This is a genomic window from Shewanella eurypsychrophilus, assembly GCF_007004545.3.
In the GTDB taxonomy this organism is placed as follows: Bacteria; Pseudomonadota; Gammaproteobacteria; order Enterobacterales; family Shewanellaceae; genus Shewanella; species Shewanella eurypsychrophilus.
Map to the genome: position 1 here is coordinate 2,187,990 of NZ_CP045503.2, position 57,671 is coordinate 2,245,660.

Annotated in this window: 55 protein-coding genes and 1 riboswitch (1 of these 56 only partly in view); of the genes, 42 read left to right on the top strand and 13 right to left on the bottom strand. The window is 44.4% G+C overall.

What is annotated here, in order from left to right; genetic code table 11:
* From sucA to sucD, 4 genes are all read left to right on the top strand, one after another.
* Positions 1–2,451: the 3' portion of a 2-oxoglutarate dehydrogenase E1 component gene (gene sucA, locus FM038_RS09160; RefSeq protein ID WP_142870422.1), read on the top strand. The gene continues 372 nt to the left of window position 1, outside the view; only the last 2,451 of its 2,823 coding nucleotides appear in the window; its start codon lies off the left edge, out of view; the stop codon is at positions 2,449–2,451.
* Between the two features lie 30 nt (positions 2,452–2,481).
* Positions 2,482–3,672 (top strand): 2-oxoglutarate dehydrogenase complex dihydrolipoyllysine-residue succinyltransferase, encoded by a 1,191-nt coding sequence (gene odhB / locus FM038_RS09165; protein ID WP_142870423.1) that lies wholly within the window; start codon positions 2,482–2,484, stop codon positions 3,670–3,672.
* A gap of 113 nt (positions 3,673–3,785) precedes the next feature.
* A complete protein-coding gene (gene sucC, locus FM038_RS09170) occupies positions 3,786–4,952 on the top strand; it encodes an ADP-forming succinate--CoA ligase subunit beta (RefSeq protein ID WP_142870424.1) in 1,167 nt (388 codons plus the stop codon).
* Entirely contained in the window at positions 4,952–5,824 is an 873-nt protein-coding gene (gene sucD, locus FM038_RS09175; RefSeq protein ID WP_142870425.1) for a succinate--CoA ligase subunit alpha, read from the top strand. Before sucC ends, sucD begins: the two co-directional genes overlap by 1 nt.
* Positions 5,825–5,928: 104 nt before the next feature.
* Here sucD and FM038_RS09180 read toward each other — a convergent pair whose 3' ends face one another.
* Complete coding sequence (locus FM038_RS09180) at positions 5,929–7,581, bottom strand: FMN-binding glutamate synthase family protein (RefSeq protein ID WP_142870426.1); 1,653 nt, start codon at positions 7,579–7,581, stop codon at positions 5,929–5,931.
* Positions 7,582–7,749: 168 nt separating this feature from the next.
* Between FM038_RS09180 and FM038_RS09185 the strand changes: the two genes are divergently transcribed.
* On the top strand, positions 7,750–8,250 hold the full coding sequence (locus FM038_RS09185) for a GNAT family N-acetyltransferase (RefSeq protein WP_142870427.1): 501 nt from the start codon (positions 7,750–7,752) through the stop codon (positions 8,248–8,250).
* Positions 8,251–8,322: 72 nt separating this feature from the next.
* Here FM038_RS09185 and fur read toward each other — a convergent pair whose 3' ends face one another.
* Positions 8,323–8,754: a ferric iron uptake transcriptional regulator gene (fur, locus tag FM038_RS09190; RefSeq protein WP_142870428.1), complete on the bottom strand. Its 432-nt coding sequence runs from the start codon at positions 8,752–8,754 to the stop codon at positions 8,323–8,325.
* A 571-nt stretch (positions 8,755–9,325) separates the two neighbouring features.
* On the opposite strand from fur, the gene cobB reads away from it, so the two are divergent.
* Entirely contained in the window at positions 9,326–10,054 is a 729-nt protein-coding gene (gene cobB, locus FM038_RS09195; protein ID WP_142870429.1) for a Sir2 family NAD+-dependent deacetylase, read from the top strand.
* Between the two features lie 112 nt (positions 10,055–10,166).
* Complete coding sequence (locus tag FM038_RS09200) at positions 10,167–10,592, top strand: ATP-binding protein (protein WP_223293088.1); 426 nt, start codon at positions 10,167–10,169, stop codon at positions 10,590–10,592.
* A 40-nt stretch (positions 10,593–10,632) separates the two neighbouring features.
* On the opposite strand, the gene FM038_RS09205 is transcribed toward FM038_RS09200, so the two are convergent.
* From FM038_RS09205 to eco, 8 genes are all read right to left on the bottom strand, one after another.
* Entirely contained in the window at positions 10,633–10,848 is a 216-nt protein-coding gene (locus FM038_RS09205; RefSeq protein WP_142870431.1) for a hypothetical protein, read from the bottom strand.
* 95 nt (positions 10,849–10,943) lie between these two features.
* On the bottom strand, positions 10,944–11,237 hold the full coding sequence (locus FM038_RS09210; RefSeq protein WP_195873234.1) for a S24/S26 family peptidase: 294 nt from the start codon (positions 11,235–11,237) through the stop codon (positions 10,944–10,946).
* 31 nt (positions 11,238–11,268) lie between these two features.
* A complete protein-coding gene (gene sodN, locus FM038_RS09215; protein WP_142870432.1) occupies positions 11,269–11,769 on the bottom strand; it encodes a superoxide dismutase, Ni in 501 nt (166 codons plus the stop codon).
* A gap of 9 nt (positions 11,770–11,778) precedes the next feature.
* Complete coding sequence (locus FM038_RS09220; RefSeq protein ID WP_142870433.1) at positions 11,779–11,985, bottom strand: hypothetical protein; 207 nt, start codon at positions 11,983–11,985, stop codon at positions 11,779–11,781.
* Positions 11,986–12,041: 56 nt separating this feature from the next.
* Positions 12,042–12,446: a hypothetical protein gene (locus FM038_RS09225; RefSeq protein ID WP_142870434.1), complete on the bottom strand. Its 405-nt coding sequence runs from the start codon at positions 12,444–12,446 to the stop codon at positions 12,042–12,044.
* Between the two features lie 255 nt (positions 12,447–12,701).
* The gene (locus tag FM038_RS09230) at positions 12,702–13,106 is read right to left on the bottom strand and encodes a DUF1801 domain-containing protein (protein WP_142870435.1); all 405 of its coding nucleotides are present in this window, start codon (positions 13,104–13,106) and stop codon (positions 12,702–12,704) included.
* A 13-nt stretch (positions 13,107–13,119) separates the two neighbouring features.
* The gene (locus FM038_RS09235) at positions 13,120–14,100 is read right to left on the bottom strand and encodes a DMT family transporter (RefSeq protein ID WP_223293034.1); all 981 of its coding nucleotides are present in this window, start codon (positions 14,098–14,100) and stop codon (positions 13,120–13,122) included.
* Positions 14,101–14,352: 252 nt separating this feature from the next.
* Positions 14,353–14,958 (bottom strand): serine protease inhibitor ecotin, encoded by a 606-nt coding sequence (gene eco / locus FM038_RS09240; RefSeq protein ID WP_142870436.1) that lies wholly within the window; start codon positions 14,956–14,958, stop codon positions 14,353–14,355.
* A gap of 265 nt (positions 14,959–15,223) precedes the next feature.
* On the opposite strand from eco, the gene FM038_RS09245 reads away from it, so the two are divergent.
* The 4 genes from FM038_RS09245 (at position 15,224) to FM038_RS09260 (ending at position 20,407) form a co-directional block, all read left to right on the top strand.
* Positions 15,224–17,428 (top strand): molybdopterin oxidoreductase family protein, encoded by a 2,205-nt coding sequence (locus tag FM038_RS09245; RefSeq protein WP_142870437.1) that lies wholly within the window; start codon positions 15,224–15,226, stop codon positions 17,426–17,428.
* A 57-nt stretch (positions 17,429–17,485) separates the two neighbouring features.
* Entirely contained in the window at positions 17,486–19,561 is a 2,076-nt protein-coding gene (locus FM038_RS09250; protein WP_142870438.1) for a DmsC/YnfH family molybdoenzyme membrane anchor subunit, read from the top strand.
* 91 nt (positions 19,562–19,652) lie between these two features.
* Positions 19,653–20,048 carry a hypothetical protein gene (locus FM038_RS09255; RefSeq protein WP_142870439.1) on the top strand — a complete coding sequence of 132 codons (396 nt, stop codon included), beginning with the start codon at positions 19,653–19,655 and terminating at the stop codon, positions 20,046–20,048.
* A 155-nt stretch (positions 20,049–20,203) separates the two neighbouring features.
* The gene (locus FM038_RS09260) at positions 20,204–20,407 is read left to right on the top strand and encodes a hypothetical protein (protein WP_142870440.1); all 204 of its coding nucleotides are present in this window, start codon (positions 20,204–20,206) and stop codon (positions 20,405–20,407) included.
* 77 nt (positions 20,408–20,484) lie between these two features.
* On the opposite strand, the gene bioA is transcribed toward FM038_RS09260, so the two are convergent.
* A complete protein-coding gene (gene bioA, locus FM038_RS09265; protein WP_223293035.1) occupies positions 20,485–21,897 on the bottom strand; it encodes an adenosylmethionine--8-amino-7-oxononanoate transaminase in 1,413 nt (470 codons plus the stop codon).
* Between the two features lie 110 nt (positions 21,898–22,007).
* Here bioA and bioB point away from each other — a divergent pair, with 110 nt between their 5' ends.
* The 4 genes from bioB to bioD are packed head-to-tail and all read left to right on the top strand — an operon-like array spanning position 22,008 to position 25,838.
* Complete coding sequence (bioB, locus tag FM038_RS09270) at positions 22,008–23,072, top strand: biotin synthase BioB (RefSeq protein WP_142870441.1); 1,065 nt, start codon at positions 22,008–22,010, stop codon at positions 23,070–23,072.
* Positions 23,073–23,093: 21 nt separating this feature from the next.
* Entirely contained in the window at positions 23,094–24,260 is a 1,167-nt protein-coding gene (locus FM038_RS09275; protein WP_419555624.1) for an 8-amino-7-oxononanoate synthase, read from the top strand.
* Between the two features lie 57 nt (positions 24,261–24,317).
* Positions 24,318–25,100, top strand: coding sequence for a methyltransferase domain-containing protein (locus FM038_RS09280; protein ID WP_185965654.1), 783 nt, complete (start codon positions 24,318–24,320; stop codon positions 25,098–25,100).
* A 48-nt stretch (positions 25,101–25,148) separates the two neighbouring features.
* Positions 25,149–25,838 carry a dethiobiotin synthase gene (gene bioD / locus FM038_RS09285; RefSeq protein ID WP_142870443.1) on the top strand — a complete coding sequence of 230 codons (690 nt, stop codon included), beginning with the start codon at positions 25,149–25,151 and terminating at the stop codon, positions 25,836–25,838.
* Between the two features lie 34 nt (positions 25,839–25,872).
* On the opposite strand, the gene FM038_RS09290 is transcribed toward bioD, so the two are convergent.
* Positions 25,873–26,898, bottom strand: coding sequence for a tripartite tricarboxylate transporter substrate binding protein (locus FM038_RS09290; protein ID WP_142870444.1), 1,026 nt, complete (start codon positions 26,896–26,898; stop codon positions 25,873–25,875).
* 460 nt (positions 26,899–27,358) lie between these two features.
* On the opposite strand from FM038_RS09290, the gene htpX reads away from it, so the two are divergent.
* The 20 genes from htpX to FM038_RS09390 all read left to right on the top strand — a co-directional run bounded on the left by htpX (position 27,359) and on the right by FM038_RS09390 (position 50,005).
* Positions 27,359–28,219, top strand: coding sequence for a protease HtpX (gene htpX, locus FM038_RS09295; protein WP_142870445.1), 861 nt, complete (start codon positions 27,359–27,361; stop codon positions 28,217–28,219).
* 428 nt (positions 28,220–28,647) lie between these two features.
* Positions 28,648–28,995, top strand: coding sequence for a tetraheme c-type cytochrome CctA (gene cctA, locus FM038_RS09300; RefSeq protein WP_142870446.1), 348 nt, complete (start codon positions 28,648–28,650; stop codon positions 28,993–28,995).
* 239 nt (positions 28,996–29,234) lie between these two features.
* A complete protein-coding gene (locus FM038_RS09305; RefSeq protein ID WP_142870447.1) occupies positions 29,235–30,104 on the top strand; it encodes an MYG1 family protein in 870 nt (289 codons plus the stop codon).
* 478 nt (positions 30,105–30,582) lie between these two features.
* Positions 30,583–32,724 (top strand): sensor domain-containing protein, encoded by a 2,142-nt coding sequence (locus FM038_RS09310; protein ID WP_142870448.1) that lies wholly within the window; start codon positions 30,583–30,585, stop codon positions 32,722–32,724.
* A 283-nt stretch (positions 32,725–33,007) separates the two neighbouring features.
* The gene (cobA, locus tag FM038_RS09315) at positions 33,008–33,874 is read left to right on the top strand and encodes a uroporphyrinogen-III C-methyltransferase (RefSeq protein ID WP_142870449.1); all 867 of its coding nucleotides are present in this window, start codon (positions 33,008–33,010) and stop codon (positions 33,872–33,874) included.
* 247 nt (positions 33,875–34,121) lie between these two features.
* Positions 34,122–35,270: a glycosyl transferase gene (locus FM038_RS09320; RefSeq protein ID WP_142870450.1), complete on the top strand. Its 1,149-nt coding sequence runs from the start codon at positions 34,122–34,124 to the stop codon at positions 35,268–35,270.
* Entirely contained in the window at positions 35,267–35,806 is a 540-nt protein-coding gene (locus tag FM038_RS09325) for an ANTAR domain-containing response regulator (RefSeq protein WP_142870451.1), read from the top strand. The genes FM038_RS09320 and FM038_RS09325 overlap by 4 nt, the downstream gene beginning before the upstream one ends.
* Before the next feature lie 266 nt (positions 35,807–36,072).
* Positions 36,073–38,712 (top strand): nitrite reductase large subunit NirB, encoded by a 2,640-nt coding sequence (nirB, locus tag FM038_RS09330; protein WP_142870452.1) that lies wholly within the window; start codon positions 36,073–36,075, stop codon positions 38,710–38,712.
* Between the two features lie 27 nt (positions 38,713–38,739).
* Positions 38,740–39,093 carry a nitrite reductase small subunit NirD gene (gene nirD / locus FM038_RS09335; protein WP_142870453.1) on the top strand — a complete coding sequence of 118 codons (354 nt, stop codon included), beginning with the start codon at positions 38,740–38,742 and terminating at the stop codon, positions 39,091–39,093.
* 21 nt (positions 39,094–39,114) lie between these two features.
* Positions 39,115–40,581: a NarK family nitrate/nitrite MFS transporter gene (locus FM038_RS09340; RefSeq protein WP_195873235.1), complete on the top strand. Its 1,467-nt coding sequence runs from the start codon at positions 39,115–39,117 to the stop codon at positions 40,579–40,581.
* A 13-nt stretch (positions 40,582–40,594) separates the two neighbouring features.
* A complete protein-coding gene (locus FM038_RS09345; RefSeq protein WP_223293036.1) occupies positions 40,595–42,538 on the top strand; it encodes a bifunctional protein-serine/threonine kinase/phosphatase in 1,944 nt (647 codons plus the stop codon).
* A 162-nt stretch (positions 42,539–42,700) separates the two neighbouring features.
* A complete protein-coding gene (locus FM038_RS09350) occupies positions 42,701–43,900 on the top strand; it encodes a tetratricopeptide repeat protein (RefSeq protein WP_142870454.1) in 1,200 nt (399 codons plus the stop codon).
* Positions 43,901–44,281: 381 nt separating this feature from the next.
* A complete protein-coding gene (locus FM038_RS09355; protein ID WP_223293037.1) occupies positions 44,282–44,959 on the top strand; it encodes a hypothetical protein in 678 nt (225 codons plus the stop codon).
* Between the two features lie 202 nt (positions 44,960–45,161).
* On the top strand, positions 45,162–46,364 hold the full coding sequence (locus tag FM038_RS09360; protein ID WP_142870456.1) for a hypothetical protein: 1,203 nt from the start codon (positions 45,162–45,164) through the stop codon (positions 46,362–46,364).
* Between the two features lie 219 nt (positions 46,365–46,583).
* On the top strand, positions 46,584–47,216 hold the full coding sequence (locus FM038_RS09365) for a response regulator transcription factor (protein ID WP_142870457.1): 633 nt from the start codon (positions 46,584–46,586) through the stop codon (positions 47,214–47,216).
* Positions 47,213–47,707: a curli production assembly/transport protein CsgE gene (locus FM038_RS09370; RefSeq protein WP_223293038.1), complete on the top strand. Its 495-nt coding sequence runs from the start codon at positions 47,213–47,215 to the stop codon at positions 47,705–47,707. The genes FM038_RS09365 and FM038_RS09370 overlap by 4 nt, the downstream gene beginning before the upstream one ends.
* 13 nt (positions 47,708–47,720) lie before the next feature.
* On the top strand, positions 47,721–48,134 hold the full coding sequence (locus FM038_RS09375) for a curli assembly protein CsgF (protein WP_142870458.1): 414 nt from the start codon (positions 47,721–47,723) through the stop codon (positions 48,132–48,134).
* Between the two features lies 1 nt (position 48,135).
* The gene (locus tag FM038_RS09380; protein WP_142870459.1) at positions 48,136–48,984 is read left to right on the top strand and encodes a CsgG/HfaB family protein; all 849 of its coding nucleotides are present in this window, start codon (positions 48,136–48,138) and stop codon (positions 48,982–48,984) included.
* 220 nt (positions 48,985–49,204) lie between these two features.
* Positions 49,205–49,555 carry a hypothetical protein gene (locus FM038_RS09385; RefSeq protein WP_223293039.1) on the top strand — a complete coding sequence of 117 codons (351 nt, stop codon included), beginning with the start codon at positions 49,205–49,207 and terminating at the stop codon, positions 49,553–49,555.
* A gap of 6 nt (positions 49,556–49,561) precedes the next feature.
* Positions 49,562–50,005: a hypothetical protein gene (locus tag FM038_RS09390; RefSeq protein ID WP_142870460.1), complete on the top strand. Its 444-nt coding sequence runs from the start codon at positions 49,562–49,564 to the stop codon at positions 50,003–50,005.
* Positions 50,006–50,141: 136 nt separating this feature from the next.
* Here the strand turns inward: FM038_RS09390 and FM038_RS09395 are convergent, their stop codons facing one another.
* Positions 50,142–50,561: a helix-turn-helix domain-containing protein gene (locus FM038_RS09395; RefSeq protein WP_142870461.1), complete on the bottom strand. Its 420-nt coding sequence runs from the start codon at positions 50,559–50,561 to the stop codon at positions 50,142–50,144.
* A gap of 299 nt (positions 50,562–50,860) precedes the next feature.
* Here FM038_RS09395 and hinT point away from each other — a divergent pair, with 299 nt between their 5' ends.
* From hinT to FM038_RS09430, 7 genes are all read left to right on the top strand, one after another.
* On the top strand, positions 50,861–51,217 hold the full coding sequence (hinT, locus tag FM038_RS09400) for a purine nucleoside phosphoramidase (protein ID WP_142870462.1): 357 nt from the start codon (positions 50,861–50,863) through the stop codon (positions 51,215–51,217).
* 15 nt (positions 51,218–51,232) lie between these two features.
* Positions 51,233–52,270 (top strand): PaaI family thioesterase, encoded by a 1,038-nt coding sequence (locus tag FM038_RS09405; RefSeq protein WP_142870463.1) that lies wholly within the window; start codon positions 51,233–51,235, stop codon positions 52,268–52,270.
* Positions 52,271–52,401: 131 nt separating this feature from the next.
* The gene (locus tag FM038_RS09410) at positions 52,402–52,791 is read left to right on the top strand and encodes a YcfL family putative periplasmic lipoprotein (protein ID WP_142870464.1); all 390 of its coding nucleotides are present in this window, start codon (positions 52,402–52,404) and stop codon (positions 52,789–52,791) included.
* Positions 52,792–52,945: 154 nt separating this feature from the next.
* Positions 52,946–53,061, top strand: a riboswitch (TPP riboswitch).
* Positions 53,062–53,158: 97 nt separating this feature from the next.
* Positions 53,159–55,339, top strand: a complete 2,181-nt coding sequence (locus FM038_RS09415) for a TonB-dependent receptor (RefSeq protein ID WP_142870465.1) — start codon at positions 53,159–53,161, stop codon at positions 55,337–55,339.
* A gap of 191 nt (positions 55,340–55,530) precedes the next feature.
* The gene (locus FM038_RS09420) at positions 55,531–55,791 is read left to right on the top strand and encodes a hypothetical protein (RefSeq protein WP_142870466.1); all 261 of its coding nucleotides are present in this window, start codon (positions 55,531–55,533) and stop codon (positions 55,789–55,791) included.
* 99 nt (positions 55,792–55,890) lie between these two features.
* Positions 55,891–56,532, top strand: coding sequence for a nicotinamide riboside transporter PnuC (gene pnuC / locus FM038_RS09425; RefSeq protein WP_142870467.1), 642 nt, complete (start codon positions 55,891–55,893; stop codon positions 56,530–56,532).
* A gap of 23 nt (positions 56,533–56,555) precedes the next feature.
* On the top strand, positions 56,556–57,581 hold the full coding sequence (locus FM038_RS09430) for a phosphotransferase (protein WP_142870468.1): 1,026 nt from the start codon (positions 56,556–56,558) through the stop codon (positions 57,579–57,581).
* Positions 57,582–57,671 lie beyond the last annotated feature (90 nt).

A 57,671-nucleotide genomic window follows, 5' to 3' on the forward strand; every position in this document is an offset into this window, starting at 1 on the left:
GTCTCTGAACTGGACCCGGCCTATCACGGCTTAACTGGCGAAGATATGCAGCGTGAATTCAATACTGGTTCATTTGCTCATGGTGGCGATACCATGCAGCTTGGTGAACTTGTAAACGCATTGAAGGCTACATATTGTGGCTCTATCGGTGCTGAATACATGCACATTACCGATACTGAAGAGAAGCGCTGGATACAGCAAAGGTTAGAACCTTCTTTAGGTAGAGCTAATTACGACAAAACAGCTAAAACTCGCATTCTTCAAGGCTTAAATGCTGCAGAAGGTATTGAAAAGTATTTAGGTGCTAAATTCCCTGGCGCGAAGCGTTTTTCTCTTGAAGGTGGCGATGCACTCGTCCCTATGATGAGAGAGATCATTTATCGTGCGGGTGATGCTGGTACCAAAGAAGTCGTCGTCGGTATGGCCCATCGTGGTCGCCTTAATTTACTGGTGAATGTCTTAGGTAAAAAGCCTGCTGAATTATTTGACGAATTTGCCGGCAAGCACAGCGATGAACTCAACGGTTCGGGTGATGTTAAGTATCATCAAGGTTTCTCCTCCGACTTTGAAACGCCAGGCGGTAATGTCCATCTTGCCCTTGCGTTCAACCCATCGCACCTAGAGATCGTTAACCCAGTGGTTATGGGTTCTGTTCGTGCTCGCTTAGATCGCCGCGGTTGTTCTGACGGCAGACAAGTATTGCCGATAACTATTCATGGTGACTCAGCCATTACCGGTCAGGGTATTGTACAAGAGACGTTTAACATGTCTCAGACTCGCGGTTTTACCGTGGGCGGTAGTATTCGTATCGTCATAAACAATCAGGTTGGTTTTACTACTAACTTGACTGAAGACGTTCGTTCTACTGAGTACTGTACCGATATCGCTAAGATGGTTCAGGCACCCATTTTTCACGTCAATGCCGATGATCCAGAGGCGGTTGCTTTTGTGTCTCAGCTAGCTGTGGATTACCGCAACGAATTTAAGCGTGATGTGGTTATCGATCTGGTTTGTTATCGTCGTCATGGCCATAATGAAGCCGATGAGCCGAGTGCGACTCAGCCATTAATGTATGCAAAAATCAAGAAGCATCCTACGCCACGTAAGATCTATGCAGACAGATTGATTGCCGAGCAGACCTTAGGTGCTGATGATGTGACCTCTATGGTTAACGATTATCGAGATGCACTCGATCACGGCGATTGTGTCGTGTCTGAGTGGCGTCCTATGACACTGCATTCGGTTGACTGGTCTCCTTATATCAACAGAGAGTGGAACGAAGACTATCCTGCTCAGATGTCGATGGAACGAATCAATAATTTAGCTGATAAAATCAGTTATGTTCCTGAAAATCACAAGCTACAATCACGCGTCGCTAAGATCTACAAAGATCGCGCATTAATGGCTAGCGGTGAGAAATTGCTTGATTGGGGTTTTGCAGAAACGCTGGCTTATGCGTCGATTCTTGAAGATAAGAAACGTATTCGCATTACTGGTCAAGATTCAGGTCGTGGCACTTTCTTTCATCGTCACGCTGTGTTGCATAACCAAACTGATGCATCAGCTTATATGCCACTGCGTAATATTGCCGATGAACAGGGTCCGATTGACCTTATCGATTCGGTACTTTCTGAAGCGTCTGTACTTGCCTTTGAATACGGTTACGCGACTGCCGAGCCTAGCGGATTAACACTTTGGGAAGCTCAATTTGGTGATTTCGCTAACTGTGCTCAAGTGGTTATCGACCAATTCCTATCTTCTGGTGAACAGAAGTGGGGCCGTTTGTGTGGCCTGACCATGTTGTTGCCTCATGGGTATGAAGGTCAAGGACCTGAGCACTCGAGTGCTCGTCTGGAACGTTTTCTGCAACTTTGTGCTAACCACAATATGCAGGTATGTGTCCCTTCGACACCGGCTCAGGTTTATCACATGCTACGTCGACAGGTTGTACGCCCAATGCGTCGTCCTCTGATCGTCATGTCACCTAAGTCTTTACTGCGTCATCCATTAGCTGTGTCTAGTATGGAAGAACTTGCCCAAGGCAGCTTCCAGACCGTGATCCCTGAGATGGATACCTTAGATAGTACTAAGGTTGATCGCGTGGTGTTCTGTAGTGGTAAGGTTTATTTCGAACTGCTAGAAAGACGTCGCAAAGAGAGTCTGACTAATATCGCGCTTATTCGTGTTGAACAGCTTTATCCGTTCCCGCATGAAGATATGGTGCAAATATTATCTCAATACCAGCACGTTAAAGATTTTGTATGGTGTCAAGAAGAGCCGCAGAACCAGGGAGCCTGGTACTGTAGCCAGCATCATTTCTGGAGTGCAGTCCCTGCCGGCGCACAGTTGACTTATGCCGGCCGTGAAGCATCTGCTGCACCTGCATGTGGTTATCCAGCACTGCACGCTCAGCAACAAGATTCTTTGATAAAAACAGCATTAAAACTTTAGTTACAAACTATTTAAAAAGGATAGCTCATAATGAGTATCGAAATTAAGGTACCCGTACTGCCTGAATCTGTTGCTGATGCAACTATTGCCACTTGGCATGTGAAAGCTGGTGAACAAGTTTCTCGCGATCAAAACCTGGTTGATATCGAAACTGATAAAGTTGTACTCGAAGTTGTTGCTCCAGAAGATGGCTCTATCGCTGAATTCTTAGCAGAAGAAGGTGACACTGTTTTAGGTGAAGCTGTTATCGCTAAATTTGTTGCTGGTGTGGTAGCCGGACAAGAAGTGACTAAGGCTGAAGCTGAAGCATCCGCTCCTGAAGTTGTTGAAGAGACTAGCGATGCCCTAAGCCCTTCAGTTCGTCGTCTGATTGGCGAACATAACCTTGATGCAAGTAAGCTTAAAGGCACAGGTGTTGGTGGACGTATCACCAAAGAAGATGTTGAAGCATTTGTTAAGAACGCAAAGGCTGCACCGGCTCCTGCTGCAAGTGCGCCCGCAGTTGTAGCGCCATTGGCTGATCGCAGCGAGAAGCGTGTTCCTATGTCACGCCTGCGTAAGACTATTGCTAAGCGTCTTCTGGAAGCTAAAAATTCCACAGCCATGTTGACTACGTTTAACGAAGTCAACATGCAGCCTATCAAGGATATCCGTAAGCAGTATCAGGAGATTTTTGAGAAGCGTCATGGTGTTCGTCTGGGCTTCATGTCTTTCTACATCAAGGCCGTGACTGAAGCACTGAAGCGTTTTCCTGAAGTGAATGCGTCAATTGACGGTGATGATATCGTTTATCACAACTATTTCGATATCAGCATTGCAGTATCGACACCACGTGGTTTAGTGACACCTGTATTGCGTGATACTGACACCATGAGCCTTGCTGACATTGAACGCAATGTTCGTGAATTAGCTCTTAAAGGTCGTGATGGCAAGCTAACTGTTGCAGATATGACGGGTGGAAACTTCACCGTGACCAATGGTGGTGTATTTGGCTCATTGATGTCGACACCTATTTTGAACCTGCCACAAAGCGCTATCTTAGGCATGCATGCCATTAAAGATCGCCCTATGGCAGTTAATGGTCAGGTTGAAATCCTGCCCATGATGTACCTAGCACTCTCTTACGATCACCGTATTGTCGATGGTCGTGAGTCAGTTGGCTTCTTGGTTGCCATTAAGGACTTCCTCGAAGATCCAACTCGTCTACTGTTAGATTTATAAAATAGTACAGTGACACCATACCAGTCACGTCTCAGGATGTGATTGGTATTACCCTCGTTACTGGCCCAGAAAGAGCCAGTTAAATTTGATAAGAAGTATATGGATAGATCATCATGAATTTGCATGAGTATCAGGCAAAAGCTCTATTTGCCGAATATGGTTTGCCAGTGTCAGAAGGTTTTGCTTGTGATACACCACAAGAAGCCGTTGAAGCTGCTGGAAGAATTGGCGGTGACACTTGGGTTGTTAAGTGTCAAGTACATGCAGGTGGCCGTGGTAAAGCGGGTGGCGTTAAAGTTACTAGCTCTAAAGACGAGATCCGCGCGTTTGCCGAACATTGGTTAGGTAAAAATCTGGTAACGTACCAGACAGATGAGAAGGGTCAGCCGGTTGCTAAGATTTTAGTAGAAACCTGCACCGACATCGCCAACGAATTGTACCTAGGTGCCGTTGTCGATCGCGCTTCACGTCGTGTGGTATTCATGGCTTCTACCGAAGGCGGTGTTGATATTGAGACTGTGGCTGAAAATACGCCAGAGTTGATCCACAAGGCTATCATAGATCCATTGACAGGTCCTCAGCCATTCCAGGCTCGTGATCTTGGCTTCAAGTTGGGCCTAAACCCGACTCAGATGAAGCAGTTCACTAAAGTCTTCATGGGCTTAGCTAAGATGTTTGAAGACCATGATTTCGCACTACTAGAGATCAACCCGCTGGTTATTACCGACGAAGGCAACATTCACTGTCTTGATGGCAAGATTGGCATCGATGGTAATGCACTATACCGTCAGCCTAAAATTCGTGACATGCACGATCCATCACAAGATGATGCTCGTGAAGCACATGCAGCTAAGTTCGAGCTTAACTATGTCGCACTAGACGGAAACGTCGGTTGTATGGTTAACGGTGCGGGCCTTGCTATGGGAACTATGGACATAGTTAACCTACACGGCGGCAATCCAGCTAACTTCCTTGATGTTGGCGGCGGAGCGACTAAAGAGCGCGTTGCTGAAGCGTTCAAGATCATTCTGTCTGACGATAACGTTAAAGCAGTATTGGTTAACATCTTCGGTGGTATCGTGCGTTGTGACATGATCGCTGAAGGTATTATCGGTGCAGTTAAAGAGGTCGGTGTAACCGTACCTGTTGTTGTCCGTCTTGAAGGTACTAACGCAGAACTTGGCCGTGAAGTATTGGCTGGTTCAGATCTCGATATCATCGCTGCCACGAGTCTTACTGACGCGGCTCAGCAAGTTGTTAAAGCTGCGGAGGGCAAATAATGTCTGTCTTAATCAATAAAGATACTAAAGTTATCTGTCAGGGCTTTACCGGCGGTCAAGGTACATTCCACTCTGAGCAAGCTATCGATTACGGTACCCAGATGGTGGGTGGTGTTTCACCTGGCAAAGGCGGTAAAGTTCATCTTGGTCTGCCAGTATTTAATACAGTTAAAGAAGCGGTAGCTGAAACTGGTGCTACAGCATCTGTTATCTATGTACCTGCTCCTTTCTGTAAAGATGCCATTCTTGAAGCTATCGACGGTGGCATCGAGCTTATCGTTTGTATCACTGAAGGCATCCCGACTCTGGATATGCTTCAGGTTAAAGTTAAGCTTGAAGAAACTGGTGTTCGTATGATCGGTCCTAACTGTCCAGGTGTTATCACTCCTGGTGAGTGTAAGATTGGTATCATGCCTGGTCACATCCACAAGCCGGGTAAAGTCGGTATCGTTTCTCGCTCAGGTACACTGACCTATGAAGCGGTTAAGCAGACTACCGATGAAGGTTTCGGTCAGTCTACTTGTGTTGGTATCGGTGGCGATCCAATTCCTGGTACTAACTTCATCGACGTTCTTGAGTTATTCCAGAACGATCCACAGACCGAAGCGATTGTGATGATCGGTGAGATCGGTGGTACTGCTGAAGAAGAAGCGGCTGAGTACATCAAGGCTAACGTGACTAAACCTGTTGTTTCATACATTGCCGGTGTTACTGCACCTGAAGGCAAGCGTATGGGCCATGCTGGCGCAATCATTGCCGGTGGTAAAGGTACTGCTGAAGATAAGTTTGCCGCTCTTGAAGCTGCAGGCGTAACGACTGTTCGTTCACTTGCCGATATCGGTAAAGCACTTCGTACTAGAACAGGTTGGTAAATACCCTTTCTGTTTAAAAAAGGCGCCTTTGGCGCCTTTTTTGTTACCTATCTTTTATATGGGAATGGTGATCCCTTTTGACATATTTAACAGCTCAAGGCATATCATGCCTGATGTTTAAACTCGGCGGGAGTTAACACATAGAGGTCATCGGCATAGAATTGATCGCTACGGCTAGTGCTCCACCAAGCTGACCATACCTCATCAACGAGACGGTCTGCACTGTCATCGATAAGTGCATTCGGCGCTAGTGGCTCGATAAGGCTGCCGACAGACATTAAAAGACCGTAAGGTGAGCGGCGCTTTACCATCTGGGGCATCAGCTTAGCAGGATCATCTAATCCCATACTGCCTACAAGTTCATAGAAACTTTCTAGCGTGTTGTGATGGAAATTTTTAATCCTTTGGCTTTTTTGCTCGACATTTATTGCTTTGGATCTAGCTGGATCTTGAGTCGCTATTCCAGTGGGGCACATATTGGTGTTGCAGTGTCTAGATTGAATACAGCCAAGGGCTAACATCATGGTACGGGCCGCGTTCACTGTGTCTGCGCCTAAAGCTATTTTTGTTAGAATATCAAAACTTGAGGCTGTTTTTCCTGACGCTATAATTCGGATCTTATCTCTTAAGCCTACACCCACTAAGGCATTATGGACAAAATAGACTCCTTCCAGACACACCATACCCAATCGATTACTAAACTCAACTGGCGCTGCGCCCGTACCACCTTCTGCGCCATCAACAGTAATAAAGTCTGGTGTTATGCCTGTTTCAAGCATGGCCTTACAGACTCCTAAAAACTCAGCAGGATTACCGATACAGAGTTTAAAGCCAACGGGTTTACCACCACTAAGCGTTCTTAAGCGGACTACAAACCTAAGTAGGGCGATGGGTGTGGTGCATTCAGGGTTAACTGCTGGAGATATACAATCCCTGTCCATGGGGATATGGCGAATAGCAGCAATTTCACGAGTAATTTTTGCTTTGGGTAAGACGCCTCCGTGACCCGGCTTAGCCCCTTGACTGAGCTTTATCTCAATCATCTTTATTTGAGACCGTTTAGCCATAGTTTCAAAGGTATCTGGATTGAAATTACCTGATTCATCGCGACAACCAAATAAGCCTGAGCCTATTTGCCAAACGATATCTCCGCCATGTTTTAGATGATAGGGACTTGCGCCTCCTTCACCTGTGTTGTGATAACAACCCGCTTGTTTAGCGCCTAAGTTCATTGCTTCAATTGCATTGGTGCTTAAGGAGCCAAAACTCATCGCCGAAATGTTCAAATAGGAGGCGTTATAGGGTTGAGTGCAATCTGGGCCGCCAAAGGTAATTCTTTTTACATCATCAGCAATATGTTTAGGAGAAAGCGAGTGCCAAAGGCTCAGGTAGTTATCTTCCATCAGATCTCTTTGGGTGCCAAAAGCTATGGTGTCTCTAACATTTTTAGCTCTCTGGTAGACCAGTGATCTTTGCTCTCGGTTAAAGGGGCGTTCCTCAGTATCATTGGCGACGAAATATTGTTGAATCTCAATACGGTAGGATTCGAGAAAGTAGCGAATATAGGCAACGACGGGGTAAAGACGATTGAGTGTGTGAGGACTATACTTTAGGTCATAAAAACCGATGCAAGAATAACTGAGGCTAAGAAATAGCAGCAGTATGGACAAGCCGTTACCAGTGGTATTGAAAAGATATAGTGCGAGTAGGTTTCCAACACTGGCAATCAGCCAATATACCATTTGCATAATCGTCATGATTCTTCCTTGTTCGACATAGCTAAATGAGTAAAACATCTGCTTTGTAAAGAGATTATATTGATAAATATGGGATAGGTATATAAGTTAGTTACTTAATTAGATTTAGTGAATCCATAAGAATTATTAAACGGGTGTCACCAATAAGATTCAAATGAAGGGAGAGTTATGATCATTGCTGAAACCGATAGGTTAATCATACGACAATTTGAACAACGGGATATACCCAGCATTTTTTTACTCAATAGCATCCCGGAAGTATTAACCTACATACCAGGTGAACCGATGACATGTGTTGAGCAGGCGGAAGAGATATTTAACGAGGTCATACTTTCTAGTTATGAAGAGTTTGGCTATGGCCGATGGGCGGTAGAGCACAAACTTGATAATAAAGTGATAGGGTTTTGCGGTCCTAAGTATATTACCGAATATGACGAGGTAGAATTAGGTTATCGCTACTTACCTGATTATTGGGGACTGGGACTTGGTTCTGAAGCGGGTAGAAGTGCGTTAGAACAATTTCAACGGTTTGGCATTGATGAGGTGATTGCGATTATTTTGTTGGGTAATAAGGGCTCCGAAAATCTGGCCCAAAAGCTAGGAATGAAACATAGAAATCGAGATAGTTTTATGGGTCATAAAGTGAATATATACCACAAAAAGTTATGAGTTGTTGACACAAAAAAACCAGCTAGAAAGCTGGTTTTTAAACGCTAAAGTCGGAATTAAACTGAGTCTTCTTTACGCGTCGTTGTGCTCACATTCATCGTTGGTACATACACCGTAGAGATATAAGCTGTGGTTAGTCAGCTTAATGTTGTGCTTCATAGCGATTTCATCTTGGCGAGATTCGATCATGTCATCAGAAAACTCTATGACCTTGCCACATGATAGGCACACAAGATGGTCATGATGGTGTTTAGTCGCTAGTTCAAAAACCGCTTTACCACTTTCAAAATGATGGCGAGTCACGATGCCAGCATCGTCGAACTGGTTAAGTACGCGGTATACCGTCGCAAGACCAATCTCTTCACCTAAATCCAATAACCTCTTGTAAAGATTTTCAGCACTGATGTGTTGGTTTTCGGGTCCTTGCATCAGTTCTAGGATCTTGACTCGTGGTAAGGTAACTTTCAAACCCGCTTTTTTCAGCGCCTGATTTCCATCTGTCATTACTAATCTCTTGATTGCAGAACCAGCAGTGTAGCCTTCGGTTCAATAGTGGATATTAATTTCTATTATAGAGGTTAAATTGAAAACTTAAACCTCTATAGAGCTTTATCTTAGTATTATCAATACAAATACAATAAATGATGAAAAATCAGAGATAAAGCATGCGATTTAAGCTTACATTTTGTATTGTTATTACGGTATTTATACTAACGCCTAGTATCGAATGTTAGATAAATGCGTCAGGCTTATTAGCATATGTTTGGCTTGTAGTAATACCAATCGGTATAAAGATATGGTCATTCAGCGAGAGTTTAGCGCTTGTGAGGCAAGGCAACGAGTGAGAGACATAGTTATTCTACGTTTAAGCTTGTTAACGCAGTATCAGAAGTGCTAAAACTCGCCTTCCAGGAGTGTTTTTGGCTGCCTACTTCTGTGTTGACTGAGTTCAAAAGGGATCACCATTTCCTCACTCATTCGCCTTGAATTATGCCGCCAAAAATAACTCTGAATTGACCACTTACTTATACCTATTGGTATTTTTAGAATAAAAAATAGTATGGAAGGATTGAAGATGTATCGGCAAATAGTGGTGTTAACTGGCGCTGGAATCTCAGCTGAATCAGGTTTAAGAACGTTCAGAGATCAAGATGGGCTCTGGGAAGAACATAAAATTGAAGATGTTGCGACGCCTGAAGGTTATGCGCGAGATCCAGAACTTGTGGATCGTTTCTACAACACGCGTTGGACGCAACTCCATAATGGTGATATCGAGCCTAATGAAGGTCACAAAGCACTTGCACGTCTTGAGCAAGAGTTTGAAGGCGAACTGTTAGTTGTCACCCAGAATATTGATGATCTGCATGAACGAGCCGGTTCACGTCGTTTATTGCATATGCATGGTGAATTGTCGAAAGGTCGCTGTCCACGTTCTCGTCAAACATTTATATTACGTGATCCATTCGGACCAGAGCATTGTTGTACATGTTGTATTCCAGCCCAAAGGCTCAGACCACATGTGGTTTGGTTCGGTGAAATGCCAATTGGCTTAGACCGTATTCAGCATGCTCTAGACACCTGTGATCTGTTTATCGCCATTGGCACTTCCGGTACCGTATATCCGGCTGCTGGTTTCGTTGATACCGCCAATCATCACGGGGCACAGACTGTAGAAGTTAACTTGGTTGCAGCCGATCGTCATAGCCAGTTCCAGTATCACCTCCAAGGTAATGCGAGTGTGCTTTTGCCTCGTTTAGTCGATAGAATCTTATCGGGAAGTGTTATTAGCGATATTATTGACTAAATCACATTATGTATTGAGGTCTGAATCAATGGAAGAAGCGCTGAGTAATTCTTTGCCCAGAAATCTGAGCAAAGAGCAGCAGAGTACAGAGTGTAATAAGCTGGTAATCATCATGCGTGGTTTGCCAGGAAGTGGAAAATCCCACTGGGTGGATGAGTTCTTAGGGATTCAAAGCATCGAGATTGCGATTAATGCGCGTGCTAATGGATATTTTTCAACGGATAGCTTCTTCTATGACGGAGAGCGATATCGTTTCGACAGTAAGAAATTATCAGAATATCACCAACGCAATCTAACGGGGTTTATACAGGCCCTATCGACTTCTGAGCCTATCGTTATCTGTGATAATACAAACCTTGCTCACTGGGAGTTTATGGCTTATGAAACTGCGGCGAAAGCCTTGGGCTATCAAGTGCGGATCGTCTTGATTGGTGAGCCTAAAGATAACGCACACCAAGCACTGTGTGCAGAACGAAATAGCCATAACGTGCCGTTAGCTCAGATACAAAGAATGGCTAAGCAGTTCGAAGCCTTCTAATTGTTTTTATCTCTACTTTCTGTTTGTGATTATGCTAGTTCTATTTGCCTTTATGCTGGGAATTTAAATGGGTTAAAACCTCCTGCTCCAGACTGGCTATTAATTGATGGGAGTTTACATCGGCTAAGTTTAATGCCACCCAGCCATCTGTGCCCATAAATTCGATGGCAGATATTTCTAGTGTCTCAGTCCAGTTGCCGCTGAGCCTGAAAATGCCTCTCGATGTATGTATTCTGGTGATATGAAATGTTGTCATGACCTAACCCTAACAAAGTGCATTCGAGGTTACAATTGATGCAAGTATTATAAGTAGGGGAATTGCTAACAGATAAGAGTTAGCAGGTTAGTAAGTCAGGCCGATATAATGAGTGTGACCTTGCCTATGATTCTACTACTTCTTACTGGCCCCATCTCTTGGCTGGATATACTTGTCTCATTTTCGCCTTTAAACCAGAGGTTACCGGCATTGTCTATCTTGACCAGAGTCTTGATTAACTCTCCTAATCTGGGGTGTTTGAAAAGGTATATCCCCCCAAGTTTTAATGATGGTCGTTTAAAAGCGCTCATGCACAGAACAAAACTGCCAGCAGGAATACGCGGCTGCATACTGACTCCGGCTACGCGGTATAAGTTGATCCCAAACATGAGTGCTCCTTAAATTAATTTACTGCAGTAACTATTTTAATTGTGGGTAAATTAATGTCTCTGCGGGTGGATAAGGGCAGGTGGCTTGATAAGTCTTAATCCCTTTGGTTTCCCAGAAGATCTCGGCGAATCGGTTGACCTTTTCCAGTAGTAGCAGAGTCGCTTCACGATCGATATGTTGCTTGGCTTTCGATGCCGCCAACATGATGCTGTGACTCAATTCATGGAGCTCCGGAAATTGCTCCAGTTGAGGCTGCTTGATGTAGTCGCCCCAGATCACCGTGATCTCATCCTTTACCTTGTGACCATGGACTTCCTTTTCGGCCACTAAGCGGCCGAATTGCGCCTGCTCATTGGGCGTCAAAGACGGCTTAGAATTGAGTTCTTCGAGCAAATCGACCATACGGATCATGGTTAATACCGCCAACTGCGACGTGATGGGATCGTAAATCTTGCACGGTATATCACAATGAGCCGAGGCACGTTTAAAAGGCGCTTTATTGTCGAGTTTATTCAATAAGTTATAAAACATGTTCGCCCCTTATTTGTTGTCTGATTGAGTCGCAGCTTTCTTTCGGCGGTACATGGTGATGGCGAGTCCCAGAGCGGCCACGGTAGGTAAAATCCACAATAGGTGAACCATAGACGATGACCAATGAGCATGATCATGTCCTGGATGTGCCAAGGCCGTAGGGGCGATAAGTAAAGTGGATACGGATGTGAGTGCTGCTGAGAATCTTTGCTTCATGGATATCTGACCTTAAATGTTAGCAGGATATTTAGTGGTTTGATGTATGGCCACAATTAGTGAATGACCGGAGCCAAAGCGTTCATATCGACACATTTTGATCCCTGTAATTGGCCCTTTTGGAATAGGTATAACTCTTTGCAGCTAAGCTTCAATCCATGAAGGATTGCGGCATAGATGGGCTCATTATCTGCCTGAGTGATAAGCCGATTTCTTAATTGGTGATAAGGAGTCATGATATGGGTGAGTTGAGCATCGGCTTTTCCCTGTCTGCCGTATAGTTCTGACAGGTTATGATAACTGGCTAACCAAGCCATCATGATCTGCTCATCGTTGGTATACTCACTATAGAGGTGATTAATCCTCGATATAGCAATCAAGTATTGACGTTCGGCATCTTGCCAATCACCGGCCTGAAAAGCCCGGTTTGCCTCGCAAATTACCTGCCTCCATGTATCCATACCTCACTCCTTTAATATCGACAACACTCAAACGCAAATAAGAATCAATATCATTATGCTTGTGGAAAGGTATTTGTAAAGGCCGCTGCAAAGATAAAGCTAATATTTACATTTGTTGCAGAATGCAGAAGTAATAAAGATATCCTGAGGGAAGGGGGTAAGGTCTTGATATCGAACCTTAGTGTTTATAGGGTTCGTTAGCTTAGTTTCGTTCACAAAGCCTGGTTAATTTAGTCTTGTTAACTTAGTCTCAGTTCAGGCGCCGAGTAGAGGAAGATGTTTAATTGAGTGGTATCTAAGGGAAAGTGAGAGGCAATGCTTGAGCTCTGTCAAAGGTATGATATCTGAGGTCGAAAATACCATGGCTCGATTACCTTCGTAGGTGAAGGTATTTCCATAGAGTTCTTTGAAGGTCTCAACTAAGCGGGTGTTACAATTGAAGTAAATACGATACTGGCTTGGCGTCGCCACTTTCCAATCGAAACGTACGGTACTGCCATGTTTTACAATATAGCTAGGTTCTCCCCATTTTAGCGCTTCTTCGACTTCTCCATCTTCTAACTCAGCAGCCAGATCTAAGATAGTTTGTCTGAGTCCCATTAAAATTTGAGCTATGTTATCGGGGTAGGCATCGAATTTTTGTTTAATAATCTTGTTCATTTCTCAGGCTCTGCTAATTGCTTTTGTTTTCTTTAGTATGGCGCGAACTGCAGGTCTCAAGAAAATATTTACCGACTATCAGGAATAAAATCCCGCCTAAGATCATTGCAGATGCTAGGATCAGGCGCATCGATATTGATTCATCCGCAAACATGATGCCGCCGATGGCTGCAATAATAGGCACAACTAGTTGTACAACAGCGGCCTGTATTGAGCTCAGACCTGTCAGGGCAATATACCAGATGGTGTAGCCAATTCCTGAGGCGAGTCCGCCGGATATTATGGCTAATACCAGGCCAGTATTTGATAGTTGAGCGTCTTGAAATGTGAACAGGACTAACAGAATAACGAAAGGTAAGGTACGTAGAAAGTTATAACTGGTATCCCCAAGTGCGTTTACAGATCCCCGCCCCATCAGGGTGTAACCAGCCCATGCTATGCCTGAGATTGTCATCAGAATAAAGCCTGACAGAGAAGGTGTCGCGAGTGTCGGCATGACCAGGTAGATGAATCCGCCAAAAGCCATCATCAGTCCGAGCCATTCTGTATAGTGGAGTTTTTTACCGCTAAGCAGACTGGCTATCACCATAGTGAGTTGCACCGAGGCAAATAAGATGAGGGCACCAACACCTGTGGATAGTGATATATAGGCGTAGGAAAAGGTTATCGCGTAGATAAATAGCAATATAGCGGCTCGCCAACTGCCTTTTGACTTTGACTGACTCAAAGCGTCGCCCGCAGATGTCTCTTGCAGGTTATCTTGTTCATCTTGGTTCGGGCTCTTACCCTCAGCGCGGCTGAAGCTAGCTCCTAAGCCTGATCGAGTGAACGCTAAGATAATCATTAATACTAAAATTCCAGACAGCAGGCGGATTGAAGTGAAGCTCGCCGCATCTATGGTGTTATCGCCTAATGCCATACGGCATAGGACAGAATTACCCGCGAACGCGATAAGGGCTAATGTGGTGTAGAGACTGATACTGAGTCTGCTCAAGAGTAACCGAGTCCTTGTTGATTCGAATGAGTGCTTATTTTTATGCCTTAAGTCGTTTAGCTAAATTAGATAATCGAGAATAAATTAGCAAGTCATCAGGCCGGGACTGTTAGAGAAAAATTGCTGTTTTCCCAGATAAAAGTCTGCAAGAAGGAGTGAAGGGCAAAATGCCAGCTGTGCTAGCTGGCATTTATGTATGGAGAATTAGTCACTAATCTATCTAGTGAAATGTGTAACCAATATTGGCGCTAATTATTCACTCACTAGCTTTGAGGTGTTGAACTGACTTTCAACAGCCCAGACTCGATATCTCAATTCACTGCCTGCGGGTAGGTAAAATACCTTATCCAGACGGCTATCATACTTAATTTTCAGATCTGCTCTGATTGGCACAAATGCCTCTTTCTCGGCTTCCTTGAAACACGCCATCATAGTGGTAGGTCCCTGAGTGATCGAATCTACTTGATAATAGTTATACCCCCAACCTTGAACCGAGTGTTGTTGCAATTCACCTGACAGACTTCCGCCATTACAGTCAACCATCTTAGTTTGGCCTATCTGTATTTCGACCATGTAGTTCGATTCATCATCGAGCTTAGGCAGAGTGAGTATGTGTTGCACCATGCCAATTTCTGGTGCAGGAAACATCTTAGTGGCGTCCTGGACTTGATAATCCGCTGAAGAGAAGGCCTGAGCTGTGATGATATTTTGGTTGTGGCCGCTCTGATTAAGACCCGTTGGATGAGCTGGGCTGGTGGCCGATGCATTAAAAGATAATAGAGATACGGCTAAGATGCTTCCTGCTGAAAATGTAATGGTCAATGCTGTCTTAGCGGCGTTAAGTGTTGATGAATTCATAAATCTCCAAAAATAAAAAGATGTTTTAGTTACCCCTATAAACGACTGGAAAATGAAAAGGGGTTAACTATTTTAATTTATTTTAAAACCAGACTGCACCACTTTAAAGCGAAAGCACCGAAAATGGTCATTAATCGATATCACCCTAACACTATTCCATTGATTTTATTGCCTTAATGTTTTGGCATGACGGCTGCATTGTTATAAACATTGCTGAGATAAAGCAAAAATAAAATAGAATTTATTCAATGTGGGGGCGTATTTTATGCTGTTTGGTCGTAAAAACAGAAAGCCAATTGTGATCCCGAGCAAGAAAGTTGCACAGTGGAAATACACCACCTGTAATTATTGCTCTACGGGCTGCTCCATCGAGATTGGCTTAAATGAGCAGAACAAGATCGTTACCACCCGAGGCCATGCGGGCGCGGACGTTAATCGCGGCAAACTTTGTATCAAGGGGATCTTAGAACACGAGCTGTTTGAGAGTCCGGGCAGGGGAACCGAGCCCCTCATAAGAGACAAGCATTTCGAAGACTTCGAGCCTACCTCTTGGGATCATGCGCTGGACACGACTGCTGATAAGATAAAGTCTATTCAAGCTAAGTATGGCAGAGACGCCTTCGCCATCGTCTCCTCGGGTCAGTTGTTGACCGAAGAGTTTTATACCTTAGGCAAACTTGCCCGAGGCGTGATTGGCACCAATAACTACGATGGCAACACTACCTTATGTATGGCATCTGCAGTTAGCGGCTATAAGCGCTCCTTCGGCGCCGACGGTCCGCCGGGTTGTTATGATGATTTTGAGCATACCCATTGCCTGATGGCTTTTGGCTCTAACCTTCCCGAGCAACATCCTATCATCTACTGGCGTCTGAAAGAGGCGCTGGAAAAGCGTCATTTCCCGCTGATAGTGGTGGATCCTCGAGTCACCATGTTGGCGCAATTTGCCGATATACATTTGCCTATCACCCCAGGTACAGATTGTGTGCTGATCAATGCCATGCTGCATGTGATCATCAATGAAGGGCTGCAAGATCAGGCCTATATCGACGCGCACACCCAAGGCTTCGAGGCGGTTAAGGCACTGGTGCAGGACTATGATCCTAAGCAGGCGCAACACATCTGCGGTATAGACGAAGATACCATACGTAATGTGGCAAGAATTTATGCGAGAGCGCCGGCGGCCATGAGCATCTGGACCATGGGGATAAACCAATCCACCCACGGCTCAGATGGTGTCGCCAACATCAATAACCTTAATATGATAACCGGCAATATCGGTAAGCCAGGTGGCACCAGTTTATCGATAACCGGTCAGTGTAATGCTATGGGCACCCGTGAGTGGTCATCTTGCTCTGGCTTACCCGGATACCGCTATCTGGAAAATGAGGCCGACAGAAATGAGATCGCTGATTTTTGGGGCATAGACCCTGAGTTCTTTCCCAAGAAACGCGGCCTGGCCGAGACCGATATCTTTCCTGCCATAGAGACGGGAGAGATTAAAGGCTTGTGGATCGTCGCGACGAATCCCATGACCTCAATGCCCAACACGGCTCGCATTCGCAAGGCGCTAGAAAAATTGGATTTTCTAGTCATACAAGATGTTTACAGCGATGTGGAGACCAATCAATATTCCCATGTTTATTTGCCCGCATCGGTGTGGGCCGAGAAAGAGGGCACTCATACCAACACAGAGCGCAGGGTCAACCTGATCAGCAACGTGTTGCCGCCCTTTAAGAACTCTAAACCGGATTTTTGGATCTTCAATCAGCTGGCCAAGCGTTTCGATAACGGTCAGATGATCCATTTTCCCGAGACGCCGGAAGGGGCGTTTGAGGAGATGAAGTACCTGTCTAAGGGCAAGTTGTCCCATGGCGGTCCGCGTCACTTAGATATTTCGGGCATGAGCTATCAAAAAATCGAGGCAGCCAGAGGCATTCAGTGGCCATTTAGAGAACAAGATGAAGGTCTCAAAGGCACAGCCAGACTCTACAGCGATGGCCTGTTTCCAACTCAGTCAGGTAAGGCAAACCTGCTGCCCATCAATTTTTATAACAACAACGAGCAGCCCTGTGACGAGTATCCCTTCTGGCTCAACAGCGGCAGGGTAGTGGAGCATTTTCATACCCGTACCCGTACCGGAAAAATAGGTAACTGCAACAAGTTCAGCCCAACGGCGTACATGGAGATGAACCCGGACGCGGCTAAAGAGCTTGGGGTCGAACACCAGAGCTATGTACGCCTCACCAGTCGTCGCGGCGATGCCGTTGTCATGGTGCAGCTGACCCACAGGGTGCCACGTAACATGGTGTTTATCCCGTTTCATTACCACGATTGTGTCAACCGTCTCACCTTAGGTTTACTCGATCCCTATTCACGTCAGCCAGCATTTAAGCAGTGCAGCACGCGAATAGAGCCGATCGATCAGGATGAAGCGGCTCGGATCAACGTCGAGCGTCGTGCATTTTAGGGCTAGGAAATAATTTTGCGAATTTGAAGCCTGAGATTCAAGGCTGGGGACGAGATAATGACATCACAGATAACTGAAGGCAGAAAATTGCAGAGCGGCAGTGACAAGGCGGGTGTAGGGCTATTTACCCCAGAGACCGGCTCAAGCATAAAGGTCACCAAAGCGAACGATTTTCCTAAGAGAGGCGAAGAGCAGCTTGGGCGTTCAAATCATTGGGAAGTGCGCACCGAGGAACAGGCCTACGCTTACCTGCCTAAGACCGAAAGCGAGGTAGAGAACCGCTACGGCAAGCGCATCGACTTGGTAGAGTTGACCGACAAACCTGTGGGCCGCTCTATGTTTATTAACGACAATCCGGCAGTGGGCACGAATCCGGACCGTAACAAGCAGCATGGTTTCTTCTTTACCGCAGACAACTGTATCGGTTGTCATGCTTGTGAGTCGGCCTGCGCCGAGAAAAATGAAACGCCGGCTCATCTGGCATTTCGCTCGGTCGGCTATGTGGAGGGGGGCTCATATCCTGATTATAAGCGGATGAACATCTCTATGGCCTGTAACCATTGTGACGATCCTGTCTGCCTCAAGGGCTGTCCGACTCGAGCTTACACTAAACATGCGGAATATGGCGCTGTACTGCAAGATCCTGAAACCTGTTTTGGTTGTGGTTACTGCACTTGGGTCTGTCCCTATAATGCACCTCAATTAGATCCGGTGAAAGGGCAGGTCTCTAAATGTAATATGTGTGTCGATCGGTTGGAAGTGGGGCTAAAACCTGCTTGTGTCTCGGCTTGTGTGGGTAATGCGCTGGACTTTGGTGTGATAGAAAATACCCCGGAGAATCGTGAGCAATGTAAGACCAGTATTCCTGGATTTCCGTCACCGGACATTACTCGGCCTAACATACGCTTTCAACAGACCAAGTCTATGCCAGAAGAGATGACACGTACCGACTCTATGCCGGTAAAATACCACAAGGGCGAGGACGGCCAATATAAGCCTGTGATAGATCAGAAAGTGGGTAAACAGCAGCACTGGAATCTGGCTATGCTTAACAGTCGGGAGAATCCTCTGGTGCTGTTCACCCTGTTTGCTCAGGCAGCTCTGGGCACGTTCATCATCCCCTTTCTTGCGGCCTTGGGCGGGGTTGAACTGTTTGAGCTATTTGCGGCCTCAGACATGATGTTGGTGCTGGTGGTCACATCACTTTCGATGACCTCTTTTGGCCTATTTATGAGTGTGACTCACCTAGGTAAACCTTTTCGTTTCTATCGCGGCTTTAATAACCTGCGTTATTCACCCATGAGCCGTGAAGGATTAGGCTTAGCCATGTTCAGTGCTGGACTCGGCTTGATGGCCGTGTGCTTGCTAGCCACCAACACCTGGTTTAGTGAGCAACTGATCTCTGGGGGCGGGCTCAGTCTGTCCAAGTTTATCGACTCTTTGCCTTTGGCTAACTTAGCTCTGGGAGCGGGCATTTTTGCCAGTATTTCAGGTGTTGCGGGTCTGTATTACATGAACCAGTGTTATCAGATCAAGGCACGACCATTTTGGAATCATTGGCAAACGGTGACCAGTTTCTTAGGTAACAGCTTGTCCTTGGGTGCCATGGTGAGTGGTGTGATGATCTTGAGCACTCTAGCCGCCTTGTCTCTGCCGCTATTACCTGCTTTACAGCTACTGGGAGGCGTATGGTTATTTGGTGTGGCGCTCGAAGCCATGGGTTTGATAGCTCACAATCGTGATCTCAATGCCAGTGAAAATGAGGGAGGGGCGGCACATTACATTCAGTGCACCACTTTTGGTAAGACCTATAAGCTGCGTAACCTGATGTTGACCTTGAATATCTTTGCCGGCCTGACATTACTGGCTCTGGGTGAACTTGGCATATTCAATACCCAAGGGCTAGCCTCTGAGCCGGTAGGCGTTAACGTGTGGGCATTGGTTGCCTGGTCAGTTATCGCCTTAATTAACTGCATCAGCGCCGTCATAGGCCGGGCGCTGTTTTATAACCTGGTGATCCCCACCACTATGCCCGGCGCCTTCTTCTGGAAAAATAAGGGGTTCGAGCAACATGCCAGAGATATAGGTTTAGCAGATAATCCGGCCTGTGGTGTGGCGCCGTTGGCTCATTAAGCCAGTTAACAATTGCTGAGAGCTAGCAGTAATAAGAGTCAGAATCATAAATACAAACGTGATAAGAATAAGAAAGATAAACGAGGTGAGTATGCTGACATTGGAAACGACCATAGAGAAGATCTGCTTAATTGGACTGACCTACTTTAACGCCGAAGGAGAGATGCTCAAGCAGTCTCTGTTGGCGGGGAAAGTCAGTTCCAGTGATGCTGAAAATGGCATAGGTATCGAGCTATTTGCAAAAGAGAACTCAGAGCCGGGAAGAAAGCAGTTCCTAATCCCCACAGATCTGTCATGTTGGTTTACTGCGCCCAAAGGAAGGTTTAATACCAGTGTCGAGGGAGTGACTGTCACTAATCCAGACTTCCTAGTGACATGGGATATTTATCAGAGTCGCCGCGTTGAAAATGATGAGCAGATGCAATGGTGGGAATGGAAGCCCAGAATTGAGAAGCCTAGAGTTGAGCAGCCCAGTGTCAGCGTGTGATGTTCACAGCATGATATTGCGCTTTGTTTAATCGCTTTTAGGCTCACGACATAACACTGTGACTATACATGTGTTTATTTTGTGGTGTATTTAGTATATTATCTCTACATTATGCTGGTGGCGTGGTGAGTTTACGTATTTCTAGGGGTGTTGAGATGGATATAATTATGAAAGTGCTACCTGATGGTGTGAGTTTTTCCCAGGGGCTCTATGCCGTCGAGATCCCCACTTTTTGCGGAACTGAAACTAAGTATTACAAAGATCCACTTACCGCATTTACCACAAAAAGAAGGGCTGAGCGCAAAGAAGCTATCAGGCAGGAAAAACGGCTTGCGATGCAGACCGTAAATGCTTGTTAAAGCAACATGATTTTTACACCATGCGGCGCACTGTTTGTATCACAGACCCCGATTGCTATTAGTCATTCTGATTAGTATTAACCATTACTAATAAAGCCTTCATGCTTGTAGGGTAAAATGGTGCTGGCGACTTGTTTCATCGCAGAGGTTAGCTTAGTCAACTGTTCTGCTGTGATCACATAAGGTGGCATGATATAAATCAGGTTTGAAAATGGCCTGATCCAGACGCCTAAATCAACAAACTGTTGCTGAAGCTCGGCGGTGTTAACTGTCGCGTTCATCTCAATCACACCTATGCCTCCGAGCACACGCACATCTTTCACTTCCGGGTAGTTTTTCGCTTCTTCAAGTTCAGACTTTAGCTGAGACTCTATGCGACTAATTTGTCCTTGCCATTCATTCGTGGCCAAAAGATCTAGGCTCGCACAAGCAGCAGAGCAGGCCAATGGATTTCCCATAAAGGTTGGACCATGCATAAACACACCCGCCGGTGAGTCACTGATCCCTTGTGCCACTTCATCGCTGCATAGGGTAACAGCAAGAGAGATATAGCCACCTGTTAGTGCTTTACCTAAACAGAGGATATCGGCCTCCACGGCTTGCTCATTTATACAGGCGTGTTCATAGGCGAACATCTTACCGGTGCGGCCAAAGCCAGTAGCTATCTCATCAAGGATCAGCAACACGTTAAATTCATCACAAAGCTGACGCAATCCAGCCAGGTAATCCGGGTGATAGAAGCGCATGCCACCGGCGCCCTGCAGAATTGGCTCAATAATCACAGCGGCAATTTCATGGTGCATTGCCTCAAGCTTAGCTCGCATCTCGCCCAGTTCGTCGGGGTTAAAGCTGGCGCCAAAACTGGTTTCTGGGGCACTGACAAACTCATGTTGGGTGACAGAGTCACCGAACATAGTATGCATGCCACCTTCAGGATCGCATATGCTCATTGCGGCAAAGGTATCGCCGTGATAACCGCATTTTACCGTCAATATACGCTGTTTCTGTGGCTGACTTCGTCCTTGCCAATATTGCAGTGCCATCTTAAGCGCCACTTCGACGGCAATAGAGCCCGAGTCTGCCAAAAATACTTTAGTCAGGTTATCACTGGTCATCTGGATTAACTTTTTTGACAGCTCTATCGCTGGCTGGTGGGTGATCCCACCAAACATTACATGGCTCAGCTTATTAAGCTGGGTCTGCATTGCATCGATGATGGCAGGATGGCTGTAACCGTGCACACAGGCCCACCAAGAGCTGGTACCATCGATAAGTTGACGGCCATCATCTAAGGTCAGCTCGCACTCTTTTGCCGATACGACACCGAAAGCGGGCAGGGCATTGTTCATCGAGGTATAAGGATGCCAGATATGCTGCTTATCAAATTCAAGATCTATGCTCGATGTTGGCAGCTTGGATGTCGAAGCCTTTGATGTAGAAAGAGTCGCAGCTGAGATACTAGGACTGATATCGGTGTTGTTATTGTTCATATAGTGACCGTTAGTAAACCTGTTTGACTGGTTGGCGTTGACAGATTACGACCTGCAGGTATCCTAGGCAAGATAAAAACAAATTATATTGAGCAAAAAGGGTAAGTTAAATGTCGGATATACAGCTGCGCCATGATTGGGAACGTGATGAAATAGAAGCACTTTTCTCTTTGCCTATGAACGACCTCCTGTTTAAAGCGCACTCATTGCATCGCCAAGTGTATGATCCTAATGAAATTCAAATTAGTCGTCTGTTATCGATTAAAACCGGTGCTTGTCCTGAAGATTGTAAATACTGCCCTCAGAGTGCACGTTATGATACAGGCCTTGAAAAAGAGCGCTTAATCGAGATTGATAAGGTATTGACCGAGGCTCGCAGTGCTAAGGCTGCCGGTGCCTCTCGTTTCTGTATGGGCGCCGCCTGGCGTAATCCACACCCAAGAGACATGCCTTATTTAAAAGATATGGTCAGCGAAGTCAAAGGCATGGGCATGGAAACCTGTATGACCTTAGGCATGCTTTCTCCAGAACAAGCGGGTGAGTTAGCCGAAGCGGGTTTAGACTACTATAACCACAACTTAGATACCTCGCCTGAATATTACGGCGATATCATCACTACCCGTACCTATCAAGACAGGCTTGATACCCTATCTAATGTGCGCGCAGCCGGCATGAAGGTGTGCTCTGGCGGTATAGTCGGCATGGGCGAACAAGCTAGCGATCGTGCTGGTCTATTGCAGCAGCTAGCGAACATGGAACAGCATCCTGACTCTGTACCGATTAATATGCTAGTCAAAGTCGCTGGTACGCCGTTCGAGAATATTGATGATCTCGATCCCTTAGTCTTTGTTCGCACCATTGCCGTGGCGCGGATTTTAATGCCTTATTCAAGAGTTCGCCTGTCTGCGGGTCGTGAGAAAATGTCTGATGAGATGCAGGCCATGTGTTTCTTCGCCGGGGCTAATTCCATTTTCTATGGTTGTAAGCTGCTCACCACCAATAACCCTGAAGAAAATGAAGATATGGCTCTATTTAAACGTCTAGGTCTTCATCCTGAACAGGGCAAATATGCCACAGTCGAAGACGATAAGGCTGTCTTCGTCAAAGCAACGGCAAAGGCTAATGCCATCAAAGATAAGCAGAGTTCTGCCTTCTATGATGCTGCCGCGTTATAAGCGTAAATGAGTGCTTCATCTATGCTGGATAAGATTAGAAAGAAACAGTCTCGGGTTGAGAATCAAGGCCTGCTTCGCCGCAGGCATGCTATTTCTGTTAACGGAGCTGAAGAGCAAAATCTTGATCTTTCCGGCGGATTATCGCTCACGCAAGAAGGTAAACATTACCTGAATTTTAGCAGTAATGATTACCTTGGCTTATCTCGTTCGAAAGTGCTTATTGAGGCGTTAATACTCGGTGCTAACACTTATGGGGTTGGCAGTGGCTCTTCACCTTTAGTGACGGGGTACAGTGAGGCGCATTTGGTTTTAGAGCAAAAGCTATGTGAAGTGACGGGGCATCAGGCTGCCTTGCTATTTTGCTCAGGTTTTAGTGCTAACACAGCGCTGATGAAGACCTTATTTGATTCTAGTGACAGGGTAATCGCTGATAAATTGGTACATGCCTCTGTCATTGATGGGCTCAAGGATAGCCAAGCTGAGTTTAAACGTTTCTTACACAATGATATTGCCAGTGCCGAGCGATTAATATCAAAGCAGGCTCCTAGTGCACTTGTGACAGAAAGTATTTTTAGTATGGACGGTGACATTGCGCCGTTGGCTGCACTGTCTAGATTGTGTAAACAGCATCATATGAGTTTCATTGTCGATGATGCCCATGGTTTTGGTGTTCAAATGCCGCCATTAGTCGATGCGACTATCGCCGATATACAAGTGGTGACCTTCGGTAAAGCACTGGGATGTCAGGGTGCAGCCATACTTGCCAGTCAAGAGGTGATAGATTTTTTAGTCTCAAATGCCAGAGAGTACATCTACTCGACGGCTTTATCACCGGCTAATGCATGCGTGGCACTTGCCGCCGTTGAGTTGGTGAATTCAGATTTTTCTCGTTCGAAGAAGCTTAACGAGAATATCGATTACTTTAGAAAACAGTGCGAGCAGACTGGCATCAAATTAACAGACTCACAAACAGCAATTCAGCCACTTATTTTAGGTGATGTGGATGTCACCTTGAAGGTTGCCGAACAATTAAAGCAACTCGGGTTCTGTGTTGGGGCCATACGTCCTCCGACTGTCCCCCAAGGTGCTTCAAGATTGAGAATGACGCTCACCGCCATGCACACTTTTAATGATCTCGATAAGCTGGTAGATGGACTCAAAAGCGTGTTGCACCACCATGAAATATAGATCTAGGTACAAGCCCTTGTTCTATATTGATAACAGTAGATAATTTAAGAATATTTGATGGAGCCCGAAGTAGTGAAAGAAGGGGTAGCACAAAGCGTTAATGATCAGACTGTCGCTCAGCGATTTTCTGCAGCGGCTAAGCATTACCATGATTTTGATAGAATCCAAAAAATGTCTAGCAGACTTCTATTCGAAAAAATGTCACCTCATGGCACCTTACTCGATATCGGTGCTGGCCCTGGAACCAATTTTGGTCAATTCACAAGTGTTAAAAAAGTAATCGCCCTGGATATTGCCCAAGGAATGTTGGATCAGTTGAGCCAAGATTTCCCTGAATATCAGACCTTGTGTGCTAATGCTCAAAGTATACCTTTGCCAAATGATTCAGTTAATAGTGCTTATTCAAATTTAGCATTGCAATGGTGCAGCGATCTCGGTGCAAGCATAAATGAAACCGCTAGAGTGCTAAAACACAATGGTGAATATCACTTGGCGGTAGTGGCGAAAGATAGCTTGTTAGAATTGTCAGACTTAGGCTTTAGGGTCAATGGCTTTAGATCTATAGATGAGATCCTAAGCCATTTCGATAACAAACAGCAGTGGCAGATTATCTCGGCTGAAACTAAAGCTGTGACAGTCTACTTTCCCCAATTGAAGTCGCTACTTTATTCAATAAAAGGTGTTGGCGCTTCAATTCATGCTAATGACCAATCAAGCCAAGGGATCCGTGGGAGAGGGGACTGGGTTAAACTGCTCAGTGAAGCAGAAAAGAGCCGTACTCCTAATGGCTTACCATTAACTTATCAAATTGCCCTGATTTCTGCTAAACGGATTGTTTAATATTTAATGGGTTTACCTTAATTAGCTGTTGAATAAAAGAGATAAGAGATGAAGTTTTTTGTCACAGGTACAGACACAGACAGTGGTAAGACGCTAGTGACCTCGGCGTTATTACATAAAGTGAACGTCAGTCATGTAAACGTAAGAAGCTTGGGGTTGAAACCTATAGCGTCTGGTTGTGAGCAAACTGAAAAGGGTCTGCGCAATAGTGATGCGCTGGCGCTTATCGAGCAGTCCAGCATCGAGTTGGATTACTGCTTGGTAAACCCAATCTCTTTTCTGCCTGCGATTGCACCTCATATTGCTGCGTCACAGGCTGGTGTCGACATCAGTCCCGGCGCAATACTGGCTAAAATACAGCAAAGCCTAGCCTCAGCTTCATTGAGTGAGACTGATGTTTGTTTCATAGAAGGCGCAGGGGGATGGCGTTTACCATTAGGTGAGGGGCACTTTCTTTCAGAAGTTGTCAAAGAACTTGAACTCGATGTCATCTTAGTCGTAGGCGTTAAATTAGGTTGTTTAAACCATGCAGTATTGACTCAAGAGTCAATTAAAGCCGATGGTTTAACGATTAAAGGCTGGGTTGCTAATATAGTGGATCCTCAAACAAGCTGTTTAGAAGAGAACCTTGCTAGTTTGCATCATTTAATGGAATCGCCATGTTTAGGCATAGTGCCTCATTTGGATTATGTATCGGCTGAAGCGGCTGCTGAACATCTTGATATTAGCGAATTATAATCGATTAAAATTCAGTACAGGTTTCATCAGGGATTCATTCAATGGCTAGGCTTTTGAGAGCCCGCTCCAATAACTTTTCCTGCTTTTCGAGAAAATGGATAAGTGCATCACCTTGTATTAATAGGGGTTGCCACTCGTGTCGTTGGCAGATCTCCTGCCAACGATGAGTTTGGCTGAGTTCCAATAACAATTTTTTAAACCTATTCACCTTACTTAAGGGCGTCGTCTTTGTGGCAAAAAATCCCCGCCAGTTGGCGAACTCAACCTCTAAACCTTGTTCAACAAAAGTGGGTATATCAGGGTATCTAGTGAGTCTCTGTTTACTGGTAATACCTAATATTTTTATTTCATTATTTCGGTACGCCTGAATAACTTCACCAACTCCGCTGACTAACGCAACGCCAATCCCGCGTTTTAACTGTAGCATGGCATCTCCCCCTCCATCGGTCGGTACATATCGTAGTTTGTTGATGGGCAATTGACCTGCTTGAGCGATGAGAGCCAAAGTCACATGATCTAAACTGCCCAATGAAGAGCCTCCCAAAATAGGGTTACGTACTGGAGAAATTGCAATGGCTTGAATGAGATCATTAATTGAATCAAATTCAGAATCAATTGGAACAACTAAAGCTTGGTATTCAGCAATGAGAATACTGATCGGCATAGTATCTCTAAAACCATAATCTATAACGCCAGTTAAATTGCGTAAAATAAGAGGTGTGGACTGTACCATCAGAGTATTGCTATGTTTACTTGGTTGATTGACTAGATCCATTAAAGCTCGTCCACCACCTGCGCCAATAAAATTTTCAAAATACACGCGTTCGACGATCTTTTCAGCCAGTAAGGATTTGCCGGCTTCTCGTGCTGTTGTATCCCAGCCTCCACCTTCACTACCTGGTATGAGAAAATGTATATAGCGGGTTTTTAGTCTGTCTGTTGTTTCTGGAACATCGACGTTGGCATAGCTCAAATGTGAAGATATGACTAACAGGCTAATAGCTATGCATAAACTTAGATGCCTTAACCAAGAAATTAAGCAGCAAATAGCGACACTCATGATGGGACACCATTTATTGAGTCAAATCGAAACTGTACGCTGACTAATTGATGAGATTTTAGCAAGCTCGGTCCACCTTATATGACTGCTACAATAAAAATTGGCTATAACACAGTGTAGTTGTTAATCCATTAATCTAGTCTTAGAACCATAGTGTTGAACCCTAAGTAGGGCTAGAAATGTGTAATAAACAAAGATTAATACACATAGTCAGGTCTGGTTAAGTCAGAGTTAAGTTTTTAAGCTTTGCTTAATGTAAGCCTCCTAGACTGCATCTCCTTTTACTATGGAAGGTCAATAGACCTTAGTATTTTGCGAGTTTAAAGTGAGTCCGAATTGAGTTGAATTTAATCAGTCGTACATTTTTTTACTTTTCTTCCCTTGAATTCTCGTCATTCGGACATATTATGTCTTTAGAACGTAACATCAGGTACTGAAGTACCAAACAGGAGTTTATTTAATGCGAATTTTTCTATTGATTGCGACCAATATGGCAATCTTACTTGTAGCATCCATTGTGATGTCACTATTAGGTGTAAATACATCTACCATGGGCGGTTTATTAGTCTTCGCCGCAATTTTCGGTTTTGGTGGTGCTTTTCTCAGCCTAGCTATCTCTAAGTGGATGGCTAAAAAGACCATGGGCTGTGAAGTGATAACGACTCCACGTGATAATACTGAACGTTGGTTGGTTGAAACTGTTGCTCGTCAAGCTGAGCAAGCAGGTATAAAGATGCCGGAAGTGGCTATCTATCAATCTGAAGAGCTTAACGCTTTCGCTACCGGCCCAAGTAAAGACAATGCACTTGTTGCAGTGAGTAGTGGTCTGCTTTATGGCATGAGCCAAGATGAAATTGAAGGTGTGCTTGCCCACGAAGTCAGCCATGTGGCTAACGGCGATATGGTGACACTGACCCTTATTCAAGGTGTCGTTAATACTTTCGTTATCTTCGCAGCCCGTGTCGTTGCAGGCATAATCAACAATTTTGTTGCCAGTAATGATGAAGAGGGCGAAGGCCTAGGTATGTTCGCCTACATGGGCGTGGTGTTTGTTCTCGATATGCTTTTCGGTATTTTGGCATCAATGATCGTCGCTTACTTCTCGCGCATTCGTGAGTTTAAGGCCGATGAAGGCGCTGCTAAGCTTGCTGGTAAGGACAAGATGATTGCTGCCCTTGAGCGTCTACGTCAGGGACCGGCAACAGGTGCTATGCCAGCACAGATGTCTGCACTGGGGATTAACGGTAAGAAGTCTATGTCTGAGCTGATGATGAGTCATCCTCCACTAGAGAAGCGTATTGCTGCTTTAAGAGCGAGTTAATCTCTCAAAGTATTGCTAATATCAACATTGGACGGGAGCTTATGCTCCCGTTTTTTGTGCTTCATAAAGGAGCGTGAGTGCAGCTTAATGGTAATGGGTATTATTATCATTAGTTATGGAGTGTTTCTGCATAATTATGATTCTTTCTAAACAGTGAAGTCAGCCAATAAAAAAAATTGATTTATTCAGTTTCGCATAAGGTTTATGTGATAAAGCTCACTATATAACTGATTCTAGTACATAAGTAAGAGCGTAACTTGATTAAGCTCACAGTTTTATGCTTGTTTTGACGCTATTCTCACTTCAAGAAAAGTTGCGTATTTGCAGTTCCTTAGCTATTTTATGCAATGTCGTGCTAAGACTGTTGAGAGCAAGATGGTGATAACTAATAAATCTCCACTATGCTGTCGTTAAAAAAGGAAATTATTGTGAGCAAAAAATTACTAAGTGCATTATTCGGTGCCGCTTTAGCTGCGTTAGCTTTATCACCTGTTGCTATGGCTGAACCACAGGAGCTTGCAGAGATGCATGCTGAGATGGATGGTTGTGAAGCTTGTCACGAAGATGGTGAGCCTTCTGCAGATGGCGCATTTGAATTTGAGCAGTGCCAAAGCTGTCACGGTACACTAGAAGAGATGGATGCTGTTCACCAGCCACATGATGGCAACCTAATGTGTGCAGATTGTCATGCTCCACATGACATGAATGTCGGTGATAAGCCAACTTGTGATAGCTGTCATGATGATGGTCGTACCGCTGAGTCAGTTCTTAAATAAGAGCTGAAATAAGCGTTTAAATAAAGTATCTGATTATCAGGTGCTTGAAAAATGGGAGCTTAGGCTCCCATTTTTACGTTTGGATAATTGTTCGCTTAAGACTTCGTTATACCAACTGTGTCGTGATGGATAACGATAAACAGCTGTTGTCGACAGGGTTAAGATAGAATCCACGCTATAATTTGTGGTAAGATTTTTACCTGCACCTTCTTAATTTCTTCCTAAAATGATAAAAACTGATGAATGATATAACGATAGTAACCCACGACGGTAATTTTCATGCCGATGATGTTTTCAGTATCGCAGCACTTAAGTGTGTTTTTCCGGCTTTTAACCTCGTACGAACACGTAATGCTGACATTATTGTTAAAGCTGATGTCGTGCTTGATGTTGGTGGAGAGTATGATCCGGGCGCAGGCCGCTTTGATCATCATCAACGTGGTGGAGCAGGTGAGCGTGAAGATGGTATTCCGTATTCATCTTTTGGCTTAATTTGGAAAAAATATGGCTTAGAAATTTGTCAGGGTGATCAAGAGTTAGCGACATCAGTTGATGCTGGTTTAGTATCGACCATCGATGCTATTGATTGTGGCCATGTTACTGGTGTTGCTACAGGTATTAGCCTTAGTCACACTATTTCCATGTTTAATCCAACTTGGCAAGAAGAGGCTGACTTTGATGCTAGCTTTAACGAAGCGGTAGACTTTGCATCACGGGTTTTAGCACGCTTTATTGCTTCGGCTAACGGTGGTATTAGCGCAAAAGCGATTGTGGCTAAAGCGATTGATGATGCTGAAGATCCAAGAGTGATTGTATTAGAAAAATATACACCTTGGAAAAGAACTGTTCACGCCTTATCAGAAGCGGCTTTATATGTTGTTTATCCGTCTCAGTCTGGGCAGTGGAGAATTCAAACCGTACCCGCAGAACTTGGTTCATTCGAAGATAGAAAGTCGCTACCAAAAGCGTGGGCAGGGCTAAACGGTACAGCGCTTCAAGAAGTAACAGGCCTAGATGATGCCATGTTTTGCCATAACGGTTTGTTTATCGCTGGTGCAGCATCGTTTGTAAGTACCATGAAGATGGCAAGCATTGCACTCACTGAGTAGTAATATCATTTCCTCATCAATGCGCCTGACTGTCTGCAGCTACTAGAGTAAGAAATGTTAGAGGTTAGCCTTTATATAATTAAGGGCTAACCTTTTAGTTAATTAAATAAGACACTAAATAAATCACTAAATAAAGATTTTATAAAGCGTTTTAGTCTATGAACACCCCCTATTATCATTATAAACAGCCCAATACCCTTGTTCATATTAATCACTAATATGCCTTCCTTTACAAAGCCTATATTTCAGTCTACATACATCATATGTGATTGAAATTTCATCAGGTTTATTCTATATTTATAAAAGAGAGTGATGAGTGAGATCATGGTTAATTAAAGGATTCTAATTGCCATTTTTGAAAGCCAGCTTGAAAGCTCTGAACTATTTTGAGCATAGGCTTTAAACCACAAATCTTAACAAATGACAGCAGCATTCTTGTATATCTCCTGGGTTAATTTCAAACAAGGAATGATAGAAAATGACGCCTGTAGAACTCAACGACTCAGCTAGGTTAAATCTATTTGATGAAAAATTGCATGATATCGAAATGTATCTCAATGCGGTTTTTAATAATACTGGCAACCCCATATTTGTAAAAGATGATCAGTGCAGACTGTTGCTTGTTAATGATGCCTTTTGCAACATTTTTGGAATGTCTAAAGAAGAGATCATCGGTAGAACACTTGCCGAGCAAGTACTACCTGACGAGCAAGATCATTTTTTATCCATCGATAGAAAAGTGTTAACTGAAGGTAAAGAGATTTTATGCGAAGAAACACTGACACCGAAAGGTGAGCAAACAAGAACAATTCTAACCAGAAAGAATAGATTCGTAGACTCTAAAGGGAACTTCTTTCTGGTAGGAGTCATTCACGACATCACTGAACGTAAACAGTCTGAAGAAAAGCTTAAACTCGCCGCTAGTGTATTTTCGCATTCCTGTGAAGAGATCTCTATCACCGATGAAAAAGCCACGATTATCGACGTTAATGACGCCTTTACGCGTATAACGGGTTTTAGTCGTGAAGAGGTTATTGGTCAAAACCCACGAATTCTCCAATCGGGACGGCAATCTTCTGAATTTTACACTGCTATGTGGAAAACTTTATTGAAAGATGGCTACTGGTCTGGAGAGGTTTGGAACAGGCGTAAAAGTGGCGAAGTATATGCCGTCATGAAAACGATCAGTGCGGTATGTGATGAACGCGGAGTTACGACTCATTATGTCTCCATCGGTAATGACATTACTGCGATGAAAGAACATCAAGAAGAGATAGAGCATATTGCCCATTATGACATACTGACTAACTTGCCGAATCGCTCATTACTCGCGGATAGGTTATCGCAAGCCATGCTGCAGTGCCGTCGTCACGAGTTGTCACTTGCTGTCGTATTCCTAGATTTGGATGGTTTCAAATCTGTCAATGACACCTATGGGCATGATGTAGGTGATGAGCTACTTATTGCACTCTCAGTCCGTATGAAAGAGGCGTTACGTAAAGGCGATAGCTTAGCCCGTATTGGTGGTGATGAATTTGTTGCTGTGCTAGCTGATTTAGCAAAAGTTGAAGATTGTGAGCCGGTATTAGAAAGACTGCTATTAGCATCATCTGAACCTGTTACAGTTGGTGATGTAATATTGAATATATCAGCAAGTATTGGTGTCACCCTATACCCTCAAGATAATGTCGATGCTGACCTACTTATGCGTCATGCTGACCAAGCCATGTATATGGCAAAAGAGTTAGGTAAGAATCGATATCACTTATTTAGTACGACTCAAGATGACGCTGTTAAAGTTCAGCGAGAATGCCTAGAGGCTATTCGAAGTGCATTAGATAATCATCAATTTGTGCTCCATTATCAGCCTAAGGTTAATATGAAAACGGGTACAGTGGCGGGTGTAGAGGCACTTATTCGTTGGCAACATCCAACGCGTGGGCTATTACACCCTATCGATTTTTTACCCGCTATCGAAAATAACGCCATGAGTATAGAGTTAGGTGAATGGGTCATCGATACCGCACTGACACAAATCAGCCTATGGCAAGAGTTGGGGCTAAAGTTACCCGTAAGCACGAGTGTCAATATAGCCGCAATACAATTACAACAACCTGATTTTACGCAGAGACTAACGACACTGCTAGCGACCCACCCAGATGTTGAACCATGTTGTTTAGAGCTAGAGGTGCTGGAAACAAGTGCCTTAGATGACGTGCAACATGTTTCAAAGATCATGGAAGCTTGCATGGCGATAGGGGTTAACTTTGCTTTAGATGATTTTGGTACAGGCTATTCATCACTGACTTACCTGAGACGATTACCAGTAAACTTGATTAAAATTGACCAGAGTTTTGTGCGGGATATGTTGCATAATGCTGATGATTTGGCGATTGTCGAAGGCGTGATTGCTTTAGCTAAATCATTTAAACGAGAGGTGATCGCCGAAGGCGTGGAAACGATTGAGCACGGCACTGCACTATTAAAACTGGGGTGTGAATTAGCACAAGGTTATGGCATCGCTAAGCCCATGCCAGCTGGAGATATTCCTGAGTGGATAAGTGGCTGGCGGCCGGATATTAGTTGGCAAACTTTAACAAACTCTCGAACCTTTTATTGATGGCAGTCGTAGCAGCTAGTTTTGTCTTTGCCCTATAGCAAACCATTAGGGATTAGTTGTGCCAATAAGCCCTAGTCACTCCCCATACTCATCCTGAGTGCGATCCGTGAGCCCCATATTGGTGCAACTTCTTACTGCTTCTACCTACTGATTGCACTCTCTTTGCTCATTTTATCAAAAAACAATACCGCATAACTTTTTTATTGTTGATTATCAACAGGTTAAATGTTGGCGTGTTGGTTGCAATCTTATATTTATCGCGAACATAAGTGGGTGATATGAGATGGAAAGTGCCGATATTATTGAATTGAAACATAGCAAGAATGTAAAGCTCGGGGATATCTCACCCTCGTACAGAGTAGCAATTATTGGTGCTGGTTGTGGTGATGTTGAGCTACTTACGCTGAAAGCCGCTCGCCTTATCTCCGCTGCTGATGCAATCATTTACGACAGTTTGGTCAGTGAAGATATTCTTGATTTGGCATCGAAGGAGTGTGAGATGCACTTTGCCGGCAAGCGGTGTGGTATGCCTAGTGCCAAGCAAGATGATATCAATCAACTGCTCGTGGCTTGTGCGAAGCGCGGACTTAAGGTCGTACGATTAAAAGGCGGCGATCCCAATGTATTTGGCCGTGGTTGTGAAGAGGCCATGTTTCTGGCTAAACAAGGTATTAAGAGTCAATTTGTCCCCGGTATTACAGCTGCTTTGGGCTGTGCCGCCAGTGCTGGGATCCCTCTGACTCACAGGGGGGTGGCAAGATCTGTCACCTTAGTGACCGGAACCGTTATCGATGATTCTACTCGTAGTGGCGCAGCCTGGCAGGCTCTGCTAACGGCGCAGTCAACGCTGGTATTTTATATGGGCAAGGAGCAGGCGGCGCATATCGCACATGGTCTGCTAACGGCGGGGGCAAATATCAAACTACCTATGGTGTTTATCAGTAGCGGGGCTAGATCTGATCAAAAGCTAAGTTTTGCGACCTTAGGCTCCATGGCCGAAGTGGCTAGTCAGCTTCAGGTGTCGGGCCCTACTTTAATGATTGTTGGTGAAGTGGTTTCTGTGGGACAAGAGCTGGCTCAGCTTATTAGCCAATATTCACAAAGCATGCTTGAACCCGATAATCTTGTCTTGATGAATAAGAGGCTGTGATACTTATGAAGAAAGCCTATCAGGGGTTAATAAAAGCATTAGTTTGATTGTGGTGAAAAAGGTTACCCTTCATTCACTCATGTATGTCTTTGTTTTAAAGTGGAATAATTAGAGGCTGTTGACTCTATGAAGAAAGCCTATCAGGGGTTAATAAAAACATTAGTTTGATTGTGGTGAAAAAGCTTCTCCTTCATTCACTCATTTATGTCTTTGTTTTAAATTGAAATAATAAGAGGCTGTAGACTCTATGAAGAAAGCCTATCAGGGGTTAATAAAAACATTAGGGCGAGGTGCAAAAGGCTCCCGAGCTTTGACACTCAGTGAGGCCCACTTTCTTATCACAGGCTTCGCTGATGGTATTGGCACTAAGGTGCAGCTCGCAGCAGCGTTGATGTTGATGCGGGTCAGGGGAGAAACCTGTGAAGAAGTTGCGGGTGCAGCCTTAGGTCTCAAGTCTACAATCAGTGACCAATGGTCAGATCTCGATGTGAGCATCGATTGGCCCTGCTATGCAGGAAAGCGTGAGTTATTGCCCTGGCTATTACTCGCCGCAAAAGTATTGGCCAATCAAGGTGAGCGGGTACTGCTTCACGGGGACCCTAGATCACTCAGTCATAGAAATCACATTGCGGATCATGTTGAGCGACTAAATATTCCCAAAGCAAGCAATCCTGAAGAAGCTAAAGTCGCGTTGGACACTGTGGGGATCTGCTATGTCGATGCCGATAGCTTCTCGCCTTTGGTTGCGCAATTTCGTGAATTACATCAAGAACTAGGTTTAAGAAGTCTGTTCCAGACAGCCATTCGCTGCACTAATCCGGCTAATGCGCCTGTTAGCCTGCGCAGCTATTTTCACCCAGGGCTAGATAAGATGCACACTAAGGTTGCCAAACTGATGGCCCAAACGTATTTAGATTTGGATAACTCTTTTCATGGCTCTTTTTATGAGAATACTGATAGCACTTTTGATAGAAGAATGGTAAATCATGCCGAGCAGGCTTTCGCACTTAAGGGGAAGGTCGGTATTTTTAAAGGGGTTCAGGGAGAAACCGAAATAAATCCTAGGATCTCCACCGAGCTGACCATCACATCTAGGGCTAATAGCCAAGTTATTGATCTTCCTACCCGGCTAGAGGCTTTTGTTGGCATGAACACCTTGTCATCAGAGCTTGCACTTGTACCGGAACAAGCTTGCCTGATATTGAGTCAAACTTGGAGTCAAGGTGATGCTAGTGAGCATCGGCATGGAATCGACTCGGCATTATTCATTAAGCTAGGAGAAGTTGCCGAGGCGAGTGTGATCAGTACATTATCGGCAGTTTATATACTGCAAGGTAAGTGTCAATCAGTGTCAGAAGCTGAATCTTTAGCCAATCAGGCATGGAGAATAAGATGACTGTTTATACCTGTTTTACAGATCAAGCTGATGAGCTTCAAATCCATGATACTCACTGGCAAGTTACTCGCTTAACTAAGTTACAGGATATAGAGCGAGTACCTCTTTGCAATGAACAAGATCTTCTCGTTTATGTTTGCTCAGAGATGATTGACGTCGATCTTCAACTGTTGTTACGTATTATGAAATTCGCTCCCATACCCGTGATAGTGAATGCCAAGTATTGGCAGAAACAAGCGCTGACGAGATTACTCGAATGTGGCAGGGTGACATTTGTCCCTGGTGAGCTTGAGCCCGGTAGAGTAGAGCAGGTCATAGAACTGGCAAAATTAAGGTTCAGTCTGGCTAACGAACAAAAACAGAAGCTTCTGCAATTGGAATCATCATTGGAGGCGCAAAAGTTGTTGGCCAAGGTGAAGTCAAGACTGCAGCAAAACGGCTTGAGTGAATCTCAAGCCCATAAACTCCTGCAAAAACAGGCGATGGATAGCGGGATCTCTGTTGAGCAGCTAGTTCATCAATTGCCGCTAAGCTAAGCATTTCAATTCCGCCCAAAATGGTGCAGAAGCGCCTTGGTTGTGCGCTTACTCATTTCCATCCTTACCTATCAATATTTAAATTTCATTCTAATCAATAGTTTGCGTGTATATGTTTATTGGCATAATCACTGCACTAATAAGGTATAAGACAATATGTAAAATGAAAATTCGGATCTAACCGGCAATGGCGCCATGTTCTCACTAGAGAGCATGGCGCCTTTTTGTTAGAGCCGCAGATTCAAAAAAGAGATGGGGAGTGTGTTATGGGGTGTGCAAAAACAGATTTGGAGCGTAAGCCTAGGTTACTCGTTGTAGGCAATGGCATGGTTGGTCATCATTTTATTGAGCAGCTTTGCGATCAGGGGCTCAATGAACACTTTCAAATAGAGGTATTTGGCAGTGAGCAACTTGCAGCCTATGACAGAGTGCAGTTGTCTAAATATTTTGAGACTGGCAGCGCCGATAGCTTGATGTTGGCCGATGTCGATACCTATGCCAAACAGGGAGTAACCTTACATCTAGGTAAAGAGGTGACTAGGCTGGATCCCGAGAACAAATGCCTCCATACCCAAGATGGTGATTTTTGGTTTTATGACAAACTCATGTTGGCCACGGGGTCTTACCCCTTCGTTCCACCTATTGAGGGTAAAGACAGGCCCCAGTGTATGGTGTATCGCACCATAGAAGATCTGCAGCAGATACAGCAAGCAGCAGACAAATCTACATCCGGTGTGGTGATTGGTGGTGGCTTATTGGGATTAGAGGCTGCTAATGCCTTACTGACCTTAGGGTTGGATACTCACGTTGTTGAGTTTGCATCTCAGCTGATGCCTGTACAGCTCAACGATAAGGCGGGTGACCTTCTGCGTGACAAGATTGAGCAGTTAGGGGTATCTGTGCATACCAGCAAGGCGACCTCGGCAATCGTTGCCGGTGAATCTGCGCTTCACCGCATGAATTTCAATGACGATACCTATCTTGAAACAGACATGATTGTCTTCTCAGCCGGCATTCGTCCACAGGATAGCCTAGCCAGACAAAGTGGCATTGAGGTGGGTGAGCGTGGCGGAATCGTGATCGACGATCACTGTTTAACCTCTGCCATGGATGTTTACGCCATAGGCGAGTGTGCCCTCTGGCAGCAGAGAATATTCGGACTCGTTGCCCCGGGCTATCAGATGGCGCGGGCGGCGGTTTCTCATCTTAAGGCTGGTGCTAACAATACTGGCACATCTTCGAGCTTAGTGAAGTTCGAAGGTGCCGATATGAGCACTAAGCTTAAGCTACTTGGGGTGGATGTCGCTTCAATCGGTGAGAGTCGCGGGTTTGATAAGGCACAATTTGTCGAGCTTACCGATAATCAAGCTGGTACCTATAAGAAGCTCTGGTTAGATGAATCCGGTCGTTACCTCAAAGGTGCCGTCCTTGTTGGGGATGCCAGCGATTACGGTCTGCTGCTAAACCAATACCTGTCTGGTGATGAACTTGACGGTCCAGCTATTGACTTACTGCAGCAGGAAGAAGGTACAGGCTTCGAGATGAAAGATGACGCAATTATCTGTTCCTGTCATCAGGTGACTAAGGCCGACATCGTTGCGAGCGTTCAGGCTGGTTCCCATAGTTTGACTGAGGTGAAAGCCTGCACTAAAGCGGCGTCAGGCTGTGGTGGTTGTAGTGCCTTGGTTCAGAGTGTGATCACTCAGACCATGGAAGAGCAAGGTCTAGAGACTGAGAAGGGGATCTGTTGTCATTTTGAATATAACAGACAGGAATTGTTTCATCTCTGTCAGGTTGAAGAGATTGGTGATTTTACTCACCTGATTAACACCCATGGCAAGGGGGGAGCCGCATCGGTAGGCCTTGGTTGTGATATTTGTAAACCTGTCGCCGCCTCAATATTTGCCACCTTAGATAATGAGTATGTACTTAATATCCAACATGCCAACCTGCAAGACACCAACGACGCATACCTAGGGAACCTTCAGAAAGATGGCTCTTATTCTGTAGTGCCTCGTATCGCCGGCGGTGAAATTACACCGGATAAGTTAATCGCCTTGGGCGAGATTGCTAAGCGTCACGATCTCTACACCAAGATCACTGGTGGCCAACGTATCGACCTCTTTGGGGCTCAGCTCTCAGAACTGCCGATGATCTGGCAAGAGTTAATTGAACAGGGATTCGAGACAGGCCATGCCTATGGTAAATCTTTAAGAACGGTTAAGTCCTGCGTCGGCAGCACTTGGTGTCGCTATGGCGTCCAAGATTCAATCGGTTTAGCGATAGATCTGGAGAATCGCTACAAGGGACTACGCGCCCCACATAAGATCAAATTCGCGGTATCGGGCTGTACCCGAGAATGCGCTGAGGCACAAAGTAAAGATATCGGCGTGATAGCCAGTGACAAGGGCTGGAACTTGTTTGTGGGTGGTAACGGCGGCATGCGACCTCGTCATGGGGATCTGTTTGCAACCGACCTATCTACAGCAGAGTTGGTGACCTATATCGACCGGATCTTGATCTTCTACGCTAAGACTGCTGCCCGTTTACAGCGCACTTCAGTGTGGCTCGAGTCCTTAGAGGGCGGTCTGGATTACCTGAAATCTGTGGTCATCGATGATTGTCTGGGAGTGGCGGCAGATCTGGAAACTCAGATGGAAAAAGTCATATCGACGTATCAGTGCGAGTGGCGTACCAGCCTCGAGAGCCCGGAATTTTTATCTCGTTTCAGCGAGTTCGTTAACCCTGAAAAAATGCCTAATGTCGATGTCGAGCAGTACCGTTATAGCCGAGGTCAAAAATTTCCTGCGGGCGCTATCGGCAATATTGCCATCACGAATCTGCCTGTAGAGGCAAAAACAAGTGACGTATCTGATGTTGAAGAGATTGTTGAACTAATTAAGTAAGGCCATTGGCTTAAAGGAGTGAGAAGTATGAATTGGGTCAATATTTGTGAAGAAACTGCGCTACCAGGCTTTGGTGGAGTTGCGGCTTGGTTTGATGACACGGCTATCGCCATTTTTAACTTAGGTGAGCGAGGATTATTTGCTCTGGATAATACCGACCCCGCTACTGGCGTGAGTCTACTGTCCCGAGGACTTATCTGTGATCTCGAAGGGGATATCTTTGTTGCATCGCCTCTGCATAAGCAACATTACAGCTTGCGTGATGGCTCCTGTATCGAAGATGAGTCATTAAGCGTCAACGTCTATCAAGTCAAGTGTGAAGATGGACGGGTATTAGTGAAAAGTGCTGTAGATAACACGTGCGACAGTGCTAGAAAATAGTCATAGATATAGGCGGTAATGATGAGTTCTGACAAATTTAATATTTTCTCCTTCTCGGGGAAAATGAAAATAATGCACCTCAGCTGGATGGCTTTTTTCGTCAGCTTTATGGTCTGGTTTAATGCCGCCCCCCTAATGGGGGTGATAGCCCAAAGTCTGGGGTTGACCAATGAGCAGATTAAGACACTGCTTATCCTGAATGTGGCGTTAACGATCCCCGCGAGGATCATTATAGGCATGGTGACGGATAAATTTGGCCCTCGGCTGACCTATTCGGCATTGCTGATCTTGTGTAGTTTTCCCTGTTTTATGTTCGCACTCGGGGAGACGTTCGAGCAGTTAGCGCTGGCGCGCTTCCTACTTGGCTTTATAGGTGCTGGCTTTGTTATCGGTATTCGTATGGTGAGCGAATGGTTTCCAGCGAAAGAGCTAGGTACGGCTGAAGGCATCTATGGCGGTTGGGGCAATTTCGGCTCGGCAGCTGCGGCGTTTACCTTACCGGTTATCGCTATCGCTTTTGGTGGAGATAATGGCTGGCGATACGCCATAGGGCTAACGGGAGTGATGAGCTTTGTGTTCGCTTTTATCTATTACTTTAACGTCTCAGACACGCCAAAAGGCTCTACCTACTTTAAACCCAAGAAAGCGGGTGCCCTGGAAGTGACAAGCAAAGGAGATTTAGCCCTGCTTATCCTGATGAAGTTGCCCATGTATGCCACCTTGGCACTGCTGGCTTGGAAGTTATCACCAGCGGGTGTCAGCATGTTCACTCAGAGGGAAGTCTATGGTATTTATGCCATCTTGGTAGGTGTGTTAATGGTCGACTTGTATCAAACCTATCAGGTGAACAAATATATATTCGAAGGCCCAGTGCCTGAGTTTGAGCGCTATGCCTTCAAGCAGGTTGCGGTATTAAATGTACTGTATTTCTCGACGTTTGGTTCAGAGCTTGCCGTGGTCTCTATGTTGCCGCTATATTTTGCCGAAACCTTCGAGCTAGGATTGGCTCAGGCGGGCATGTTGGCGTCCAGTTATGCCTTTATGAATCTAGTTTCGAGGCCCGGCGGTGGCTGGATAAGTGACCGATTCGGTCGTAAGCCTACCCTGATGATTTTGACTGCAGGCTTAGCACTGGGTTACCTTGGTATGGCACAAATAACCTCAGATTGGGCCTTACCTTTGGCTGTGATTATGGTGATGACTTGTTCTTTCTTTGTCCAAGGTGGTGAAGGGGCTGTATTTGCTGCCGTTCCCTTGATTAAGCGACGATTAACTGGCCAAATAGCCGGTATGACTGGAGCCTATGGAAATGTTGGAGCCGTATTTTTTCTAACCGTTTACTCTATGGTGTCTACGCAATTTTTCTTCTATGTTATCGCTGCCAGTGCGGTGCTGGGTCTTGTGAGTCTGCTGTTTCTTACTGAGCCAAAGGGACATATCGCCGAGGTGAATGAAGACGGTGAAGTGACCTTAATCAGTGTCAATTAACCAGGTAAAAAAGATGTCAGTATCGGGCGTAGCGTCATTGAGTAAGAGTATGGTGGAAGATGATTTAGCACCTACACCCGAGCCGGTTGTAGGTGAAGAGCCGCCTTTAGCTGTAGAAGAGTCTGTCAATGAGGAGCTTCCTTTGAGTGGGGAGCTTGAGATTGGCGCGGGTCAATTCTCTGCTCAAGGAGCTAAATCTACCAATGAAGATGCCATCGGCATACGTATTCCCGATGGTCTGATGCTGACAACTAAAGGCGCCGTGTCTGTTATTTGTGATGGGGTGAGCGCGGCAGAAGAGGCTGAGAAAGCCAGCGGAATAAGTATCAGTAATTTTATCTCTGATTATTATTCGACGCCGGATACCTGGAGCGTGGAGAAATCCAGTTCTCAGGTGCTTACCGCGCTGAATCGTTGGTTGTACGGTTTGGGTCAGGATTATCGAGAGGCGCAGCGGGGTTACGTATGCACCTTTACTGCCCTTATTTTTAAATCTTGCAGTGCTCACCTGCTTCATGTCGGTGATTCCAGAGCCTATCGGTTTAGAGCGGGAAAGCTTGAACGTTTGAGTCGGGATCATGTGACTGTGCTTGGCAGAGACAAACGCTATCTGGCGAGGGCTTTAGGTTTAGACGTGAAGCTTGATGTGGATTATCGCAAGCTTGAGTTAAAGCGCGGGGATCTTTATCTGCTGACGACAGACGGCATTCACGACGTTATCAGCGATCAAGACCTGGCTGCTAATCTGTCTGAGTTCATCTCTACACTGAAACATAAATTAAAATCTAAATCTGAACCAGACTCTCAATCTGAGTTTAAAGCAAGCCTTAAACCAAGCCCTAAACAAGAGTCAGACGCCGCAATCGGTCATGATGAGTTTTGCAGGCTATTGTGTACTCAGGCAATTGATGCTGGCAGTCTGGATAACGTCAGTTGTCAGCTGCTATCCATAGACACATTACCCAAGTTAAATATCGACGATCTCTATCAGAGGCTATCTAAGTTGCCTTTTCCGCCTCCACTGTCTGAGGGAATGAAGTTAGACGGCTACTTGATAGAAGAGATTTTACATCAGAGTCAGCGCAGCCAGGTATACCTGGCATCGGATGCAACAGGCAATAAACGTTGCATCAAGACGCCCTCGGTTAATTATCTCGATGACGGGGCCTATATCGAACGTTTCATGCTCGAGAGCTGGATAGGCCACAGGATAAACAGCCCGAACGTGGTGAAGTTATTAGACCGAGACCGAGCTAAAAGTGCACTTTACTATGTTACAGAGCATCTCAACGGACTGTCATTGAGTACCTGGATCACTCGTAATCCTAAGGCGTCGGTGCAGGAGGTCTTGCCGCTGTTAAAACAGATCGAGTCCGGGGTGAGGGCGTTTCATCGCAAGGAGACCATACACCAAGATCTTAAACCCGATAATATTTTGCTGACTTATGAGGGCCAGATTAAGCTCATCGATTTTGGTTCCTGTCATATCAAGGGAATCGCCGAGATTGCCACGCCGCTTCAACGAGATAGTATTTTAGGCACCGCAGACTATTCCGCTCCCGAGAGTGTATTGGGCTACCGGGTAACCAACAAAGCCGACCTGTTTTCCATGGCGGTGATCACTTTTGAGATGCTTACCGGTCAGTTACCCTTTAAAGGCAAGTTGGCACAGTGTCGTACCAAACAGGATTACCTCAAACTGGCTTACATTCCGAGTTATGAGCTCAATCCACTGATCCCCTTGTGGATGGACCCTCCCTTAAAGAAGGCCTTAAGCTTCGATCCCGCGAGTCGTCAGGTTGATACCAGTGAGCTGTTATATGAACTCAATCAACCCTTGGCGAATTGGGACAAACCGGAAGTGGGGCGATCACTGCTAGAGAGGGACCCTGCGAGATTCTGGCAAGGTGTAGCACTGCTTTTTGGTACAACGACACTGCTGCTATTGTTAAACTGACTTAGACATGGACCGACTTTATTTAATTGATTTTAACTATTTGATTTAAAAGAAGCACTTGAAAATAGGGAAAGCTTGCCTGTTTGAACTCTTTGATATAGTTTAAGTTTTGATACATTCAAACATTGTCACAATGAATACTCATGGAATTGGAGTTGTACTATGTGTAGTACTGAGCACAGATATATGCGCTGTACGTTAAGATGGACCTTACTTTTAGTCACGTTTTTTGCGCTGTCAGCATGCTCAAGCGCGCCTTCTCATGAACTTGTTGATAAGCCTGAATTCCCTAAAACTAATCAGCAACTATTTGATTTATCAAGTACTCGAATTCCCTTATATAGTGATCTTATCTCCCTCACGCCTAAGCAAACCCAGGATATTCAAGAGTTTGTCAGTCAGACTGATATTGCGTTACTGCCTAAACATAAGCAGGTTTATGAGTATTTGTCGAAAAAGTTAGTTAATTTTAATTATGAAGGTGAGAACTATTTAGCCAGTGAAGCGATGCTCAAGGGTGGTGGAAATTGCATGTCTCTGGCACTACTGACCTATGCTGTGGCGAAACACTTAGGTGTAGAGGCGGTTTTTCAAGTCATGCATACCGAACCCTTGTTACTCGAGGTGACTTCGAATATTGCCGTTACTTCAGATCATGTGCGCACGTTTCTATATGAAGAAAAAGATACTGCTCAATCGAGTAAAGGATTTTTCTTTTCAGGTAGAAGTTATCGGGTTTTGGACTACTTTCCCGGACGTTATGATCGCTCGGGTAAGATCATAGATGAAAATCAATTTATCGCTATGCTCTACAGAAACCTAGCTGCAGACTCCCTCTTAGAGGGCAATCTTGATCTAGCCTATCAACTGTTAATCTCAGGTCTGAGTTATGATGAAGAGTATGCCCCGTTGATAAATATGATGGCCATAGTACATAGACGTCAAGGGGATGAAGTGACTGCTGAACGTATTTATCAATATGGTCTAGAAGTCACAGATTCAAAAATTAGCCTATTAAGTAACTATTACTTCCTGTTATCAAAACAGGGCAATACTCTAGCTGCAATAAGCATAAAGGCGCAGTTGCTACAACTTGAGGATACCAGTCCCTATGATTGGTACCTGATAGGGAAAGATGCATTGAGTCGTGAAGATTTTAAAAGTGCAGAGATCTATCTGAATAAGTTTTTAAACAATACTCCTTATTATCATAAGGCCTACTTTGACTTAGCCAAGGCACAATATGCGCTAGGTAAAAAGACGTCAGCGACAACATCCATTCAGCAAGGTATCGAACTTGCGAAACAGCCAGCGAGTCAGAACCTGTATAAAGCCAAATTAGCTTGGCTTGAAAGAGAATAACTCTCCTATCACAACCAATCACTCCTACTTATAGTTTACCTATAAAATCGACAGATCTTGTTCTTAATTTAATATGTTGCCTTTCAAAACAGCTTGTTAAGTGTTTTTGCGTGGATAAAGTACTACTAATTACCTAGTGCTTTAGTCTAGGTATTGTTTGGCAGATCGATCCCTTTGGATACGTCTGTTTAATACTAGGGGTGGATGTTACTGAGTGTGTAACCATGGATACTTGTCGTCAATTAATTGACATCGACCGTTTGATTACAACGTCGACTATACAAGGCAATTGGCAGCATGGGCATTCAGCTTCAGGGAAGAGATAATAGAGCACGCTTACAGCGCACATCGAATCTGTGCCGCAGTATAAGTAAAGCATCTATGTTTACTTTATGTTTATTTTCTTCACAGCCTTTATTCGCAGATACCCAGATCATTGTAGAAGGTGACCTACTCAAGCTGCTCCCTATAGACCTCCCACAGATTGAAGCATTTCAAGCGCTAGCTTCCGCACAAGAGGGCAACCTCATCAGTGTTAAACAAGATGGCTCACACCTCAATGTTCAAGCCCTACAACAAGGGCGACACAACGTCTCGATAATTACTCAATCGGGTGTTAATGATGGGCGTGTAGGCATTGATACTAAGCAGATAGGCACAGGCAATGTACAGGTCGTGACTCAACAGGGTCTTGAAAGTGAAATTTATGGTGGCATGGACTTATCAGCGACTCTATATCAGCAAGGCGAGGGTAATGGCCTCTGGTTAGAGCAAACAGGTAATAATCTGAATGCTGATATAGCGCAATATGGCAATGACAACATGGCCTATGCCTACCAAACAGGCTATGGGCATTCGGTTGATATCTACCAGTTTGGTAATAGCAACCTTGCCTATGTCAATCAAAGTGGCGCCGTAGGGCATCACGCCGAAATTAACCAGGTCGGCGATGACAATCTAGCCATCATTTTTCAAAGTGGTGATATTCCCATGAGCGAGGTCATCGTTCAGCAAGAAGGTTCTGATATGTCACTGCAGATGCTGCGCTTTGCTAGGTAGCAAGAAAAAGATTAGATAGATAGGAAAATAGAGAGACAAATAAAAAGATAGAAAGAGAATGGAATAGATTTTACGTAAAGTTTTAGTTTCAGTTTTAGAAAAAGGATGACGGCTAGGCTAGTAATAAAGTTGTAGCTCAGTTTGTAACAAGCGGTAAATCGCCAATATTTGGCACACTATTTAAAGAAAAGGAAATATCTAGATGAAATATTCAAAAATAGCGTTAGTGGTTTCGACCGCTCTGTTAGCTTCTACCTCTGTTTATGCTGCTACAGATATTGACAATGATAACTATGCAAAAATAAATCAAATTAGCGGTGATAGTAATAGTGCTAAAATTTATCAGTATGAAGGTGCTCAAAAAAATAACGCCTCAACTATTACGCAAACATCTACCGGAAATCAAGGTAATACAGCAGTATCAATTCAAAAACACACTTGGGATGCGACATCTACGATTACTCAAGCTGGTAATAATAACGATGCTAGTGTAACTCAAGAAGATACGGTTGACCGTTCCTTCTCAACTGTCTCTACTACAGGTAACGGCAACGATGTAACAGTACTCCAGTTTAAAACTTGGGAAGCTGAGTCATCGGTTACTCAAAATGGTAATCAAAACATTGCAAACGTGACTCAAGCAAATATTGTTGATGGTTCATATGCTGAGATTTCAACTACGGGGAACAGAAATACAGCTGCTATTACTCAACAAAATACTATTAAAAATGCTCATGCATATATTTACCAAAGCGGTGCAAATAAGAACGATGCTTCAATTACACAGCAAAATGGTGGTAATGGAGGTTATGCATACGCAATGGTTGATCAGTATGGCGAAAATGATAGCGCTACAGTGATTCAAAATGGTGACGGTAATGATGCATGGGTTGTACAGGATTCATCACATGGTGGAAGAAACACGATAAGTGTAACGCAAACCTCTACCGGTGGTGCAGATAACTACGCCGGTGCTACAACTGATGCTGGTCATGGCTCACTAATTTACATTGACCAGTCTGGTACGGGGAACTACGTCAGTACCGAAGATAATTCAAATGATTCTCTCGGCGCATCACTCTCCGGCAACAACACCGATCTCTATATCATGCAAAACGGAGAAGGAAACTGGGCACATGTTGATATTGATTCAAATGGTTCTGATATTTGGGTAGATCAATCAGGAGTTAATCATGATGCGGAAGTGACTGGTGGTGGTGGTTATGGTGATTATATAGTTGTACTGCAGTCTGGTAGTTCACAGTTTGCCGATGTAGAAATAAATGCGGGTAACCGTCATGATGTTTACGTCAGTCAGTCTGGTTTCAATCATTATGCAGAAGTATTTAGTACTGGTAATTCAAACATTGCTCATATTGTTCAATCTAACAATAGCGGCAGCTAAATTAGATTTTTAGTAAAAGGGTGCACCTGCACCCTTTTATTTTGTCTAACTGAAATTTTGTCATCATTTAGTTGTAGTTGGTTATTTACGCTGTGCGACAAACTTTTTGCAACTCATTCTGTAACTTATTTTGCAATATGAGTAGATACATCTGTTGCAACAATGTAGTTTTGCGTCTGTATACTTGATTAAACTCGTTCGTAACATGGAGTGCGAAGAATGTTCAAAGTCACACATTGGATTGTCGTTTCCCGTTCTCAACTACTGACTGACCTGCTTGAGTCTCGTTGGCCACAAGAGTTCCTGGTTAAACTGAACCGCGCGCAGCCAGAAGCTGCAGAGAAGATGTTAGCAGAGACTGACACCAGTCTCGTCGTCATTGATTTGGCTTCGGTTGATATACAGCTGGCTTATCAGTTGCAGAAAATCGTGGAGAGGCAATATGGCGGGCTAAAAGTGGTTTTTCTGCATTTCCCCAAACAAGTCGATGCTCGATTTTTATTAAACCCGAACGTAACAGCGGGTGTTTTTTACAATGATGTTTCTTTAGAGGTCATTGGCAAAGCCCTGAGTCAGGTGTTGAGAGGCAACACTTCTATACCAGCTGAACTCATCGCTAATTCTGATAATGGTTACCTGATAGAGCAGAGTGATAACTTAACCATTCGTGAGCGAGAAGTGTTGCAAGCCCTGCTGCGAGGCAGCACAAATGTTGATATCGCCAATCAATTGTTCGTGAGTGAAAGTACCATTAAGACCCATCTTTATCGCGCTTTTAGAAAAATCGGCGTCTCTAGTCGAGGACAGGCTATTGCCTGGGCACAGACTCATCTACATGAGGTGTGTCAGTGAAGCGCAACAGGCTTGTCACGCAGTCCGTGTTGTTTTCTCTATTGCTGAGCTCAGTGACTGTGGTCAATGCCGAAGCGTTACGTGAGGTCGAAATCAAAGCAAAGCAGGCATTAGAGGCTCAGAGTATTAGTGATGCTGTACCACGTCATGAAACAGATATGGTCGATGGTCTGATTTTAAACCGAGCGATGACACGCTTCGGCCACCGATTTTATCGAGAATTTGTCGCAGCTTATCGTGACATCAATGGTGAAACCGATCATGCGGGCCTTACCATTGAAGAGAAAGCGACCGCAAGAAGCGGCAGTATCATCACTATTTATAATAATCGCAGAAAAGTATTTATCACTGCCGTTTCGCCAGCGAGTCGTAATATCGATGAGCAAGCGGCGGCGGCGGCGTCAAGGATAAATTATATCCTTAAGCAGAATAAGAAACAGGCAAGCTGGACACAGTTTTTAAATCCAGATCTTGCAGCTGATGAATTTTAGACAGGGAAAGCAGATGAAAAAGTTACTATTAGTGGCATGGGGCTTAGGGAGTTTACTCAGTGGCTCTGTTAATGCGACACAGCTTATCTATACTCCGGTGAATCCAAACTTTGGCGGAAGTTACCTTAACGGTTCATATTTATTGGCCAATGCTTCGGCGCAAAACGATCATAAGAGTGGTGGCTCTGGCTATGTAGCACCGACTGCATTAGAGCGAATGGCGAGCTCGCTTGAGTCACGTTTAATCAGCCAGCTATTTAATGATGCCACTAATGGTCAGGAAGGTTATCTTAAAACTACCGACTTTGAGATCAATGTGGTCAATGAAGATGGTGTCTTGCTAGTGCACATTACCGACATAGTGACAGGTGAGACCACCGTCATTGAAGTCGGCGGTGTGATCGATGAAAGCGGGATAGGTGGATAAGATGAAAAAGTTACTCATTACTAGCCTGCTTATTTTACTTACTGCTTGTTCTTCAACCAGTGAATTCGAGCATATCGAACCCGCTTCAAGCTTAATGCCGAAGAGCGGCAGTTATTATGATTTGATTGGCTTACCTGCGCCTCAAGGCAGTATTGTCGCAGCAGTGTATGATTTTCGCGATCAAACTGGACAATATAAGCCGATCCCGTCGAGTAACTTCTCGACAGCGGTCCCACAAAGTGGCACAGCCTTTCTAGCACAAGCGCTTAATGATTCTGCCTGGTTTGTTCCTGTAGAGCGTGAAGGTTTACAAAACCTGTTAACCGAGCGAAAAATTATTCGTGCAGGATTAAAGGGAGAAGCGGGCAATCTACCTCAATTGAATTCAGCGCAAATACTGATGGAAGGTGGCATTGTCGCTTATGATACCAATATCAAAACTGGTGGGGCGGGTGCACGCTATTTAGGGATTGGGGTTAATTCTCAATTTAGAGTCGATACCGTTACTGTAAACTTACGTGCAGTCGATATCCGAACCGGTAGAGTGCTCAGTAGTGTGACCACGACTAAATCAATCTTGTCTAAAGAGCTATCGGCTGGTGTGTTTAAATTTATCGATGCCCAAGACTTGCTGGAGTCAGAGCTTGGTTACACCTCGAATGAGCCGGTGAGCATCTGTGTTGTGCAAGCAATAGAAAGTGCCGTGGTGCATATGATTGCCGATGGGATCTGGAAGCGTGCATGGAATTTGGGCAGTCCTGATACGGGACTTAAAAATACGGTACTGCAAAAGTATTGGCTTGAAGCGCATTCTGAAGCTAGGGTCAGTGAGCGAATTAAGCAGGGATAGTGTGTTCACCCTTTTAATAAAGGCGCCTGCGGGCGCTTTTTTTATACGCTTTTTATATGAGATGTTTAGATAATTATACGCGCAGGCCAAAAAACGGTAGTGAAGATGACCATTTGTTAATCTGGATTTACATAGTGGCTAGTCATGTGTATACTCTCGTGTGTTTATTGTTCAGTGTAAAAATCACACGCTGAGCTACATATCGAGTTAAGAGGTTATTATGTTCAAGGTTAATACATTAGTTGCTGTTATTGCATTCACTTTTCTTGGACTTGCTTCCACACCGGCCGCAGCTGCAACCGTAGGCTGTGAACGTGCTGGTGGTGTTAAGTGTCAGAAAGTGGGTTACAAGCGTGTAGTTAGAGCACCTGTTGTGGTTGTTCCTAGACATCATCATCATTACAACGCCTTCCGTTCACCGGTACTGACTGCTTTGGGAATTGCGATTATATTGGATGCTGCCGGTAATGCTGTGACTGAAAAAGGCCAGCAAGTGGTTGTATTAGGTGAAGGAAGTGAAGTTAAGAACGTCTATGAAAAAGATGGCGTTGTATATTTAATCAAGGCGTAATTAGCCATGGAAACAAAGGTTAGGGATTTTTCCCGTGTCATTGGTCATCTCGATATTGTGCTGACCATTTTGTTGGCATTACTCACCATAGGTGGTGGGCTTAAACTGCTCTTGAGTTTTGAATTTCATAATTCAATCTGGGCAGTTATTGGCTTGTTGGTGATGGCTTTTAGTCTCTATATCGTTAAAGTCTTACTTATTGGCATTGCAAATACCTTACTGTTGATCGCTCAGAACAGCGTAGAGGCAGCTTGTAAAACATCGAGTCGTAGAGATGTGCTAGATAATACTACAGTGGGGCTAAATGTTATCAAGGTTCGCAGTTTTGGATTATGTTCTTACTGTGATGAGTTTGAGACGAAAAATACCTTAGCTGGCCGCTATATTTGCTCAGAATGTCAGCGAGTTATCATTAAGCTCAATAGAGCTGAGATCTCATCAGTTTCTTAAACAGGTGAAAAGGGAAGCTAAGCTTATTCGGTTAACACCCCCCTCTATCAACAATTTGAAACTAGCAACAATCTGAAAGTGAAACCTCGTTAGTGATCTGATTTACGAAAGGAGACGAGGCTTATTTTCTGCTGGCTTATGTATTTTTCGCTTTAGTTCTTTCCGCATGCAAGAAAGCAAAACCTTGCTTTAAGAAAGAGAATTGTTCTACCTCTGGTAAGGCCTCAACACATTTCAGCATATTTCCAAATGCAGAATCTATCATCAGACGATCAGATAACTTCAAATAATCATATACCACAGGTCTGAGTACGACAGTAAAGTCAGCTGTTAGCTCTTTATATCTCTGCTCTTCAATGGCCGTGGTACTTTGTACGAGTTCACGCATACATAAAGCAGCAAGTAGTGAATTTTTATCACTAAAAGACTGGTATTGAGCCGCTCTAGAGTAGCCAGCTTTTTTATGTACATCTGACATGTTTAACGCAATCATGCCTTTTTCTCGAATGAGTTCAGTTGCAGCGTCTAGTAAAGCTGTCTCTTTGTTTGTCAGCATTAGATACATTCCCTTATAAATTTATCAGTATTTAAAAGGGTTTGCTTGCTGATGTCAATTGGTTTGTATATACATATGTGTAATTTGTTACCTTGGTGTGTTTATGGTTGGTTTTTGGTTTGTAACTCTCGGCTGAAACTTTGCAGTTGTATTTTGTTTGTTGCCTTTTACTTCTATAATTAAATTGAAAATTAACGCTTACTTTTTAGTCTGTTACTTCTACTCTTAAGCTTGATACCATCACAAGTTATCGATTTATGCGTATACTGTGGCAACCCTAATGATAAGAGGACAGTCAAATGGCTGAAGAAACCATATTTAGCAAGATCATTCGACGTGAAATTCCCGCAGAAATCTTATTTCAAGATGATCTAGTGACAGCATTTAGAGACATAGATCCCAAGGCGCCAACGCATATCTTAATCATCCCTAATCATCTTATTCCTACAGCAAACGATGTTAAATCGTCTGATGAAAAAGCCTTAGGTCGCATGGTGACTGTCGCTGCAAAGTTGGCAGCAGAGGCGGGGATTGCAGAAGACGGTTACCGTATCATCATGAACTGTAATAAGCATGGTGGCCAAGAGGTGTTCCATATTCATATGCACTTGCTCGGTGGCTGCTCTTTAGGCCCTATGTTGAACCTTAACAGATAGAATGAGCGGTTAGTCATGCAGGTTAATTCAGATTTTTTCCCTTTGACACAAATTGCGACACGTTTTGTCGAACAGCTTGTTCAATGTCGCCGATTAAAACTCAAAGTACATGAGGCCAGTGAGCATCATGTGCTTATAGAGTTGCCTTACAGTACCGAATTAATCGGTTATCCTGATACTGGGGTTATTCATGGTGGTGTGATCACCACTTTAATGGACACAGCCAGTGGAAGTGCCGTTGTCTGCGCTATTTACGATGAATACAAGTCGTTAGAACTATCGCCGACATTAGACCTTAGGGTCGACTACATGAAGCCTGCAGAGCCTAACAAGCCTGTTTATGGTTTTGCAGAGTGTTATAAAATCTCATCGAGTGTTTCTTTTACCCGAGCCATTGCTTATCAAGATTCGATTGATGATCCCATTGCCCATGCGGTAGGCTCTTTTATGCGCATAAGCCCAGAGATGATTGGTGATGATTTTCGCCAGGCGCTATTAGGTCAGCAAAAAACAGCAGCTGAGCCCATTGCAGAAGAAAGTACTATCCGAGAAACACCATTAGCCAAATCTATCGCCCCAGATAGACAAGCGTTAGATGTTAAACAGCTCGATGGTAAAGAGTTAGACGTAAAGGAAATGGTAAAGAAGGCCACCGAGTTGAATGATTTTGGCCATCTTTTAGGGCATGTTCCTTACACTAACTTTATTGGCATGAGTGTTGAGCGTTTCGGTGACGAATTGGTATTCAGGCTGCCAGCAAAAGATGACAATATTGGCAACCCGATATTGCCCGCCATTCATGGTGGTGTGATTGCTGGATTTATGGAAATGTCTGCTATTGTGCAACTCATGGTGTTTATGAATACATCGAAAGTCCCCAAAGTCGTCGACTTTTCCATTGACTACTTGAGGGCGGGTTACCATAAAGATACGTTTGCCGAATGTAAAATCACCCGCCAAGGACGACGAGTTGCCAATGTGAGCATTAATTGCTGGCAAACCAGTCGTAAAAAACTGATTGCTACGGCAAGGGCGCATTTCTTGATTGATTAATCTAGAAAATAAGCAAGATTTTACTTTCTCTTTGTGGTTAAGTGAGTTCTGGTTTACGTTAAGCTGATATAAAATATACTGGCTCTGTGTTAGGCCGTGATAAACATGTATGAATAGTTTGGAGCGATAAGATGAAGAAATTACTGTTGGCTTTTGTGTCAGTCATGGTTATCACCGCATGTGCACAACATACTGCCGGTGTGATGGCCAGTTCAACGGGGGAGATCCGTGTTGATAATAGCAGCTTTGCGAGTAAGGTTGGCGTTGACCAGCTTAAAGCACGTCAGCAAGGCGATCTGCTACAGGGTGCTGGCGTTATCATGAGTAAGGTATCTACTGACTTAAGGCTTCAGTATAAATTTACTTGGTATGATATCAATGGCTATACACTAGAAGATGATGGCAGCTCTTGGAAGTCATTGAAGCTACATGGTATGCAGCGCATGCAAGTTACCGCAGCAGCACCAAATGCCAATGCCGTTCGCTATGAAATTTATGTGAGAAAAGCCTTTTCTAATTAGTCGGTAACGGCTTATTTCGATGCTTCACCCTAGTTACTCAAGCTATTATTTAATTAAAACGTCAGCCAAGCTGACGTTTTTTTGATCCAAGTACTGTAAATTGCCCATTTGGTGACATATCTTTGTCAACAATTTGTATGATTCATGTATAATCCCGTTTGCCAAGGGGTGAGGCAGTCACATTATTTGACTGTTTCTGAGATGTCATATGACAAACCCTTTGAACCTGATCCGGCTTATACCGGCGTAGGAATGGGCCAATAGGTTTGATGTATTCGTGATGTTCTTATAGAGCATCTGTAGTCGACCACGATTATCCTTTCTCGCTTTTCCAGTTGCCGGATCTCAAAATATAATTTGGGGTCCTATGTATACATTTAAATTTTTATCTTTTGATTCTAGCCTCTTAAAAAGAGTCTCTCCGGTAGCGTTAGCAGTATCTAGCGTATTGGCGAGTAATTTTGCACTGGCTGCAGAACAACCTGAAACGTTAGCCAGCTCCGATGAGATGGAAGTCATTGTGGTGACGTCTGATTTTCGCGGTTCTAGCTTAGACAAGATGCCATCAAGCATTACGGTTATCGATCAGCAGCAAATTGAAGATGAAGGTGCACAACATTTCGAAGATGTGCTTAATTCTATCGCTAACTTTAACTGGTCGGGTGGTAGTTCTCGTCCTAAATACTTCCAAATTCGTGGTGTCGGTGAGCAGGAAGAATATCAAGGCGCCCCCAATTCATCTGTCGGCTACATCATAGATGATATCGATATGTCAGGTCTTGGCATGGTATCGAGCATGTATGACCTACAACAAGTTGAAGTGCTGCGTGGCCCTCAAGGCACACGTTATGGCGCCAATGCGTTGGCTGGCTTGATTTACCTTAAGAGTAACGACCCTACCGATGAATTTGAACATGGTGCAGAAGTCTCAGTAGGTGATGATAATCTCACTACGTTCAGTGGTTTTAGCTCTGGACCTCTGACGGATTCAGGAAAGTTACTCTACCGAGTGTCACTGCAGCAACATCAGCAAAATGGTTATCAAAATAACCTTTATCTTGAACGTGACGATACCAATGCCCGGGATGAGTTTACCGGCCGGGCGAAATTGCGTTGGTATGCCACAGATGATTTACAGATAGATTTGACCCTGCTTCATGCTGACTATGATAATGGCTATGATGTGTGGACCTTAGATAATAATGGTGAGAATACCCTAACAGACGCGCCAGGCGTCGATAAGCAGCGCACCACAGGTAGCTCGCTTAAGTTTACCTATTCAGGTGCCGAGCAGTTCGAACTCGTTTCTTTAACATCATATGCTAACTCTCAGACTCACTATAATTATGATGGTGATTGGGCAAACCCTGATTACTGGGGCGGACTGGATTGTGGCGGTGAGCCTTGCCAATTCGATTATACCTGGGATAAAGAAGGGGAGCGAAATACCATTAGCCAAGAGTTTAGACTCAGCTCAACTGAAGCTGGACGTATCTTTTCTGGTAGCACAGATTGGTTACTGGGTGTTTATGGTATGCGCTTAACTGAAGACAACGACACAGTTGAAGATTATAACGGCTGGTTAGACACGCTTGCTGCCGAATATGAAGCGAATAATACTGCCGTATTTGGCCAATTAGATTCAGATCTCGGTGCGGGTTATGCCTTGTCCTTCGGTCTGAGAGTCGAACGACGTGACAGCGATTACAGTGACAGTGCCGGTGATGAGTTTAGTCCTGGTGAGACCATGTGGGGCGGGCATATTGCCTTGAGTAAGTCGTTAAGTGACAGTCATGAAACTTATGCACGAATCGCTAGAGGTTATAAGGCGGGTGGTTTCAATATGTCATTGCCAGCTGAGCTGTCAGACAAGAAAGAGTATGATACCGAAACTTTATATAACTATGAAATAGGCCTTAAATCTATTTGGCTTGATGGTGATGCCAGTACGAATTTTTCATTATTTTATATGGACAGACGTGATCAGCAAGTTTCAGCATCACTTCAGAACCCTGAAGAACCGCAAAAGTTTATCCTCTTCACTGAAAATGCAGGCAGTTCACATAATTATGGTGCCGAACTTGATGCCAATTGGTATGCAACATCGGATCTTACATTTTATGCCAGCCTAGGTTGGCTAGAAACTGCATATGGTGATTATGCTTATCAAGATAAGTATGGTGGAACGGTGGATCTGACTGGTCGCGAACTGGCTCATTCACCAAACTTTACTTACAGTGCAGGGGCGACTTATCGCACCGACTCTGGTTGGTTCGCTAACTTGACCACCAGTGGTAAGAGTGATTTTTATTATTCAGACAGTAACGAGTCTAAGTCTGAAGCTTATATCATCTTCAATGCCCGTGTCGGTTATGAAACCGATATATGGTCTGCTTACCTTTGGGGTAAGAACTTATCTGATGAACAATACGGTACCCGAGGTTTTTACTTTGGCAACGAGCCAGATCAAGACTGGGCAGACAAGCAATATATACGCTACGGTGATCCGCGCCAGCTAGGGCTGACCGTAAACGTCAAGTTTATGTAACTCAATACTCAGCTATTGCCATTTATAATCAATTTTTTGTCGAGAGTGCTCATTTATGCTTATAAACTCCGCGCACTCTCTTCAAACTTGATTGAAATGTCTGTTACCTTAGCTATTGAGTGATTTACGAGTGAGTTATTTATTTAATTGTGGTGGCAGCTTATATGAAGCGTGTCACCTGAGGTCAAGAAATGAAATTAACAGCCGAGATTAGTTGCTACCCACTGCAAGATAATTATTTAGATCCTATTTTATGGTTTATCGATCGTTTAGATAGTTACGACAATATCGAACGTAAAACCAATGCCATGGCAACACAAGTGTGTGGTGAATATCGCGACGTCATGGCAATGCTTGCTACTGAGATGGAAGCGGCTCATGTAAAATGGGGCAAAGCTGTGTTTGTATGCAAGTTTATTGGTGGTGAGTTAAACCTCTCGCACACGCAATAGCCTTATTCTGTTCAATGTTATGTTGAAATTATACTCGCCAGATCACTGATCCTGGCGAGTATCTGTTTTGGTCTAGGTAATACAATTTCGGGGTCATTTATGATGGACTTTTGGTCGGCACTGCTAAGTACAATCGATGTTGCCTTGATTGAAGCGACGGCTTTAACCGCGTGGGAGGCTATTGCCGTTGTATTGGCTGCCGCCTATCTGGTATTGGCAATGAAAGGCAGTATCTGGTGCTGGGTTGCTGCATTCGCTAGCACGGCAATTTACACTGCACTTTTTTGGAAAGTATCACTCCTGATGGAGTCTGTCCTTAATGTCTATTATATGGCAATGGCTGTCTATGGCTTTAACCAATGGACAAAAGGGCGGAGTGGCGATGCGGCGATAGGTGTCATTTCCTGGAGCTTACAGCGCCACGTTAAATTAATATCTGTGACTGCGATAATCTCTGTTGTAGTCGGTTATCTGATGTCTACCTATACCCAAGCATCGTTTGCTTACTTAGACGCGGCTACGACCTGTTTCGCGGTGATGACCACCTATTTAGTGGCTAAAAAAGTATTAGAAAACTGGCTGTATTGGGTGGTGATAGATTTTGTGTCCATCTACCTTTATTTGCAAAAAGGACTCATGCTGACTTCTCTGTTGTTTATCATGTATGTAGGGATGGCTATCGGGGGTTATTTCCTTTGGCGTACCGCGATGAGTGAGCAAGTCAAAGAGAGTCGTGCTTAACTGATAATTATTAGGAAGTTGTGATGGTTCCAGTTCAAGACTTATTCGTTACGCTCTCAGAAACAGTGAAACTTGAATTGGAGCAAGCGGGGCTACCCTTATCAAAATCGTTAGACGTAAACGTACTCACACACGGTCTCAGTAATCAAAATTACCTGTTTCGTGAGTTTTTAACGGGGAAAGCTTGGGTGCTTAGAGTGAACTCTGCTGCAAGTAGCCATATTTGTGATCGTGGTGCAGAGGTGACTAATTGGCTGATAGCCGCAAAGAAAGGACTCGCACCCTCTCTGTACTATGTCAGCCAAGATATGAAATATTATCTCAGTGAATATATCGAGCAGGACACAGGACTTTGGGGGTGTTTGAACACGGCTAAATCGGCATATCCTTTGCTCGAGGAGTCGGTGCTCTGGCCCGATGCTGATCTTGCACTGCTATCTTTATTAACTCAGCTGTCTGAGCTTCCATGTCCTGAAAATAGCCTATCAGTGTCTAAACAGTGGGCTATTTACCAAGAGTCGATGCAAGACATGGCCAGTGTTATGGAGTTTTCATCCATTACAGAGCATTGGCATGAGTGTCACCATGCGCTGATGTCTCTGCAAGATATTATTAGGCAATGGTTATCCAAATTGGATAAATGTGCAACCGCTGAGCAGTATAGTCATAGAGATCTTAATCCTCATAATTTACTGCTCAGAGAAGGTAAGTTGTACTGTATTGATTTCGAATATGCATGTAGTTCACATCCCTTGTTTGATCTTGCTGGCGTATTGTCGAGTCACGCATTATCGACCTGCCAACGACATCATTTAATCGAAGCATATTTGACTAATCACCCCAAACTCACTTCAACGGCAAGAGATTCACTGCCAGATGCTATTAATATTTACTGGGTCTTTGCCGCATGCTGGTCATTATTAATGGCTGCAGATGAAGTCGGTAACTCAGGTGTTATGGTGGAACAAGAACGAGCTTCTCCTCATCAGGCATCGCAATACCTAGAGTGTTTCAAACAGTTTTATGCGCTAATACAAAAACATGAGTAAAATATAGTCTGCCTGCAGCGGCATTTATGCATTTCTGTTTATTAAAAAGACGATAGAAGTGATATGAATGAACAAGTGAAAGATAAATGG

Excerpts from the sequence above, each read along its gene's own strand:
- odhB (WP_142870423.1), top strand. The coding sequence starts at position 2,482 with ATGAGTATCGAAATTAAGGTACCCGTACTGCCTGAATCTGTTGCTGAT.
- sucC (WP_142870424.1), top strand. The coding sequence starts at position 3,786 with ATGAATTTGCATGAGTATCAGGCAAAAGCTCTATTTGCCGAATATGGT.
- sucD (WP_142870425.1), top strand. The coding sequence starts at position 4,952 with ATGTCTGTCTTAATCAATAAAGATACTAAAGTTATCTGTCAGGGCTTT.
- FM038_RS09180 (WP_142870426.1), bottom strand. The coding sequence starts at position 7,581 with ATGACGATTATGCAAATGGTATATTGGCTGATTGCCAGTGTTGGAAAC.
- FM038_RS09185 (WP_142870427.1), top strand. The coding sequence starts at position 7,750 with ATGATCATTGCTGAAACCGATAGGTTAATCATACGACAATTTGAACAA.
- fur (WP_142870428.1), bottom strand. The coding sequence starts at position 8,754 with ATGACAGATGGAAATCAGGCGCTGAAAAAAGCGGGTTTGAAAGTTACC.
- cobB (WP_142870429.1), top strand. The coding sequence starts at position 9,326 with ATGTATCGGCAAATAGTGGTGTTAACTGGCGCTGGAATCTCAGCTGAA.
- FM038_RS09200 (WP_223293088.1), top strand. The coding sequence starts at position 10,167 with ATGCGTGGTTTGCCAGGAAGTGGAAAATCCCACTGGGTGGATGAGTTC.
- FM038_RS09205 (WP_142870431.1), bottom strand. The coding sequence starts at position 10,848 with ATGACAACATTTCATATCACCAGAATACATACATCGAGAGGCATTTTC.
- FM038_RS09210 (WP_195873234.1), bottom strand. The coding sequence starts at position 11,237 with ATGTTTGGGATCAACTTATACCGCGTAGCCGGAGTCAGTATGCAGCCG.
- sodN (WP_142870432.1), bottom strand. The coding sequence starts at position 11,769 with ATGTTTTATAACTTATTGAATAAACTCGACAATAAAGCGCCTTTTAAA.
- FM038_RS09220 (WP_142870433.1), bottom strand. The coding sequence starts at position 11,985 with ATGAAGCAAAGATTCTCAGCAGCACTCACATCCGTATCCACTTTACTT.
- FM038_RS09225 (WP_142870434.1), bottom strand. The coding sequence starts at position 12,446 with ATGGATACATGGAGGCAGGTAATTTGCGAGGCAAACCGGGCTTTTCAG.
- FM038_RS09230 (WP_142870435.1), bottom strand. The coding sequence starts at position 13,106 with ATGAACAAGATTATTAAACAAAAATTCGATGCCTACCCCGATAACATA.
- eco (WP_142870436.1), bottom strand. The coding sequence starts at position 14,958 with ATGAATTCATCAACACTTAACGCCGCTAAGACAGCATTGACCATTACA.
- FM038_RS09245 (WP_142870437.1), top strand. The coding sequence starts at position 15,224 with ATGCTGTTTGGTCGTAAAAACAGAAAGCCAATTGTGATCCCGAGCAAG.
- FM038_RS09250 (WP_142870438.1), top strand. The coding sequence starts at position 17,486 with ATGACATCACAGATAACTGAAGGCAGAAAATTGCAGAGCGGCAGTGAC.
- FM038_RS09255 (WP_142870439.1), top strand. The coding sequence starts at position 19,653 with ATGCTGACATTGGAAACGACCATAGAGAAGATCTGCTTAATTGGACTG.
- FM038_RS09260 (WP_142870440.1), top strand. The coding sequence starts at position 20,204 with ATGGATATAATTATGAAAGTGCTACCTGATGGTGTGAGTTTTTCCCAG.
- bioA (WP_223293035.1), bottom strand. The coding sequence starts at position 21,897 with ATGAACAATAACAACACCGATATCAGTCCTAGTATCTCAGCTGCGACT.
- bioB (WP_142870441.1), top strand. The coding sequence starts at position 22,008 with ATGTCGGATATACAGCTGCGCCATGATTGGGAACGTGATGAAATAGAA.
- FM038_RS09275 (WP_419555624.1), top strand. The coding sequence starts at position 23,094 with ATGCTGGATAAGATTAGAAAGAAACAGTCTCGGGTTGAGAATCAAGGC.
- FM038_RS09280 (WP_185965654.1), top strand. The coding sequence starts at position 24,318 with ATGGAGCCCGAAGTAGTGAAAGAAGGGGTAGCACAAAGCGTTAATGAT.
- bioD (WP_142870443.1), top strand. The coding sequence starts at position 25,149 with ATGAAGTTTTTTGTCACAGGTACAGACACAGACAGTGGTAAGACGCTA.
- FM038_RS09290 (WP_142870444.1), bottom strand. The coding sequence starts at position 26,898 with ATGAGTGTCGCTATTTGCTGCTTAATTTCTTGGTTAAGGCATCTAAGT.
- htpX (WP_142870445.1), top strand. The coding sequence starts at position 27,359 with ATGCGAATTTTTCTATTGATTGCGACCAATATGGCAATCTTACTTGTA.
- FM038_RS09305 (WP_142870447.1), top strand. The coding sequence starts at position 29,235 with ATGAATGATATAACGATAGTAACCCACGACGGTAATTTTCATGCCGAT.
- FM038_RS09310 (WP_142870448.1), top strand. The coding sequence starts at position 30,583 with ATGACGCCTGTAGAACTCAACGACTCAGCTAGGTTAAATCTATTTGAT.
- cobA (WP_142870449.1), top strand. The coding sequence starts at position 33,008 with ATGGAAAGTGCCGATATTATTGAATTGAAACATAGCAAGAATGTAAAG.
- FM038_RS09320 (WP_142870450.1), top strand. The coding sequence starts at position 34,122 with ATGAAGAAAGCCTATCAGGGGTTAATAAAAACATTAGGGCGAGGTGCA.
- FM038_RS09325 (WP_142870451.1), top strand. The coding sequence starts at position 35,267 with ATGACTGTTTATACCTGTTTTACAGATCAAGCTGATGAGCTTCAAATC.
- nirB (WP_142870452.1), top strand. The coding sequence starts at position 36,073 with ATGGGGTGTGCAAAAACAGATTTGGAGCGTAAGCCTAGGTTACTCGTT.
- nirD (WP_142870453.1), top strand. The coding sequence starts at position 38,740 with ATGAATTGGGTCAATATTTGTGAAGAAACTGCGCTACCAGGCTTTGGT.
- FM038_RS09340 (WP_195873235.1), top strand. The coding sequence starts at position 39,115 with ATGAGTTCTGACAAATTTAATATTTTCTCCTTCTCGGGGAAAATGAAA.
- FM038_RS09345 (WP_223293036.1), top strand. The coding sequence starts at position 40,595 with ATGTCAGTATCGGGCGTAGCGTCATTGAGTAAGAGTATGGTGGAAGAT.
- FM038_RS09350 (WP_142870454.1), top strand. The coding sequence starts at position 42,701 with ATGTGTAGTACTGAGCACAGATATATGCGCTGTACGTTAAGATGGACC.
- FM038_RS09355 (WP_223293037.1), top strand. The coding sequence starts at position 44,282 with ATGTTTACTTTATGTTTATTTTCTTCACAGCCTTTATTCGCAGATACC.
- FM038_RS09360 (WP_142870456.1), top strand. The coding sequence starts at position 45,162 with ATGAAATATTCAAAAATAGCGTTAGTGGTTTCGACCGCTCTGTTAGCT.
- FM038_RS09365 (WP_142870457.1), top strand. The coding sequence starts at position 46,584 with ATGTTCAAAGTCACACATTGGATTGTCGTTTCCCGTTCTCAACTACTG.
- FM038_RS09375 (WP_142870458.1), top strand. The coding sequence starts at position 47,721 with ATGAAAAAGTTACTATTAGTGGCATGGGGCTTAGGGAGTTTACTCAGT.
- FM038_RS09380 (WP_142870459.1), top strand. The coding sequence starts at position 48,136 with ATGAAAAAGTTACTCATTACTAGCCTGCTTATTTTACTTACTGCTTGT.
- FM038_RS09385 (WP_223293039.1), top strand. The coding sequence starts at position 49,205 with ATGTTCAAGGTTAATACATTAGTTGCTGTTATTGCATTCACTTTTCTT.
- FM038_RS09390 (WP_142870460.1), top strand. The coding sequence starts at position 49,562 with ATGGAAACAAAGGTTAGGGATTTTTCCCGTGTCATTGGTCATCTCGAT.
- FM038_RS09395 (WP_142870461.1), bottom strand. The coding sequence starts at position 50,561 with ATGCTGACAAACAAAGAGACAGCTTTACTAGACGCTGCAACTGAACTC.
- hinT (WP_142870462.1), top strand. The coding sequence starts at position 50,861 with ATGGCTGAAGAAACCATATTTAGCAAGATCATTCGACGTGAAATTCCC.
- FM038_RS09405 (WP_142870463.1), top strand. The coding sequence starts at position 51,233 with ATGCAGGTTAATTCAGATTTTTTCCCTTTGACACAAATTGCGACACGT.
- FM038_RS09410 (WP_142870464.1), top strand. The coding sequence starts at position 52,402 with ATGAAGAAATTACTGTTGGCTTTTGTGTCAGTCATGGTTATCACCGCA.
- FM038_RS09415 (WP_142870465.1), top strand. The coding sequence starts at position 53,159 with ATGTATACATTTAAATTTTTATCTTTTGATTCTAGCCTCTTAAAAAGA.
- FM038_RS09420 (WP_142870466.1), top strand. The coding sequence starts at position 55,531 with ATGAAATTAACAGCCGAGATTAGTTGCTACCCACTGCAAGATAATTAT.
- pnuC (WP_142870467.1), top strand. The coding sequence starts at position 55,891 with ATGATGGACTTTTGGTCGGCACTGCTAAGTACAATCGATGTTGCCTTG.
- FM038_RS09430 (WP_142870468.1), top strand. The coding sequence starts at position 56,556 with ATGGTTCCAGTTCAAGACTTATTCGTTACGCTCTCAGAAACAGTGAAA.